Below are 56,609 nucleotides of genomic sequence, written 5' to 3'. Positions count from 1 at the left end.
TACTTCGAGTGGCTTCGCTGCATATTTACGCAGCATGTATACCATTGGGAACGCACCTGCGAGCATGATACCGATGTAACCAGCGGTCTCCAACGCACGGTATTGGTCGGTTGGATCGGCGATGATCGGATCGAAGCCCCAAGCTCCGAAAATCTTTGTAAAGATGCCAGTAAAGTGTTGAACGATCGAGAATACGAGTACGAGCTTGATACCAGCGTCCATCGTTTTTCCGAAGATCATAAAGGCACGAATCATCAGGTCTGGCAGGAAGCGCAGACCAGCAGCAATTGCTAATACAAAGAACAAAATCGGTGAGAGGTTGAGAAGTACCTGTCCGAAGCCAATGGCAAAAGCATAAGTCGATTCAGCGTTTGTCGAGATTTCATTGCGAACCTCTGCATTTGTCAAAACAAGAATGGCGCTGGAGATAAAAGCACCAATCGGAACTGTCAAAATACCGGACATTACGCCAAGCGCCATGTATTTATGGTCGCGCTTGTCCAACATAGCAAGTCCCATTGGGATGGAGAACACGATCGTAGCACCGGCCATCAGACCGACGATCATGGCCATAACCCATCCTTCCGTGGTGGTTTTCAGGAGGTTTGCCAACTGATAGCCACCCATGTCAGATGCGAGAATCGCAGTTGCCGCAATCGCAGGATCTGCTCCAATTTTATTGAAGATGGGTGATACCGCTTTTTCTACGAACCAAGAGATGTACGGGAGGGACGCCATAATACCGGCAGCAGGAACGAAGATGTAACCTGTTGAGTGAATCCCTTCCATGAACTCCTTACCGAGGCCCTCATCGCTGTTGCGAATCGCGGCAATGGCACCAATCACTGCACATAACATGATGATGTAAATAATGACGCTTCCAATGTGCTCCATGGATATCCCACCTTTTTGCGGATGTAAACAATAAAAGCACTTAGGATCTCATGAATAAATGAGATATACCCTAAGCGCCTTTGCTTACTTTGTATAAACTTGTTTACAGGTAATGGTAATAACAGCCAACTGGAACCGCTTTCATAGCTCGCTAAAAATAAACGGAAAATACATGTCGCGTTTATTCCTTTGTGTACATTCTGAATATTTTATGCTAGAAAGCGCCGTTGCTTTACTCTGCATTATAAAGTGATTATATGGGGAGGCATGGCTAATGTCAACTGCTCTTTAGGAACAAAGAACGAATTTTGTGAGGAAAAAGGGCTGGAAAAAAAGCCGCCCTTGTTATTCGCAAGGGCAGCTTTATGTGTAATTTACAGTTTTACTACGTTCTCAGCTTGTGGTCCACGGTTGCCTTCAACCACGTTGAATTCAACGCGTTGGCCTTCTTCGAGGGTTTTGAAACCTTCGCCTTGGATTGCGCTGAAGTGAACGAATACATCGTTTCCGCCTTCAACTGCGATGAAGCCATAACCTTTTTCTGCGTTGAACCATTTAACTGTACCTGTTTGCATGGGTGTTACCTCCAACAAAATAAAATGAATATGTAACTTTTATTTATGAAAAAATAAAATTCACACATTGTAAAAGGTTCAAACATAAATGTAAACCCTTTACAATATGTGAACGCTTTAAATAAGAATCTTTTGTTTAATGTAATACTATCACAGACGGAAGAGGAAAGCAATCGCTCAATATACGAAAGGACGGCCTGAATGCGAAATCTCTGGCCGTCCATTTTATAAAAATTAGGTAAAGAACTTCACTCTCTCATCTAACGGTTGGAATTGTTTTTCACCTGGTTGAGCGGTTGGTTTGCCAAAAGGCATTTGTGCTCTCAGCTTCCATTCGCTAGGGAGCTTCCATGTTTGTTGGACTTCTTCATCAATAAGTGGATTGTAATGCTGCAAGGAAGCACCGAAGCCCTCGGTTTCCAACGCAGTCCACACAACATACTGAAGCATTCCGGAAGATTGCTCGGACCAAATCGGGAAATTATCTTTGTACGCTTCGAATTGCTGCATGAGATTCTCGACGACGCTCTGGTCTTCAAAGAAAAGAACAGTGCCGTAGCCGCTACCGAAGGCGTTCATTTTTTCTTCCGTGGCCCCGAAATTTTCAGCGGGAACGATTTTACGCAGCGTTTCTTTGGTCATGTTCCACAGCTTATCGTGCTCCGCCCCCAAGAGGACAACAACGCGAGCGCTTTGGGAGTTGAATGCGGATGGCGTGTACTTTACTGCTTCCTGTACGATTTCTTTAATGCGCTCATCAGATGCAACATTTTCCTTGCTGATCCCATAGTACGTTCTTCTGTCTTTTACGGCTGCAATAAAATCCTTACCCACTCTGCATTCCTCCTGCAACTTGTTTTTACACTAACATGATGCATTGAAACGGAGAAGCTTATTCAATGTTTTGTTTCTTACATTTCGTAATTAAATATAAATTTTCGCATAACCATTGTCAACATTTGGGTTTGCTGATAGCGATAAGTAAACTTTTTTTCGGTTACAATGGGATGATAAGGTTCGAGTTAGTAAGGAGGATATTATGATTACCAAAATGGCAACGGTAGCTGTTTACGTAGAAGATCAACAACGTGCAAAAGTGTTCTGGACAGAGAAGGTTGGATTTGAAGTCAAGCAAGAGCACCCGATGGGACCAAACAGCAGTTGGCTGGAGGTAGGACCAGCGGGTGCCCAGACTGCTTTGGTACTCTATCCGAAAAGCATGATGAGCAACTGGCAGGAACAAAAAGCCTCGATTGTTTTTGAATGTACAGAAATTGAAAAGACGTACGAAACGATGCGCGCGAACGGTGTTGTTTTTCAAGGAGAACTGAACAAGATGCAGTGGGGGACCTATGCGACTTTTCAGGATGAAGACGGTAACAGCTATTTGCTAAAAGGATAAGTGTAAGGACGACCTCTGGCCAAATACGGCTGGAGGTTTTTTTACATGGCGAATCAAACAATCGCGCGAACGAGGTAATACATATGCGTAGTTGGCAGACCGTCAGAAGTGGCATAGTGGTCGAAAATCGGCATCACACTCTCCATGTGTTGTTCGATGGCGGACGTGAGAATAGAGGGACTTTGCCCGAAGCAACGCATGCGAATGACATCGAGTGGAGTCTGAAAATACTCGGTAGCGATCACCGTCTGAATATCGACTCGCTGGAAAGCAGCTTGTCTGAGTCTCTCCTGCAAATATTTCAGGATCGGAGTGTCAGCTGGACGTGGACCAAATAAATGAGGAAACCATTCGAATAATTCGGCGGACAACTGATCGCCCGGATGTAATCCGATGAAGGAGCCTCCTCTTTTGACGACGCGTGTTATATCTGGATAGGCGGAGGTAGGTCCCTTGCGATTGTAGGCGCAATCGAACGTATCGTCATGGAAGGGGAGGGTATATTTCGTATTGCTGACAACGAAGGAGACGTTTTCGGGTATTTGTGCACGGACCTTTTGCACAAAGTTTTCTGTCACATCCAAGCCAACGATTTCTTTGGCAGAACGGCTCCAGTGCATTGTGAATGCGCCGTGCCCGCAGCCGATGTCGAGAACAGATTGATTCGGAACCATACGACCAATTTCTTCCATAAAGAGTGACTCGCCATTCGGTTCGGTAATGGTAGAGCGCCACGGGTATACGTATTCACCAGTCATTTGGCCCAGCTGTGTGTACCAGGCTAAAGAGTGGGGGGCGATCCATTCGGGATGGGTGTTCGGATTCGGTGGATGAAGCATGATCGGTCACCTCTTATCTAACGAAAATGCACAACAGGTTCCATTGTAATAATTTCCCTGTCTTTTGACAAACTCTTTAAACGGCTTTACACGAACGAAAAGTAGCGATAACGTTGAGGGTGGAAAGCGGTTGAAAGGAGCCAGGGCAAATGATTTTGTCACAACAATATAGAAGCATTCTGGTCGTGACCTCCGTTGATGCAGAACGGGAGGCAGTGATGCGCGGCATTCAAGGGGATGAGCGATTCACAGTCATCGCTGGGGGAGTGGGGCCGGCAGCGGCCGCAGCGAGCACAGCCAGAGCGCTTGCTTGCGCGGACTACGATCTGGTCATTTGTGCAGGAATATGCGGCGGATTCGTGGGACAAGCAGAGATTGGGTCGCTGGTTGTCGCGACAGAGATTATTTGTGCGGATTTGGGGGCAGAAACGCCTGAGGGCTTTTGCAGTGTGGACGAGCTGGGATTTGGATCAGCTCGGGTAAGTGTCGATCAGGCGTTGGTCGAACAGCTGACAAATGCGATGAAAGAGGCAGGCTTGGCCGCCAAAAAAGGCATTGTACTTACACTATCAACCGTGACGGGAACAGCGGAAACAGCCGCGGCTTTGGTACAGCGGATGCCAGACGCGCTAGCTGAAGCGATGGAGGGGTATGGCGTTGCGACTGCTGCCCAGGCTGCTGGACGACCTGTTCTGGAAATTCGCACGGTATCGAATGCAATTGGGCCGCGGGATAAATCCGCTTGGCGGATAAAAGATGCGTTGGAATCTCTGGAAAAGGGAAGCTCTGTACTACGGGAGGTACTATCATGAAAATTGCGTTTTCACCATGTCCGAATGACACTTTTGTTTTTCATGCCTGGGCACATGATTTGATTCCGGGAGCGCCAAAGCTCGATATTATGTACGCAGATATCGATATTACGAATACGCTTGCTGCACAGGGGGAAGGCCCAGAAGTAATGAAAATCTCCTATGCGGCATTGCCATGGGTGATGGACAACTACTCGTTGCTCCCTTGCGGCGGTGCACTGGGCAGAGGATGCGGGCCACTTGTTTTGACCCAAGGAAATTCTGGCGAGAGTGCGAACGATCCAGCACGCCTGTCCAACAAACGTGTAGCCGTTCCGAGTGAGCGCTCCACAGCTTATTTACTGTTCCGGCTCTGGGCTGCACAAAATGTCCCAGGTGGTGTAGGGGAGATCGTCGTCATGCCGTTTCATGAGATTATGCCTGCTGTACGTGACGGCAAGATCGATGCAGGACTCGTGATCCACGAAGCGCGTTTCACGTACCAAAACTACGGGCTGTCTCTCATGACTGACTTGGGCAACTGGTGGGAGTCTGATACCCATTTGCCGATTCCGTTGGGTGCCATCATCGCGAAAAAATCAATGGACATCGAGGCTCTGACCAATTGGACGCGCTCCTCTGTGGAATATGCATGGGCGAATCCGACCGCGTCACAAGAATATGTCATGTCTCATGCCCAAGAGCTGTCCCTGGAGGTAGCGCAAGCGCATATTAATTTGTACGTGAATGAGTTTACGAGAAATTTGGGTAATGATGGTTATGCAGCTGTCGAGGCGTTGCTCGGTCGTGCAGCCGAGGAAGGGCTTGTACCAGCATTTGATTTGTCGACATTACGGCGCTAGATAATTCAATAACAAAAGGGGGCAGCTTACATGGTTGCCCCCTTTCCTATTGGAAAAAGCCCTATCCAGCGTAGATCACTCCACATGCCAGTCGTTTTCCGCTATTTCCTGCCGGCTGCGAATGGAAGTCATCGGGACTTTGATGGATGATCAGGGTTCTGCCGACCACATCTGCTGCACTGATTTTGTTTGTGAAAAAAGTCATTCGCGCATACCCATCATTGGAAAACAGCACGGGGAAATCGCCTACGTGGTTGCCATGCGGTTGTTGGGTAGGGTTCCAGTGACTGCCTGCTGCGGTAAAGGGATCTTCCGAATTTCCTACCGTGCAGACGCCATGCTCATGCAAATGAAAACCAAATGGCCCGATTTGCGGCTGATTGCCAGCGGCTGGCTGGAAAGCGGGGAGGCCGCTGACTTCCACGAACACTTCGGTACCGTAGGGGACATCGGTAAAAACAACGTAGCCGTGCAGGTTCGGTGCCAGTGGACCACCCTGGATTTCGGCAAAAGATTGTCCTGTTCTTCGTCCATGTTGTGAGGACACGGCTCGTAAGTCATATTCGTATGGGTATTCATATGGCTGATCCGTACACGTGAAACACCACCTTACTTCATGAACCAGTTTGACATATCTTATGTAAGTGGTGGGCGCATGGTTACTGGGCGGCGTAGGAGAACCAGGAGACTTCATAACGATGAGATAGATGCAGTCCAGCCTTTTCAGCCGTTTTTTGCGAAGCGATATTTGAATCCATACAGTCCCACCACACAGTTACTGCTTCCTGATGAAGCCTATTTTGCAATTGATAAGCCAGTGTACTGGACAAGCCTTTTTGACGATAGGGTTCTAGTGTTTCAACGCCGATAGCATGAGTCGACTGATAGACCGCTGTGGACATACAAATGCTCGCCACTTCATGATCAGTCGTAAGGGCAGCATATCCGTAGCCATTTTCCAAAAAGTCATCGATGGAGTACCAATACTCATGGAGGTAGTCGGTCACAAAATCGAGGTTGGAAGGAATGACGGTATCATGCCCTCGTAAAAAGCTTTCCCCCAGTTCAATTGAATAGTAGGGGGCAGGAATAATAAAAGATGGTTCCTCTCCCTGATCACAAGAAGACCGATAGACAAATTGAGTACTCGTCTCCCAGCCGCTGCTCTTCATAATAGGTGTGAGAAGTGAATCCCACTCTTTTGATTCCCGCGAGAATTCAAAATAACTAAGGTCCTTTTGCTTCAAAATAGGGCCAATTTGTGTTTGAAAAAAAGCAGAGAAAGTAGCGGGGTGAATGCTTTTGCTCGGCTCTCCAAGGAAAGCGAAGCTGCTTAAACCTGTTGACCATACGAGTGCACAGGAAGGCTTGTCGGGATTATCTACCCAAATGAGCCCGGGATGATTGCCTGCGACCACACCCGCAAACATCACGTCACTTTTATCATGGAGAAGCTGACCAGCCAACTGTTGGTTTCCTTTTACGTGATACACGTACATCCACTTCCTTTAAAAAAGTTCTACAATAAGCATAAGTAAGTATTTTCCAAATGACAAGAAAGTTCCTTTTCCCACGCGAACATTGACGATGATAATTATTTTCATCTACAATCAGGTGGAATTCCCCGGCATGGGCAAAAGGGTGGGCAAAACGTGAAAAGAGTGCTGCTGATAGAAGATGAGATCAATATGGCCCGATTTATTGAACTGGAGCTGCGCTACGAATCGTTTGCGATTACAGTCGCGCATGATGGACATAAAGGACTCGAGCTTGCTTTAAAGGAAGAATGGGATGTCATATTATTGGACGTCATGCTTCCGGCGCTTGATGGCATTACGGTTTGTCAAAAAATACGCAGCGTGAAAAAAACGCCGATCATTATGCTGACAGCCAGAGACAGTATTACGGACCGCGTCTCAGGCTTGGACAGTGGCGCCGATGATTACATTCCGAAGCCATTTGCGATCGAGGAGCTGTTGGCACGCATACGTGTTGTGTTTCGCCGACAGGAAGAACAGGAGAATGTCCCCCAAACCTTGCTCGCGCACCGAGAGCTGGTGGTTCAAATGGAGGGACGTGTCGTCACCAAAAATAACCAACCTGTTGAATTGACCAAAAGAGAGTATGATTTGCTCGTGACGTTCATGAAAAACATCAATCGAGTCCTGCCTCGCGAGGTGCTGCTCGATACCGTGTGGGGATTCGAGGCTGCTGTCGAGACCAATGTTGTCGATGTGTACGTCCGGTATTTGCGCAATAAAATCGATTCTCCCAATGAGGACAGCTATATCTCGACTGTACGAGGGATTGGCTATGTGATGCGAAAATGAGAGGACCATCGAGATTCTTAAAGCTCCCGATCAAATGGAAGTTGACAGTCTGGTCGTCACTTCTGCTTTTTCTCGTATTCATTGGCTATAATAGCTTCCAATATTTTTTTGTAGAGAAGTGGATGTTTAATCAGGAACAGCAGGTTGTGCAACAGACCATGCGAGAGTTCCTCAACTACGCGCTGGAAAAAGAGCAATCTTTTGAAGAGGATGACCTCGCAGAGCTGCGCAGCTTTTTGGAGAAAATCAATCAACGAAACCAGATGATTCGCATTCTGGACGGAGAGGGTAATCCGATTGTCGTTGTCTCGGAAAACTTTCAAGATATCACACTGCCACCGCTCCCGCCTGTTCAGTCGATTCGCACCCAGACCCAAGAAGTACGTGGTGACCTGTTGATCATGAGTAGCCCCCTTACGATCTTTCAATTTAACGGGACAGTCATGATTCTGAAGAATATGAAAGAGTTTGAGCAGTTGAGTGGTGCTCTCTTTCAGGTCATGGCCATTGGGTGCTTGACCGCTGTGATCATAAGCGGTCTGGGTGGCAGATTGCTCGCGCGGCAGTTGCTAAAGCCATTGCAATCGATGAATGAAACGATGAGCAACGTCCGGCAAAAAGGATTCCATGAACGTGTGCAGTTTCACGATAATCAGGATGAGATTGCGACTTTGATGAAAATGTTCAATAAAATGATGGATCAGGTGGAGCGTTCCTTTTTGCAGCAGAGACAATTCGTCGAAGATGCTTCACATGAGCTGCGGACGCCGATTGCGATTATGGAAGGGCATCTGGGAATGCTACGGCGCTGGGGCAAAAATGATCCAGCTGTTTTGGAGGAATCCTTGCAGACATCGATTCAAGAGCTCGCCAGACTAAAGGGACTGGTGCAGGAGCTGCTCGCTTTGACGAGAGCGGAGCATGTGGAAATAGAAGAGAATGTAGCGCTCCATGATCCGGATCGGGCTGTCTGTCACATGATCAAGAAATTCGCCATGATTCAGCCGACATTTACGATCGAGCAGGAACTTGCGCCTTTGGCTGGAGAAATCCTGGCTATATCGGAAGAACACCTGGAGCAAGTGCTACTGATCCTTTTGGATAATGCGGTCAAGTATTCCGGGGAGAGCAGGAGAATCTACGTGAGGGCCAAGGTGCAAGAAAATGTAGCCTGTATGGAAATCATAGATGAAGGAATCGGCATACCCGAGCAGGATTTGCCGTATGTCTTGGACCGATTGTATCGGGTAGACAAAGCAAGAAACAGCGGGGAGAGCGGGTATGGACTCGGGCTTGCCATCGCCAAACGATTGCTTATGCGTTACAACGGCAGCATAACGATTCAGAGTGTGGAGCAGAACGGGACGACTGTAACTGTTTTTGTGCCGCTTCGTCAGTGAATTTCAACCGATCCACATCTCGCTAAAAATAATTGGAGATGTTTTTTTATTTTCACAGCATTTTCTCATTTTTGTTCGTTACAATAAGCCTTGTCAATTGGCAATGATATTCATTATCAATAATCACTGCGATAGAGAGGGAGAATCAAAATGAGAAAAAAATCGATGCTGGCGGTCATGCTGAGTACCATGCTGACGCTGCCAATACTTGCTGCATGCGGAAACGGCGCGAATACTGCCCAGCCGCAAACAGAAGCACCAAAGGCACAGGAGCCGGCTGCCACAGAGCAAGCCGTGAACGTATTTACTGCGCGCCACTACGATATTGATAGCAAGCTGTTTGCTGAATTTACCAAGCAAACAGGCATCAAGGTAAACGAAGTGAAGGGCACCGCAGAAGAGCTGGTTGAGCGCTTGAAGCGTGAAGGAGAGAGCTCCGAAGCTGATTTGTTCATCACGGTTGACGGTGGTGTTCTGAACTACGCGAAGCAAAATGGCGTTCTGCAACCGATTCAATCTGCTGAAGTAGAGAAAAACGTACCGAAAGAATTGCGTGATCCTGACAACCAATGGATCGGTATGGCTACCCGTGCGCGTGTAATCGTGTATGCGAAGGATCGTGTGAAGCCAGAGCAGCTGTCTACGTATGAAGATTTGGCTACAGATAAATGGAAAGGCAAAGTATTGGTACGCTCTTCTTCCAACTTGTACAACCAGTCACTCGTTGCTTCCTTTATTGAGCTGAATGGCGAGCAGGCTGCATTGGATTGGGCAAAGGGTCTGGTGAACAATTTCGCGCGCAAGCCTGAAGGTGGAGACCGTGACCAGGCAAAAGCTGTTGTTGCCAAAGTCGGTGACGTTGCGATCATGAACACGTACTATGTTGGACAGATGCTGAACTCTAAAGATGCAGAGGAAGTAAAAGTCGCGCAAAACATCGGCGTTTTCTTCCCGAACCAAGAGACAACAGGCACACACTTGAACATCAGCGGTATTGGTTTGACCAAGCATGCGAAAAACAAGGACAATGCCGTGAAATTGATTGAGTTCGTCACAGGGAAAGAGGCTCAAACGATGCTGACAAACGGAAGCTACGAGTTCCCTGTCAATGCAGAGGCAGACAAGCCTGCTCTTTTGAAAGAGTGGGGAGAATTCAAAACGCAAAAGCTCGACTTTGCTAAGCTCGGCGAGTATAACAAAAAAGCGGTAGAACTGCTGAATCAAGCAGGTTGGAAATAAGCATGACGGGAGCACTTTTGCGTAGAAGCCTGAGACGAAAACTGAACGGGTGGGTAACGCTGAGCGTGATAGGGGCCTTTTTGGCCCTTCTCCCGTCTCTTTATATTTTTTTCGGACTCTTTCAAAAACAGAATGAAAACTGGCAGCATATCCAAGAGTACATGCTGCTGGATTACGCGCTGCAATCGTTATGGCTCGTGCTCGGTACCGGAGCCTGTACGATCATCGTAGGTGTGACCTTGGCCTGGCTGGTCGCTGCCTACGATTTTCCATTGCGTCGCTTTTTTTCATTTGCTTTCGTGCTGCCGTTGGCAATTCCTCCGTATATCGCAGCATACACGTACGGCTCCATGCTCAGCTACACGGGAAGCATTCAAACAATTTTGCGTGATGCATTCGGGATGACGCTCGATCAACGCTACTTTGACATTATGTCGATGAAGGGCGCTATTTTTATTTTTACTCTGTGTTTATTCCCCTACGTCTATTTGATTACGAAAACCTTTCTTGAAAAACAGAGTGCTGTGTTCATTGAAAATGCCAGATTGCTTGGAAAAAACCAAACGCATATCTTTTTTCGTATCGTTCTGCCTATGTCGCAGGCAGCCATCGTCGGTGGCGCTAGTCTTGTGGCATTTGAAGTGCTCAATGATTTTGGGGTGACGAAGCATTTTGGAATTCAGTCTTTTACAGCGGCGATTTTCAAGACGTGGTTTGGGATGTACGACGTAGAATCGGCGATCCGTTTGTCTGCCTGGCTCATGACGTTGATTATCGGAATCTTTATCATCGAACGTCTCGTTCGTAAACGGAAAAAATATAGCTCGCCTACGAACAGGAGCACTCCGCTCACACCTAGGAATTTGCGCGGAATCCCGAGGTATACTGCCGTAATCTTCGGATTGGTTATGGTTTCGTTTTCGTTTGTGATTCCTGTTGTACAGTTGATTGTCTGGGCGACGTGGACGTATGGGGAAGTGTTGAACGAGACCTTCTGGAAGCTCTTGAGCAATACGTTGTTTATCTCCTGTATCTCGATCACCATCTTGATGCTGCTCGCCGTAACTGTAGCGAATGTCATCCGATTCTCCCGAGGTTCGATATTCGCTGTGGCACTGACGCGCTTGATTTCCATGGGCTATTCCATTCCGGGCGCAGTCTTGTCCATCGGTGTGATGGCGGTGGTGATGTCCGTCGATAAAGAACTGAGTTCCTTCTATAGCTGGCTGGGCTTAGGCGCCAACAAGCTGGTACTCAGCATGTCCTTGTTCATGCTGACGTTTGCCTACATCATCCGCTTTCTTGCAGTCGGATTCAATGCAGTCGAAGCGGGGTTTGAGAAGACGGGAAACCGCTATTCAGAAGCAGCACGTATGCTCGGGATGAGCATGACACGAACCTTTTTCAAAGTGGATTTGCCATTAATCAAAGGGGCTGTGCTCACTGGTTTTATCTTGGTGTTCATGGAAATCGTGAAGGAATTGCCGCTTACCTTGCTTCTTCGTCCCTATAACTTCGAGACGCTGGCAACAAAGGCGTATCAATATGCGAGCGATGAACAGATTCATCAGGCCGCGATTCCTTCGCTTTGTATCATTGCAGTGGGGATCGTCTCCGTTATTTTCTATCACTGGTTAGGAGAGAGGCAGGCAAAATGACTTTTTTTGAAGTGAAAAACCTGACGTTTGGTTATACAAGCGGGAATAGCAGCGTTATCCGGGATTTTTGTTTGCAGATGGAGCAAGGGGAAGTTGTCGGGCTGCTCGGGAATAGCGGTTGTGGAAAAAGTACATTGCTTCGCTTGATAGCCGGACTGGAGTCCCCGAAGAGCGGCCGCATCCATATCGATGGAAAAGTGTTGGTCGATCAGGGGCAGTTTGTGGAGCCTGAGCAGCGTGGGATCGGCATGATTTTTCAGGATTATACACTGTTTCCGCATTTGACTGTCGAGCAAAACATCTTGTTTGGTCTGCATCGATTGTCCAAAGCAGAGCGTCTGGTTCGTGTGAAGGAGATGTTGACGCTGGTACAGCTCGAAGGCTACGGCAAGCGATATCCGCATGAGCTGAGCGGGGGACAGCAGCAGCGTGTCGCATTTGCGCGTGCACTGGCGCCTAGACCGGCTATCTTGCTGATGGATGAGCCGTTCAGTAATCTGGATGCCGAGCTGAAAACGAAAATACGAGATGACTTGAAGCGAATGCTGCGAGCTGCCAAGATGACTTCGATCCTGGTCACGCATGACAAAGCAGATGCGGAAACGATTTGCGATCGCATCATTCGCATGACTCGCTAAGGGCAAAGTGCAGCTTTCAGCCTCCAAAGTGCATAGTCGTAGCTTACGTTGTTGTATAATGTGCATACGACGAATGATGCAGTTTGCGGTTTGCTGTTTTTTGGTCAGCACCGTTCAAATAGAGGAGGATGGAATATGAAAATTGAAATCTGGTCTGATTTTGCCTGCCCGTTTTGCTATATCGGAAAGCGCCGTCTGGAAGGAGCGCTGTCTCAATTTCCGCATAAGGATCAGGTAGAGGTCGTATATCGCAGCTTCCAGCTCGACCCGCAGATGGAACGCGATACGGATATGGACATGCATGAAGTACTGGCAGCCAAGTACAGCATTCCACTTACGCAGGCGAAGGGGATGAATGACCAAGTAACCCAAATGGCAAAAGGCGTCGGTCTCGATTATCATTTTGACACGATGATCCCGACCAATACATTCGATGCGCATCGCTTGACGCACTTTGCCCATGCTCATGGAAAAATGAAGGAAATGAAGGAGCGACTGCTGAAGGCGTACTTTACGGAATCTCTCCATCTTGGTGACCACGAGGTGCTGGCACAGCTTGCTTCTGAGGTAGGCTTGGACAAGGAAGCGACGCTCGCCATGCTGGCAGGAGACGAATACAGAGAGCAAGTACAAGAGGACAAACAAAGAGGCAACGATTTGGGTGTCACGGGTGTACCGTTCTTTGTTATTAATAACAAATATGCAGTCTCTGGCGCACAGCCAGGTGAAGTCTTTTTGGGCGCATTGAACCAGGTATGGGAAGAAGAAAGCGCAGCTCCTGCTCTGAAATTCGTGCAGAACGACGAGAAAAAAGACGAGCAATCCGGCGACAATTGCGCAGATGGCTCCTGCAAAATATAAGGTTTAGCTAGGCTACAACCGATTCCTAATAAGGAGTCGGTTTTTTTGTGGGAAAAATTTCATTTATCCTGAAACAAAAATCGACCTCATTCGAATAATGGTCAAAGTGAAAAACAGCAGAAGGGGGGAGCCTGTTGTCTGGGGATTTGGCAGAACGAATAGGGGTTATTTACGAGACCCACTATGATGATATCTACTATTTCTTGCTCTACTTTACGGGCAGACAAGAAGATGCAGAAGACATGGTGCAGGAAGTATTTTCACGACTATTAAAAATACTGCCGAGGTATGACGGTCGGGTCGCAATGAAGACATGGCTTTTTTCCATCGCCAAGCATGTCGCGATTGATCATTACCGCAAGCAAAAGTGGCAGCGTTTGTTCTCAGACAACTGGTTGGCCCTCATGAAGTCTACGGAGGGCCTTCCAGAAGAGGAACTGGAGACCAAAGAAGAGATGCACAGTATTCAACGGGCTTTGCAAAAGCTGAAGCCCGATCAGCGTATCATTGTGATTTTGCGATATATAAAGGAGTACAGCGTCAAGGAAACAGCCGAGATTTTGGCGATTCCAGAGACAAAAGTGAGAGTGGACTGTCACAGGGGACTAAAGGCGTTGCAGAAAATACTCGGCAACGCTTGCGAGGAGAGGATTGCCAATGAGTTTGCCAGATGAAAACCACGTAATCGAATTACTGAAGCAAGTCAGGCAGGAGAGCATCCCACCTCGTCAAGTGTGGAAGCAGATGGGGAAGGAAAGGCTCATTCGTGAGGCGTATCGCATGCAGCAAGCAGCAAAGGTCAAGCGAGTTGTCGCCGGAGCAGGTTCCCTTGCAGCAGCAGTATTCATGGGAGTTTGGCTAAGCTATGATTCACCGCTGAAGCCATCTGTTGCTACGCAAACAACCATCTCACCTCCTGCCGTCATAACAGCTACACCACCGCTTGCTAACCCTTCTCCGCCAGTTGAAAGCAAGGCTAAGCCACAGCAGGAGCAGGAAGCTGCCCCAAAAGTAGTCAACACAATTGTTCAAAACCAAACGGTTACACGTGATGCTCCACAGCCGCAGTCCGTAGCTCAGGAGCCTGCAACGGACTCAACAGATAGGAGCCAACCCACGCCAACACGTGAGAAATCACCATTGGAAGTACAGGCAGAGGCCTATTTGCAAAAGAAGCTGGGAGCACAGAGCAAGCAATTTGAAGTGGATCATGCTCACTCGAATTTGGCACAAGGGGAAGTGGCTTTTCGCAAAATCATCAACGGCATTCCTCTTCAGCAGAATAGCGCGATGGTCCGTATTTCCCCGAAAACGGGGGAAATGACCTTGCTTCTTTACCCTGATCTCGAAGATAGTGGCGTAGCGTCACAGCCTGCCAATCGTGACGGGACGATCGATAAAGTGAAGGCGGCCCAACAACTGGGGAGTACGCTTCGCCTCGCTTATGCAGGAAAGAAACAACCAGGGCTTCAATACGTAGTAGCATCAGATGTTTATGTGGACGCGAAAACAGGCAAGCTGATCGGCAAAGCGAGGGCAGAGAAAAAGTCCGTTGCTGTTTCGGGTCAAGGAAAGCCACTCGTGCTGAAAGCATCTGATGAGGTTGCAGAGCTGCTTGAGCGCAAGTTGGACATTAAGGTGGAACAAAAAGCATTCATCGGTGTAAATCCGAACGGTATTTCATACTCTTGGAACGATGGGCAGGGCAACAGCGTTTCTGTTGAGACGTCGAATGACGGAGCATTCCTCGGGTTTTCACAGATGACTGCAGATGGACGTAAGAACCAACGAGATATGACCTACGAACAGGCACAAACACTCGCGATAGCCCACTTGGAGAAATTCCTCCCCACAGATGTTCGTGAGTTGTCATTGGAAGCGTCGCAAGAGTCATCAAGAACTATTCAGTTTACCTTTGCACCGAAGGTCAACGGGATTCCCGTCATGGATCATCCTTATAAAGTGTCGGTCGAGCTGGCTAGCGGGCTTGTTACCGAGCTTACGGGCAATTTTTCGGATTTATCATGGATACAGGCTGATCAGAAAGCAAAAACGCTCTCCAAGGAAGAGGCACTTGATCGATTTGTGCAACATGCTCCACTGGAACTCGTGTACTTGCCAGCAGAAAAAGGGGCGGAGCCTGTACTTGCTTACCAAATCCGCCGGGATTCAGAACAGCCATGGGCAATAGAAGCCACGACAGGCAAGGTCATCAACTAAAAAGCCCGCAACGAGCCTCCATGAAAAGACGCTTCATGGAGGTTTTGTTTCTTACTGGCCGCAAGCTTACTGGCATTGGGACCGAACAGACATGTTACGAAGTCCAGTTGTCGCGATATTTTGGATATAATCGGACATATATGCCAAAAGGCTTCGCACCAAGTCGATGCGAAGCCTTTAGCGGGAAAACATGGGATAACTCGCGTACACATGTTGTTTGAAGCTTTCATAGTCCGAGGCATGTATATGAGAGTGGTGGTCGCTTTTACATACATGCTTCATGCCAAGGCGCTGAGCGAACCGATTGCCTGCTTCCGTGATATTATCCATGATGATCGATTGGATGCGGCACCCACTCTGCTCGACATGAGCCAGTACGTCGAGATAATGATGCAGCATCATGCGCAAGGCAGGGCTTTTCCGATAAGATTGATCGACAACGACACAGGACAGAAAATAATAGACTTGCTCGGGTGCAGTAGTTAAATCTTCGATATCCGCAGTCGTCATCAGGCTGTCTTTAAAAGTCCCTTGCGCAATTTGCAGGTAGATATGCGGCTTGACGGGAAGCAGGTTCATAAAAGCAATGATGCGCCCATTCTCTTCGATCGCAACGACGGAATCGGGACGAAACAAATACCAATTGTAGCTCTCTTGGTACGGTGTAATAAATTCAGCATCATAGTATTGAAGCTCGAGTTGTTCCATTTGTCTAAAATGCTCAAGGTGCAAATGCTCCATGATCTTCATAACCAAATCTCCTTCTTTACGTAAAGCGGCTTTGCCGTAGAGCTTCGGCTCACTGGATGCTTTCTTTGGTTAAATAGCGAATAGCTCGTTTGCGAGATCCTCGAGTGTGCGGATATCTTGCAAAGGCAAAACGATCAGGAAGCATGTAGAAAACGTCCATGGAATAGTGCTGCGTAAGCCCATGTGCTTGACGATAGAGGGCTTGCGCCATCGCTTTGTGGGCAAAATCGGTGGTCATCGGCCAATTGCTTGCCTCGAGAAATGCTTTCAGCAAGGTCTTGTCACAATCGAACAAATCCAGGTGCAGCTTGGCGAACTCATAGTGCCGATCTGTCGCTATCATATCGCCCCAATCGATTATTCCGCTGAGACGGCCATTCTCCACAAATACATGACGGAACATCAAGTCACCGTGGACGACGACAGGATCAAACGGTCCGAGCCTCGCAAGATAATCGTCGATTTGGGAAACCAAATGCGGCGGCAACGAGCTTTTTTTTGCAGCCGCAATCACATCCATGTCCGCCCAGTCTGCGTGTGTAGCGATCCCGGTTGGAGGTAGCGCATGGACTCTCGCCATTTGTTTTCCCAAGTCCGCAGCGACAGAGAGCTGTTGTTCGTAAGTTAGCTTGGCATTTTGCCAGGAAACGCCAGACATGCGTGTGGTAATCAAGTATGGCCATGGATGGTTGGCGTCATCGGACAGGTACCCTTCGGCAAGCAGTCTGGGTGCGGCAATTTCCAGGTCGTTGGCGAGCAAGGTCTGTGCAGCGCGTTCAACAGAATGGCTCTTGCGCCATGGTTGCAAGTATCCGAACAGTTTGACTACGACATCGCCGTATAGAAAGGATGGATACGTCCCGCCGATCCCAGCCACCAGCTCTCGATCTGCTTCGAACAGGCCGTGACGTTTCAGGATGTCAGCAATGTAGGGCATCCAGAAGCTGGTGTCGTTACTGTACAGTACGTATTCTTGCAAAGTTGTAAAAGTGGGAGGATGAACGGGTTTGTTCCTTGCTGAAAATGCTGAAACATCCATAAAAATCCCTCCTTGTATAGACGATTCTGTTGTTATTCCGTCTGATTAGGCCACAGCTCGCAGATATAGCGTATAAATCTCTGAGTTTCCTTTGCCCGCTTGATTCTGTTCGAAAACAAAGATGGTTCGTTTGGTTGGTAGCGTATTCGCAAGGATTCCTTCAGTAAAAGATGCCATTCACTGGGGAGTTCTTGCAGGGCTTGTTCTACGGCTTTTCTCTTCGGAATAATGTCCTCATGGATGAGCGCGTAATAGATTCGGCATAAGGTGAAAACGGCGAAATCTACCCATCCATCGAGCAAGAATTTCAGCATGCTTTTTCCTTTTGGCGACCAATAATCATGTACATTGTATTTCATCGTTTCCCCGACATCCAACCACTGGGTAGAGATGTGTAATGCTTCAACACTTTTCCCCATAACGGTAATGCCCTGTTGCTTGAGGATCCACCACGTCACATGATTGACATCATAGTGGCCGGATGATTTGAATGTCCCATTGTCAACGTAAGGATAAGGCGCCAAGGATGGATTGGTTTTACCGATGTCATCCAGCTGGATATACATGCCGTCCATTCTTTTGGCTAGTGGGCTGGCGTTCTGGAGAGCATGATGAATGTTCTTGAGGGTTTCTGTATCTTCATTGGTTAATCGTCTATGCAAGAGTGTTACAAAATCAATATCGCTGTTATCTTCCTCGAAGCCAGATAGAGCAATCGAACCATACAAATACACACCGCAGATGACATCAGGCAGTTCCGCCATGAGTCGTTGTGTATAGCCGTGCAATAAAAGTCTAACGTTTTCCGGGATTCTCGTGTCCATAAGGAATCTCCTTTTTGATATCAACATTAATTTGAGGTTCATCCTCTAACTATGCACATTGGCTCTTAGCTTCTGGTAATTTTTATGTACGGCCAAGTCGTTTATATAACAAGCAAAGGTTTAATCAGTCATGGCACGCAAAAAGCCGACAGGCTGTTTAGCACTCCTCGATCACAGAAGGAACGATCTTTTTCTGTTCGATTGGTGAGGACATGACGATTAAAGTCGTGGAATCCCCGTGTTCCCCGCTGGCATTGATAAACGCCTCCAAGGACTGCATGGAAGAAGTGACGACCTTCAGCAGGTAATTGTATTGTCCGCTGATTCTGTGCAGCTCCAACACATCTGGATACTCCTTGCAAAACTCGATAAATTTTTCACAGCGTTTTGTATGAAAAAGCAAATAGGCAGTGATATGTTTATTTGCTTTTTCCGGAGCGAGAATGGCACGATATTGCATGATGACGCCTTTGTCCTCCATTCTGCGAACTCTTTCCGTGGTAGCCGGTTGAGACAGGTTGACCAGTTTCCCTAATTCCGTCATGGAAATGCGGGCATTCTCCTGCAAAATCATGAGTATTTCCTTGTCCACTTGATCCATTCGCATACTCCCCTTTGCTTTTCATGAATTATCTCCATAATACCGTTGTTTTCAAGGGGAAAATAGCATAATTCCTTTCATGTCATCTGTAAAAGCAGCTGGCGATCCTATACGATGTAAGAAAATGACAGGTAAGGATGGGAGAGAGGAAAATGAAAATGGGAAACCAAGAATTGCTGCAACCGATTCGCATAGAAGCTGCGCAATCGAATCGCAATGGCCCCAATGACACGCACCTTCGCAGATGACCAGACGGGAGTAGTTGGTCCTGAGGTCGTCGAATATTATCGGAAGCGAGCAGCAGACGGTGTGGGTTTGATTATAACAGAGGGAATCGTCATTAGTCCTCGTGCAAAAGGAACGAAGGGTGTTCCAGGCTTGTTTACCATGGAACAAATAGAAGGCTGGAAAAAGGTCACAGACGCAGTTCATCAGGCGGGGGGAGTGATTGTTGCACAAATTTGGCATGTCGGACGGCTGTCACACCATGAAATCGCTGGAGGCTTGCCCCCGCAAGCTCCTTCTGCACTGCGAGCAGAGGGTCATGTCCATCGCTTGGGCAAACCTTACGATATCCCGGAAGAGATGTCGCTCGCCGATATTCAAGAAGTGATTCAGCAGTATGCGCAGGCTGCTCGCCATGCAAGGATGGCAGGCTTTGACGGCGTTGAGATTCATGGTGCACATGGCTATTTGATTGATCAGTTTAATTCGGATACATCCAACCACCGCCAAGACAAATACGGCGGAGATTTGCGCCAACGCTTGACCTTCATGAAAGAGGTGGCGAAAGCAGTTATTTCCGAAGTGGGTGCTGAAAGAACGATTATGCGCTTCTCGGCGTTGAAGGATGATCAGCGTGAGTATATGTGGGAGGACCCAGTCGCGGCTGTTCAAACCTTCGTAGAGGCATTTAAGGAAGCGGGATTAACGATGCTTCATCCTTCCACAATGAATTTTGATCAAGTGATTGCAGAAGGCAAAACACTGCACGAGCTCGTCCGCCAATACTGGGATGGCATCATCATAGGCGTGGGCGATTTAACTCCTGATCGTGCCGAGCAGGCTGTACAGGATGGAATAATGGATGTGGCGGCATTCGGACGGCCATTCCTGGCCAATCCTGACTTGGTTAGTCGCGTTAAGCAGGGAGAAGACTTAGTCGCTTTTAATGGACGGGAGCATTTGCAAGTGTTGGTATAAGGAGTGTTAGCAAGAGGGGGCTAATCACCCTCTCTTTTTTGTGAAAGTTGATTCGAAATTCTCTTGCAAGAATTGCGAATATAAGGTAAATGTTGGAGGTATCTCATGCCGATACAATAGAGAGGACCCTGCGTCTAAATGATGAGAAGGTGAGGATTTGCGATGAATTTTTTCAAGAAGCTATTCGGCGGTACGAACAACGGAGAAAAGTCAAAGGACGGCACCACGATTTACACATATAACGAACAAGCTGATTACGAACCGCCAGCTCCCATGGAATATGTAGAAGAAATTGTTGCCCACTTTGAAACAGTATTTGCGGGAAGAGAAAGCAGTGTTTTTCACGAAATTATTTCCGATATGATACATATTGATGTGAATGTAATGAGTCCTACAGAAGAAGAACCATTTTGGGTTCTGTATACGACTGGGATGAGTGATTTACCGATGACGATCCCGGATGAAATACAGGAGCAGATGGAAGAGAATTTCGATCGGGCAGAACTGATGATGTTTTTGCCTGCTTCCTGGGAGCTGACACAAGAGTCACTACAGGATGAAAACAACTACTGGCCGATCAGGCTGATGAAGCAAATGGCTCGTTTTCCTCACCAGTACAATACATGGTTGGGATACGGACATACGATACCGAATTATGAGAACTATGAACCGTATGCGGATGGCACGGGCTTAAATGGAGTCGTTCTGTTTCAGCTATCCGAAGAGATCAGCGTCATTCCCACCAAGGATGGGAACAAGGTTCATGCCTATTTCTTGATTCCTTTGTATAAAGAAGAGATGGAATATAAATTGGAGCATGGCATGGATGCGCTGTTGGATAAATTGTTTGAGCTGGACGATGATGCGCTGATTTTGAATCCAAATAGAAGAAATACGTGCAAGTAAAAATATATGAATTCCCCACCCCCTTTTAGCTAAAGGGGTTTTCTTGTAAGATGTTAGAATAATCCCACAACGGATCTAATTGGAGGTAGACGATGATTCATTTTCGAGTCGCAACAGCAAAAGACCTGAATAGAATTGTGCAAATGCTTGCGGACGATGAACTAGGCAAGACGAGAGAGCGTTACGAAACGCCGCTACCAGAAAGCTACATAAAAGCGTTTGAATCCATTGATGCAGACCCCAATAATGAATTGATTGTGGCGTGCCGTGATGAGGAAATTATTGGTGTTCTACAGATTACGTTTACGCCTTATCTAACACATCAAGGTAGCTGGAGAGCGACGATTGAGGGGGTTCGGACTGCATCTACGGAAAGGGGTCAAGGAGTTGGGAGCAAGTTAATCGAATGGGCGATTAAACGGGCGAAGGAGAGGGGCTGCCATCTGTTTCAACTAACGACAGATAAACAACGAGAAGATGCGTTGCGCTTTTATGAACGATTAGGTTTTAAAGCGACGCATGAGGGGCTGAAAATGAAGCTGTGAATCGACTAACGAAGTAAAAAATAACGGGTTCCATATACGAGATATAGAACCCGTTGCTCCTGGCTATGACCAAGACAAGTCAGTCCCTTTCTATACCTATCCCATAAACAGTTCCAACATCCCTATCAAAAAGCTTTATGGATAAACGTGGTTTGCCAGGACTGTCACTTCTCAATATATAGCCGCCCCAATCCTTGCCGCCGTAAGCCTTATACCCAGTGGTGTCTATGCCAAAAATATCTTGAATAAGCGGCTTTGTGACGGGAATTGCTTCGTCGATTGATTTGATAATGATGTGGTCCGTTACATACTGCACATCATATACTTGGCCTGTTTGTGCTCCGACTTCCACCGAATATCTCTCGTGCTCGTTGTGAAACGTCCATCTATCTTCTTTCGCATCTGATGATTTGATGGCTAGGGTGAAGGAGAGACCATTTTTTTTGGAGAAGCGCGTCAAAGCTTTTTGCGCGATGTACAGAGACTTTTGATCTGCATCCTTAGGGTTGTAATTCAAGGTATAATCAAGGACTTTGTTTGTAGATAAATCAACATTAACATCCTGATCTTTTTCCAACTCAAAGCTTAGAATGGCTAAGTCTTTTCTTTTAACGAATTCGGCTGTTTCGAAGTTAATCGGTTGTTTCGTATTGTTATAGGCATTTCGTGCAGTCTCTACATATTTATGATAAGGCTCCGTCAATTCATGGATGGCAAAAGTTGCTTTGAGGGCAATAACTTCTGTCGTATCAGGCTTAAAAAGCACCCAGCTTGCGTCATCCTTTGTCTGTACAGCAAAGGACTCTTCGTTTTTCTCGATCTCTTCAAAAGGAAAGTTCTTCTCAATGCCACTCGCCGTAGTGATTGCCTGCTGGGCAGCCGTAAAATACTTTTGCTCTTCGGGAGTTAAAGCTGCACTGCTCGTTGATTCTGCCGGGGTAGAAAATGGTTTCATCCAGAAAAAACCGAGCAACAGGCCGCAGGTGATCAGCCCTTTTGCCATCCAGCCATAGTACATTCTTCGTTTGTTCACTTTTTGAAGTCTACCTCCTTCTTCTCGCACACCCTTTAATATTGCTTGGCTTCGTTCTCGGGAAAGGATTTGCTCCGGGAATTGATTCAATTCTTCCAGAATGATCTGCTCATCACAGGATGGCATCGTTCATCACCTCCGCAATCGAAACATGCATCTTGTTTTGAATCGCTTTAATTGCTCTGTGCAAAGTAAGATTGACCTTGGCTTCCGTCCATCCCAAAACCTCCGCAGTCTCCTTGCTCGATAATCCCTTGATCCCTCTGAGTATCAACACGTCCCGATAAGAAGGTTTTAACTGATTGATCATTTCATAGAGTAGACGCTTGTTTTCACTTAACATCAGCGACTCTTCCGGTGTTTTGTCGTGCGAGACGAGATGCTGCAAGAAGATATCCGGCAACCAGCTGATTAGCTTTGTTTTGCGTCTTTCATCAATTGCTATGTTTCGTGCTATGGCAAACAGCCACGTTTTGGGATTCTCAACCTCTGTTCCCTGCATAGCTTTCAGGGCACGAATAAAGGTCTCTTGAACCAGATCGTCGATGTCTGTTCGTCCCGTATAATAGACGAGAAACCGATATACATCTTGGCTGTATGTAAGAAACCACTGCTCAATTCGTGCGCCAAAATGATCATCCACTGGTGTTCCACCTCCTTGTCACTGTATAGACGGAGTAGCTGCTGACAATCTTTCACTTTCATGAAAAAAATGAGACACCCCGGATAATCAGTCAGGTGTCTTTGCTCTATCGTATAGGTCTAGTAGGCGGGGAAGATCAGCTGGGCTGTTGTCCCTTTATCCGGTTCCGATGCAAAGCGGAGCTCTCCCCATGACCCGGATCACCTCTCGTAAAGCATAGCATGGGGATGTAATCGAGTTGTAAAAAATTAGATGAGCCAAAAAACAGCCGTAATAAAAAGCGGGACGCAGATTAGTCACGTCCCACTCTAGTAGCGGTCTCTAGCCCATAAAAGTGATTTGAATTTTTGTGTTAAACCGATCGGTAACAACCCAGCCTGCTGGAATCTGTTGATTATACCTGATCCATAGCTTCGCTCCCTTTGGCGCTTTTTGAATACTCGTAATTTCAAATTTATCGGTTGTACTATCTGTAATGACCCATCCTTGGGGCATGATTTGATTGTTTCGTACCCACAGTTTATCTCCGTAACCTGCGCCTTGTGTATAAATTATTTGAAGAGAAGTACCACTGCCATCTATAACAGCCCATCCGTCGGGAATCCGCTGGTTGTACTTGATCCAGAGTGTCGATCTGTACGTAGCTCCAATCACGCATGTAATTTCGAATTGAGTGCTAGTACTGTCGGTAATCACCCAGCCTTGCGGGACCAGTTGATTGTTTTTGATCCACATTTTCTCTCCATAAGAGGCGCTCGCTGATAGGGATTGTTTTAGTGGTGAATAGGATGAAGTATTTTGTTCGGACGAGTTCGAAAGCGTTGGTTCTGCAGCCTGAGTAGGAAGTGTGAAAGACAGGACAACTAAGAAAAGACCTAGACTTAAAGCCATACTTTTTTTAAGCATAAACAAACCACCTTTCTTTTATTTTCATCCATTATTTGTAATTTAAATCTATTTTTAACAATCGTAAAGCGACGTTTTTGTGAAATACTCTATATTCATTGCCTTGTCACAAAATGAAAAAGAGGGCACGAGTCCCTCTTTCGAAAACTACCTATACGTTAAAAAATTCTTTCGCAGTCTTGGTAGTAGCGTTGGCCACTTCCTCTGGGCTCAATCCCATGCATTGGGCGACCGCGTGCAATATATGTCTCAGATACACTGGCTCATTCCGACCATCCACAGGCTTTTCTTTTAAATCACGAGGAGTTAAAAATGGCGCGTCCGTTTCAATCATCAAACGATTCAAAGGAATCTTTTTCACAAGCTCCCGAAGATGTTTCCCACGTCTTTCATCACAAATCCATCCCGTAATCCCGATATGAAAGTCCATTTCTAAATAGGTGTCCAATTCCTTGGAGGTGCCGGTAAAGCAGTGTACAACCCCGCGATCGATATTTTGACGATGCTCTTTGAGAATCGAGACAAAATCAAGATGAGCATCGCGTTCATGCAAAAACAACGGCAGTTGAAGTTCTGTGGCCAGGGAAATTTGTTCGATGAACCACTTTCTTTGAATATCACGAGGGGAGAAGTCACGGTTATAATCCAGCCCGCACTCTCCAATCGCTACCACATGGGGAAGAGATGCCAGTTCTCTTAATTTCTTGATCGTCGATTCATCACAGCTTTTTGCATCGTGAGGATGAATACCTGCTGTGGAGTACAGCTTTCCTTTGTTGCGACTCGCATAGCGTGAAGCATCTATGCTGTTTCTCAAGCTTGTCCCTGTCAAAATTAATGGGTAAATGCCTTGTTTCTCTGCTCTGGCAACGACCTCATCGCGATCTTGGTGAAAGGAGCGGTGCATCAGGTTTACGCCTATATCGATGATCTGTGTATCCAAGAGAATCAATCCTTCCCAGTAAGAGGTATGAGTACGTACTGATTTTCACTAAAATTCCTATTTTTGGTTGTTTTTCATTATAACTGATCGAGTTGTGATGTTCTAGAGACGAAAAAATCCTCCCTGCGGTGACAGAGAGGACTCGTTGCTTTCTATTCTCACGAAGGAATGGCATCTAATGCTCCCCTTGCCAATTGCGCCAAATCCACTAAAAATGTTCACGAAATGTTCACTTATGAAGAGAGGTTTGCAATCACTATAATAGCAAAGTGTTAAAAAGAAGGGATGATGAGATATGCATGCAGAAACAAGACTTCCTAGAAACGGAAAAGAGGGTATCCTATTTTTATTGATTATTTCAATCCTCTCCGTAAACATTATTGCGCCTATTATAGTTGGGTTGGAACGTGGGTTTAGCAAAGAAGTTTATTTAGACACAGTAAAGATAATCCCTTTTATGTGGGTCATTGTTGTTCTACTGGTAAAACTGGTTGCCGGACCGATTGTAAGCAAAGTGATGCCAAAATTCGTGGGACAGACAGATGGGTTTAATGCCAGAGTGTTACTAAATATTTTGCTAAATGTTACGATCTTATCTATTTTGTTGTCCATTATCGGAATGTGGGTTGGCACGAAGGAAATAAGTCTGGAACCGTTTCGAAACTTCCTTCATAACTGGCCGAGAAACTTTGGTATCGCATTTTGGGTTGAAATATTGATTGCCCACCCAATAGCCAGATTTGCCATGAAAACAATACACGCAAGACAGGCACGTAAAGCAGTTAGTCGATAGTTTTAGTCTACTCCTTTTAAGGATTCAATCATATTGATGTTGGATACTTTTCTTTGAAGGAGCAAGTTGGACAGAATCGTAAGCAAGTAGGCAAGAATAACAGAAACCAATAGGATAGGAATCGTTAATTGATCCGGGATTTGTTGATGGGTACTGGACAGTGCTTTGACAATCATGGAATAAACATAGCCACTTATCGGTAAAGCTACAAGGATCGCAAATGTAGTGAGTATCATGTTTTCAAAAAAGATAAGCCTGTTTATTTTATGTTTTTGATAGCCTAAAACCTTAAGTGTTGCAAGCTCGCGATTCCTTTCATAAATGTTGATGGAAGAGATCGTGTAGATCGCGCCAAAAGAGAGGATAACCGCGCAAACAATAAACATGATAAATACAAAATTGTTTTGTTTCAAAATATATTCAGCGGTTTTCTTTAGATCATCTCTATCTGCAATGGTTTCTACATGAGGATCTTGTTCAAAGAAGTTACGAACGCTTATAAGATCTACAGAGCTATTTGCCTGAACGAAAAGGGAGGTTGGACTGTAGTCTATGCCAAAGCTCTTTAAATAGTCCGGTGTGATATAAAACGAAGGATTCGAAAACTGCGTAGATATATGTAAAACCTTCATATCTACAGCTTTGTTTGTAAGGGCTGGTTCTTTGAACGTTATTTGGATGATATCTCCTGCTGAAATATGATATTTGTCGGCGTAGGATTTGGGTACCAGCACACCATTATTATCTAAAGTGATCCGATTATCATTTTCGTCAAAGAATTGAATGAGAGTGTTTTCTTTTTCAGTAACAACGAGAGTGGCATTATCTTTTTCATCACCTTTTATGAATTCAACAGGAAAGGTGGATAAATAATAATGATTTTTCATACCGGAGGGGAGCTTTACCGTATCAGTAGATGTTCCCACCGTATAATCTACTCGTAAATCATACGTATAGACATCTTCAATTTGGCTCGCTACTTTTTGCAGGGCAGATTGAGTGCCAAAAGCCGTTATCAATAAGACCGTGCTTACAACAACACCAATTGAGCTCGCTATAGCTTTTTGTTTATTTAGGAAAATATTTCTCAAAATGAGTTTGTAGCTATAGGAAATATGACTCCAAATACCCGGAATTCTTTCTATAAACAGCGTTTTCATCTTCTTTGGCGGTTTGGGACGCATAGCCTGAGCCGCACGTTCTTTTAACAGGGTTCTTCCACTGAAGTAACACGCTAGGATTCCAAAAGCGCTGGAGAAAATAATGGGAGGAATGAAAGAATAAAAAGAAAGGGAGTATGTAATGCCAGGCAGAGAGTAGGCTCTTGCACTCGATGCAGTTACGAATGGAACAAATACGAGAGCGGCAATCGTACAACCGATGATTGAGCCTATGATACCTGCCAGCACAGGGTATCCCATGTAATGAAGCATGATGCTTCTGTTTTTAACACCTAAAGCCTTCATAATCCCTATTTGGTTTCTTTGAGAATCAATCATTCTCGACATGGTAAGATACAGGATAATCGCTACAATCAAAAAGAGAACGAAAGGGATAACCATACTCATCAATTGATTATTCTGGATCGTTTCATTTATTTTCGAATAGCTGAAAGTCCGTTCTTTACTGACTTGGTTTACATAAGTAAGATGTTTGGATTGTGCTTCAATGGATTGACCTAATTTATCAATATCGTAACCTTCTGCAGCATCGATCATGATTTCATTATAGGAAAGGCCACCTAAGATTTCAGAAATTGTTGCTTCGGCAATATAAGCGAATCCGTAGGTTTTATGGTCTTGTATTTCGTTCTTTTTTGCATGTTCAACATTCTCACCCAAGCCGCTAATGGTAAATGTAAAATTCCTTTCATTGACGCTAATACTGATTTCATCACCGACTTGAAAAAGATGTTCTTTCGCATAACGAGAATCTAATAATATCTCATTCTTTTTTGACGGGATTCTGCCCTCAATCATAGCAATCGTGTTAATTTCGTTTTTGACAGGGATGGAATGAATTTTCAAAGAAGCTTTTACATCTTCAAAGGCTTGCGTGGCATCAAAGGTATAACGTGCTTCCATTTTTTTAATGCCTTCTATTTCACTTAAAACAGCGACATCATTTTTGGAAATTTGATTGTAAAATACATGTAGGTCGCTTACGTTATGTTCTTTAAAATAACCTTCTGTATAAGCACTAAGATTATTGCTATACGTTACTAGCCCCCCGTAGAAAAAGGCTCCTACTGCGATAACCAAAACAAAGGCGATAAATTGCCCGATCGACTGTTTTATATCCCTTACTAATTTTAAAAATAATTTCATTATCACCACTCAATCCCTTCCACACTTTGCTTTTCATGATTAATGGTAACGCTTTCAATCATTCCGCTTTTCACCTTAATAATTTTGTCAGCCATAGGAGCAATAGCAGAATTATGTGTGACCAAGACGACGCACTTTTTCGTTTCTTTGTTCAAATCCTGGAGAAGCTTTAGGACGGACTTACCTGTCATATAATCCAATGCTCCGGTTGGTTCATCACAAAGTAAAAGCAAAGGATTTTTGGCAACAGCTCGCGCGATCGCAACTCTTTGTTGTTCGCCACCAGAGAGCTGGGAAGGGAAGTTTTTCATACGATTTTGTAATCCAACTTTATGTAAAATCTCTTTCGCATCCAGATGGTTTTTACATACTTCCGTAGCAAACTCAACATTTTCGAGAGCGTTTAAATTCGGAATTAAGTTATAGAATTGAAAGACAAAGCCGACTTTCTCACCGCGGTATTGCGTTAATTTTTTTTCGTTGAACCTGGTGATTTCTTGATCGCCAACAAATACTTGACCTGAGGTAGCCGTATCCATTCCGCCTAACAAATTCAAAATCGTACTTTTACCGGCCCCACTTGCACCCAAAATAACGACGAATTCTCCCTCTGCTATGGAAAAATCAGCACCATTCAGTGCCTTGATTGGGACTTCTCCGATTTTGTATTCTTTCGTTACTTTTTTGAATTCGATTAACGTCTTCACGGAATACATCTCCTCGTATCTTATTTTTGAAACTTAAGTACCATAATATACCAACGGAGAGTGGTTACATCCCGCAGTCGATGTATTTTGACATCGGTCTCCAGAAGGAGTTTGCTCTCGCTTGTCAGAAAAAAGCCTCTACACGACCAGTATCGCCTTTAAATTCGCCTACTATTACAAATAGAACGTCTTCGACTTGCTCGCAAAAAAACGGAGCAACCTCTAAAGGGCTACTCCGTGTCCATACTATTTCCTTACGAGAAACCAACGGGGAATTAACACCTCACATGTTTCCGTTTGAAGCCAAGCTGACCTTTACTTACTGCCTTTTGAATATTATCAAAAGCGTTTAGGAACTTACTTTTTGCTTTGTCTTTTTGGACTTCTACCGGACCTACTGCCTTTGCGATTTCGACCGCCTTATCGTGGAGTGGCAAATAGGAAGTAGCCACGGTGTAAATAAAATTATTCATAGCGTATTTCGTTCGTTCGGGTGAATCGTGAATCGTATTTTTCACAGTATCAAGCATATTGGCAATTTTGCTTTCGGAAAATTCACGATCTGGGCGATTACCCAAAAGCCAGCAGTAACAACTCCAGCCCGCAGACATCCTGAGCTCTTCGCCGCTTGTAATCCATTGATCGGCAACTTCTTGGGCAATATCTGCTTCAGATAAGGTTACTGCAACCACATAATCGGACAGCATATAAAAATAGGCCTTATCTATCCATCGATCAAAATCGGCTTTGGTCATTGCTTTTGGGTCTGCAATCACACCGGCAAAGTACATGGCGTCGTAGTTCCCGGTAGCGTAAAGCTGCTCAGCCAAGGGTTGATTGATCTTGATTTTTTTCGCCATCGGCTTCATAGCGCCTGTAGCCACGCCAAAAAGTGGTTCGTGAGCGCCATTGGATAGATAAATTTTCTTGGTTCGTTCCTTGCCGAGAGCCTCAAGCTCTTGCATGACCGTTTCTACATCCATCGTATATCACTTCTTTCGTTGTTTTCTCTGCTATACAATTTAAGTAAACCCCCCTTAAATTATTGACTATATTCTTAGTGATTATTATAATAACCACCATAGAAAGTAGAGGTTATTGTTATAATCACTAAAGATGCGTATTCAAGGTGGTGGTTTTCTTTGGATGAGTTTTATAAAGAACTTCAGAAATTGGGATTTTCACAATATGAATGCAAAGCATATATCGGGCTTTTGAAGCAGTCGCCTATAACTGGATATGAGATTAGTAAAAGATCGGGTGTACCTCGTTCCATGATTTATGAAGTATTAGGGAAATTGTTAGATAAAGGAGCAGTTTATACGGTACCATCTGAACCTTTGACCTACTCTCCTTTGCCAGCTAAAGAATTAATCGCTCGATTGCGTAATTCCTTCGAGCAATCATTTGATTACCTTGAAAAAAATCTATCTGCATTAGAAAGTGAACAGCAAGTAGATGTGGTTCGACGTATTAGTAGTGATGAACTGGTTATCACAGAAATGGTCGATATGATAAACAAAGCCCGAGAAGAACTATGGTTATCGATTTGGCAACCACAGGTTTCCTTTATTAAACAGGGTGTAGATAAGCGGGTAAAAGAGGGTGTCCCTGTATTTTCCATTTTGTTTGGAGCACCTGATACCGAGTTAGGTGTAACCACTCATCATAATTACATGTCTCCAAAAGTAGCAGAGGAACGTATGAGTGGCCGTTTAACCATTGTCTCCCGGGACAATGAAGAAGTATTAATAGCAAATTTCGCTCCAAGTACCGCTGCATGGGCTATAAAAACACAAGACCCAGCACTTGTATTAGTAGCAATAGAGTACATCAGGCACGACATTATGTTTGCACAATTAGTTAAGGAAATTGGCCCCGAGAAAGCCGAAGCTCTCTGGATTAACCATCCTGACCTGTTCCAAGTGGTTACAGGAAAACGGTTCAAGTAATTTGAACCGTATTTTCTTTCACTTTTTCATAGTAGTTATAATAATAACTCCTTGAATATGAATAAGACTACGGAGGGATAAAATGGGTTTAGCAAACGACCAAATCGAAACGGTAGCAGATTCAAGAGATAAGGATACTTTTCGCCAAGGTGTAAAGGATTGTGTCCCTACATTGCTCGGTTATTTAAGTATTGGATTTGCTGCTGGTGTTATCGAAAGGACAGCGGGTCTTAGTATCGCTGAGATAGCCCTGATGTGTTTAATTCTTTATGCTGGCTCAGCCCAATTTATCGCTGCCGGAATGATGGCAGCAAGCAGTTCGATTACCACCATTATTATTACGATCTTCTTTGTTAATCTTCGGCATCTTTTACTTAGTGCAGCCCTAGCACCATATTTTCGGCATCTTTCTCCGCTAAGGAACATGCTGGTAGGGTCTCTACTGACCGATGAGTCGTTTGGTGTTGCCATCAACGAAGCTGCAAAAAAGAATTACATTAGTGAAAAATGGATGCACGGTCTAAACATAACGGCTTATCTAAACTGGTGCGTAGCCAATATAGCCGGAGCATTCTTCGGACAATGGATTTCAAATCCTGAAAAATTTGGTTTGGATTTTGCCTTAACAGCGATGTTTATTGGACTTCTGGTACTTACGATGTTAAGTCGAAAGAAAATTAGACGTGATGTGGTTGTTGCGATAATCGCAGTTGTTATTGCTGTGGGAACCAGTTCAGTGTTGTCTGGCAGTATGGGAGTTATTGTTGCTACAATTTTTGCTTCAACGATAGGGATGGTGATGGAAAAATGGAAGTAAGATTGGATGTTTTTTTGATGATTGCAGGAGCAGCTATTGTTACATTCATCCCTAGAGTCCTACCTCTCATGGTACTGAGTCGTTTTCAATTGCCAGAGTGGGCAACACGATGGTTAAGCTATGTCCCCATATCTGTTATGGCTGCTCTCGTAGCTCAAGAGATATTTAAACATGGTGAAAAGATTTCTTTTTCTACAAATAACGTTGAACTTTTAGCAGCCATACCAACCTTTTTCATTGCGATAAAAACACGTAGTTTAATGGCAACTGTACTCGTGGGCATTATTTCTTTGATGGTTTTACGTTTTCTGTTTTCATCTTGATCGCTGCAAGATGTTCATGTGATTGCCGTTTTCTTTCCTGACCATAACTGTCAGTGATGTTGGTTTACAATTCATTTGTACAAAACGCTACAGGGAGGGAATCACTTTGAAGGAAGTGTTCATTTTTATTACGGATGGTTTTGCTGATTGGGAGGCAAGTTACGTCAGTTCAGAGCTGAACAAGCCAGGAACAGGATATCGTGTAAAGACAATCGCCATTGATCAGGAACCTAAAGTTTCGATGGGGGGGTTAACGGTTCTTCCAGATTATAGCGTAAACGAATTCAATCCGAATGTGGATATCGCCATGTTAATCATACCTGGCGGAACGGGATGGAGAGAAGAAAAGAATCAGCAAGCAAAAGTAGTGGTTGATTATTGTGTGAGCAAGGATATTCCTGTCGCTGCCATCTGTGATGCTACGACTTTTTTAGGGAATCACGGATATTTGGACAATCATAGACATACAGGCAATACGTTAGCTTATTTGAAGGAAGGAGCTCCGAACTACAGAGGAGATCAACATTATGTAGAGGGTCAGTCAATCCGAGACGAGAATCTCATCACTGCGAATGGAAGCGGTGCATTGGAGTTTTCAAGACATATTTTGGAGAGATTGGGGGTATTGGAAGGCGAGGAATTGAATCAATGGTACGAATTGTTTAAAAAGGGGTACTTTTCGTCTTAATATTTTGGTTAATAGGAAAGCACGAAAGCATACACGCTTGGGTGCTTTCCTGTTTTTTTAGATACTCATTTAAGTTGAAGTAATGTCAAGAAACTTCCTGACATATTTATTTTCATAATGTACTAAGCCGTAATTCATAAAAATACTGCACAATTGGATGCTTTAATTTCATCTTCTCGGACATATTTAAAATCCTCTTTTTTCCAACCCTTCTGTCCACCAAGGCTAGAATATTCAATAAGATATCATTGCTCTCTATACTTTCCTCTATAGAAATAGATAAAAACCGATTAGCCACAACGATAAAATTTGATTTACTTAATGATGCCTGTACTGACAAAAGCTCCTTTGCATATTCGGATATTTTTCTACTTCTTGCAATTACTTTTAGACGATCCTCCGGTACGTTCCCCTTGGTATCTTTTCTGACTGCTTCAATTTCTTCCTTGTTGATAGGAATTTGGATATCTGAATCATTCTTAATTTCCTGCTCCGTCTGATACCATCTGATTGAGCTAGTTATATCACTCATATTAAGTACGTTCTTTTTATCTACGGCAATATAACAAATTCCGGATTTATCAGGTAAATAACGGTAACCGGTTGCACGGTATTCGACCCTTCCATGTAACGCAGGACAGAGAAAGCTCTCCAGTTGTTTCTTCAATTTGCTCCAGGACATGTATCCTCCTATGTTCTCAAGGCCTTCTACCAGTATTTGCGGCAGTTAGGCCTATGGCTCTGTAAAACATTAATGTTGATATCTACTCCTAATGATCACCATTTCTATTGTTTGCAGTTACTCTTTTATTAACAATTATGCGTAACTTCTAGCTCATTATTGGCATAGATTGTTCCGTAAGTAAACATACCACCACAAACCTCGCTGCTCACTTGTCGTCATGCTATTGGTCTATATACGAAATCAAGGTAGTTTCATCCCTAATATGATTATAGTCTCATAAAAAAAGCAGAGGGAGGCCCTCTGCTACAATAAATCTCAGTTATTTATGTCCACGAATGGTTTATTCTTTAACTACACTGTCTTCACAAGAAGAACCACACTCTTCACATGTGTCGAGCTGACAGAAAGTACACAGCTTAAACGAAGGGATGGCATTTGCTCTTAAGTTATGCAAATAAAAAATCTACCAAGCAATTGGCATCCGTTCACGGAAAAAGCCTCCATTGGGGCAATCTTTCTCCATCGTTGCTAACCAAACAGCCGTATCTGCACCTTGTTCGACCGTTATAGGAGCGTCTTCTCCACCCATATCGGTTTGTACCCTGCCTGGACAAACGGCATTAACTTTGATCCCTATATCAGCCACATCTTGTGCAACCAGGCATGTCAAGGCATTGAGCATGGTTTTTGAGATTCGGTAAGCGGATGACGATCCTTTAAGCCCCAAGAGTCCTTGCAGAATATCAAAGGCTCCCAACCCTGAAGAGATATTGACAATACGGCCATACCTATGTTCTTTCATCAACGGAACGGAAGCTTGAATTATCCGTAATGCACCAAAATAATTAGTCTCAAATGTCTCTCTCATGACTGATTCTCCGACATCTAGAACGGAGACGCCCCTATCCAGAATAATTCCAGCATTATTCACGAGCACATCAAGTCGGCCAAAGTCACTTTTTACTCGCTCGACCATCTGCCTGACACTTTCTGCATCAGTTACATCGACTACTTGATAGACGACCGATAGACCTTCTTTACGCATCTCTTCAACGGTTTGCCGCCCTTTCTCTTCATCCCGAGTTGTGATCAACACTTGCAGGCCTTTTACAGACAGTTGTCGAGCAATTTCCCTTCCGATGCCGCGATTCCCTCCTGTCACTACGGCAAGCCGCTGATTTGCTTGATCCATTTGTTTATTCATTTAAGCTGTCTCCTTTACGCAGGATTTCTTTCCAACTTGAAAGGCAATCTTCCAAATGCACTTCGGCCATTCGTAAAATCTGGATTTGATTTCTGATTTCTTTCAGCTTTTTTTCACCAACTTGTATCGCATTCGGCAGACATTGATAATTGAGATTCGCACTCGATGTGCAATGAAAAAAATCGCTGATTTCCTTAACACCCAGACCGAGGCTAAAATAAAGCTGAATCATTCTGACTCGCTCAATTTCCGATTCAGTGTATTGACGATAGCCGTTTTCTAAGCGAGTTGGGGTCAATAATTCCTTTTCCTCGTAATATCGAAGCGAACGAAGACTCACGCCGGTTTTGCGAGACAATTCACTGATATGGATAAAAATCACCTCTTGCTGATTTACTATCACAAAGTGTAAACCATCACATCGTGTGAAGGTCAAGGGTACAGGAGCAAGGTCACAAGAAAAATAATAACCCAAGCAATATATCAGCTTGGGTTTTACCGTATTAGTTAATGGTGAATCTAGCATCCAAATCTTATTTCTTTGTCAACAACGAAACCGCCTCCACATGTGTCGAGGTGACAGGGAGTACAAACCTTAACCAAAGGAATGGCATTTGCTCACTTTCGGGGCGGCTGAGACAGCCGTCCTTTGTATTTTATCATGTAGCCCCCTATTTTAGAGATTATTTAATGATTGGCAAAAGAGAGTTTAACTTCAGAATAGACATGATAAAAAAGAGGCTAAGTCTGTAGGTCATGGAAGTCAACCTAAAAACGTAGTCTCTTGATTTCAGATTATCTAATATCTAAGCGTGCTCTTATCAAAAGATATTCTTTTCGAGCCATTTTCCATAAATAGTCAAATCTTCTTCTGTGTGAAAATAATGCTCGGAAGCATTTGAAACAGCAAGATTGCAATTAAATTTTGTGATAAATGTTGATATGACATCATACTCACACAGTTCGTCTTTTTTTCCATATAAAATTGAAGTTGGAGAATCCCATTTTATAATTGGATTCTTGATAACATACTGGTAATAATCCCAATATAGGATTTGACCAATAGGTGTAGATATTTCTTTTTCTCTGCACAGATGTTCTTCTGTAATATCAAACCATTTCATCATATTTTGAATCATTCGGCTCATGTCTAAAACAGGTGAAAGAAATAGGCTTTGCTTTAAAACTTCATCTTTATAAGCTAACAAGCTAAAATATGCTCCCATACTATTTGCCCATAGGCTGATAGTATTTGATTTCGTGTGTGCAAATTCAAAAACCTTCTTCAAATCAGAAACGCAGTTTTGCACTTTACAAAGCTTAGAACTATTTTTTCTATCGCCGTGTTCAGGCAAATCAAAACTGAGCACTTGATAGCCCAATGGAACAACTTTTTCGGCTAGAATACGAATCGGAATATCTGATTTTGAAGACATATTGCCATGTACAGCAATAAATATTTCCGTGCTGTCGTTTCCCCACAAAATAGCAGGAATATCATCTATTAAAATATTTTCTTTTAACATATATCCTCCAAATTATTGAGGCGTTACCCTCCATAGGTAGTGTATATTATTTTGATACAAAAACAGGGGAATGGCTTGATGGCTCTGGGTTTTCCCCTTTATCCATTCCCGGATTTTATCACGTCTTTATTCAATTTTTAGCACGAGTTTATTATGAATAGCATGGGTTTATTTGGGGCCTACACGTCCCTCACCAGTAAAGCCACAGATTCCACATGCGCCGTATGCGGGAACATATCCACCGGCTGCACACTCTTTAACTCATAACGCTGCATCAGCTTCCCAACATCCTTCGCCAGCGTAGAAGGATTACAAGACACATACACAATCTTCTTCGGCTGCACATCCAACAAGGAACGAATCAGCGCATCATCCAGCCCAGTCCGCGGCGGGTCCACTACGACGACATCCGGTCGAGTCCCTTGTTTAGCCCATTTTGGCATTAAGACCTCGGCACGCCCCACGTGAAAGCTGGCGTTCGCTGCTTGGTTACGCTCTGCATTGCGATTGGCATCCTCGACAGCCTCTGGAATCAGCTCGATCCCGCGAACCTCGCGGGCATAAGGAGCGAGCCACAAGCCAATCGTCCCTGTCCCGCAATACAAATCGAGCACGAGTTCTTTTCCGGTCAGTCCAGCAGCCGTTTTCACCTGATTGTACAGCTTTTGTGTCTGCTCGGGATTCAATTGGAAGAAGGCACGAGCCGACAAGTCGAAGGACAGCTCACCCAGCTTTTCAGCAATGGAAGCCTTGCCCCATAAGGATACTGTCTTGTCACCAAAAACGAGTGACGTTTTTTGCGTGTTTACATTTTGCGCGATGCCTACCAGCTCGGGCAGTCTCGTACGGAGCTCCAAAAGCAGCTCTTTCACCCGTGGAATTTCTGGGGTAGCCGTTACGAGTGTTAGCTGCGTTTCGCCCGTAGCAAAAGCAACCCGAGCTACGATCGTGCGGATGACGCCCGTCCGTTTTTTCTCGTCGTAGATCGGAATTCCGAGCTCCTCGATGATTTGCTTCGCTGTCTGGACGATTTTCGTTGTCGCTTCATGCTGCACCTGACAGCCTTCCAAGTTGACGAGCTTGTGGCTGCCTGTTTGATACAGTCCAGCGATGAGCTTGCCTTTTTCCTTGCCCACCTGAAACTGTGCTTTATTTCGATACGACCACGGATTATCCATACCGATCGTAGGGGAGACTGGTGGCTGATTCAGTCGAGCGTACTTGCGCAGTGACTCGATGACGATTTCCTGCTTGCTCGCGAGCTGTGCGGCATAATCCATGTGCTGCAAGCTGCATCCGCCACACTCCGCATAGACTGGACAGGGGGGCTTCGTGCGAGATGCTGATTTTTCAACAACTCGTAAAAGACGCGCGGTCGCGTATTTTTCCCTTGCCTCGGTCACTTCAGCATGGACGACCTCGCCAGGGAGGGCACCCTCTACGAAAACGATTTTTCTTTTAAAATAGCCAATCCCTTCGCCATTAATGCCCAAGCTCTTGATCGTGAGCGTCATTTGCTGGCCGACACGGATGCTGGCGTCTTGTTCTTTTTTATGCGTTGTCATCTGTTCCGTTCTCCTCAAAGCAATTCAGTATTTCCCTATTATAGAGCATTACGAGAGAGGATGCATGCTTGCGAGAGGGTGTCGGGTGTCTCTCAAAGCCTCACAGATAATGGCAACTTCCTGTCCAGCGTTGTTTTTGTTATAATAGTGCGGAGAATAATGAGGGAGTTGTGACGCTAGATGCAAGATCTATTTGAAAAAATGAAAGAATATCTCAACATGGATACTGAGATTTCTTTTGACGAGTTTGATGGCTACTACAAAAAGGTAACTGCGTTTCTAAACGATAGCTGGCAGACGTTGAACGAGGAAGATACGATGCACATGCTGTTCATCCTCGACAACCTCAAGTCAAACGGTGAAGATCGCTCCAAGCGCAAAATCAAGGAAGCGAAAAAATACGCGAAAATGGCGCAGCGCACTGAGATTTGGGCAAATGCACTGATCGGCCGTCTGCGTGAAGCTGGTTTGACTGATGAAGAAATCGGCAAGCGTTACGAAGCAATTTACGAAGCTGTATAGGATGTAGGGAATAGAAAAACGGGTACCGTTTTGAGTGCAATCGCTCGAAAGGGAACCCGTTTTTTGTTGTGTGCCGCTACTGATTACGATGTCGTGGCTGTTATCGGAGGGGCGGGAACTTGACGTGAGCTAGCTGTTCCCATCATCCTCATCTTCTTGGTGGTAGCGCTTTGCAAATAGCCGTTCCTTCGATTTCAGCTTTTTTTCCTCACGTTGTTCATCATCCGAGCTGAAATCGTCTTCACGGATAGGGGACATATGATCGATTATCGCTTGATCTCTGGGAGTCAAATCTTCGTAGTCCATTTCCCCATCGAAATAATCTTGATAACGAGCTACCTGTTGACGCCCTGCATCAGCGCTTTGTATGAATTCAAAATCTCGTAAGAAGTCATCAAAAGTGGCTTTTTCCGCTATGATTCGCCTTAGGAGTGAACGATAAATTTTGCTTGCCCCATGCTTTCGCCATTCTTCCGCCAGGTTAACGGTTGTGCTCAACATAGCGGCAGCTCGCTTTTGCAGGTCGGAATCTAATAGGGTGATATCTTCATTGAGTAGGGCTCTTGCCAGAGTAGCATCGTCTTTTGATGTATTCCTCCCGTCTCGTAATCCCCTGATAAAATCTTTGTAAGTAGTCCTTAGTTTCGCGCCTCCAAAATCCTCTTGCTTGGACGTTAGATAGGGGGCACTACGATTATGCATAGCACCTACTGGCCCAAATCCACTGTCTATGGATAGGTTGGTCGTCTGGGCAGGAGTCCAACTTTGATAAAAAGGACGGATTTTGGAGGCAGTAACCGGTTCAACGTAAGGCTTGACGATCAGTTCATCACCTATTTTGGAAACTTCCTCGTATTTTTGTCGGGTTTCAGAAAGCAAGTAAAGCTGTTTGCCGGATGCGGAAAATTCTCCTGTCAACGTTTTTAAATTAACCTTGCTCGCTATACCCGGTATCGTCGCCCAAACTCCCTGTATCGGTTTGCTGGCTGGCGGTGAAATAGTTGCAAGAGTTTGAGAATCACCCGAATCAATTACAGGATCACCCACCAGCAAAGCTTTGGCCCCCATCTGATCGGCTTCGTCTTCTAGCCCCACCTCATCATTAACCGCAACACCTGAATCCTGCATTTGCAGCGTAGGCTTTACACGTCCCTGCATCTGTTGGACAATATGCCAGCCTTCGTGGGGAAGATGCTGTTCCTGACCGGGCGCCAAATGAATATCAGTGCCTTGTGCGTAGGCCAACGCCCCGATCTGCTTCGGTTTTTCCGACTGATAGTGTACTTTTACATCAGACAAATCAATTCCAGAAAGTCTTTCCAAGCCAGATTTCAGCGTATCGGGCATGCCTGTTTCATTTTTCTGAGGCTGAATCACTTTTTTCCGAAGCAATTGTAGGACTGCTTGATTGCCCATGCTTTGTTGGAGCTGCATGACCTGTGCAGGTGCGAGTGCGTCTCTGGAAGCCAGAGAGAGAAGGTGTGCTTGCTTTTGTCCCGAAAAAGTTTTGTGTTGCGCAGTTGTCTCGTTAGAAGAGTGAAGTTGTTCGCGGCTGTAGCTTCTCAATAAAGTCACCTCCGATCGATTGCTTGTGTATCCATTCGGATTTTTGTCATTGCTTTCCTGCCAAATAACAAGAAGATTGACAACTTGTGGGTTTCGGCGTAGAATGTTTAACTAATTCGAATAGTTCGTATGTATGAGCGTTGAAAAGGAAGAGTAGAAACAGTAAGCAGCGTGCAGAGAGCCGTTCCCCGTGCTGAAAGAATGGCCGCAAGCCTGTTTTGAAAATCACCTTGGAGCATTGTCCTGGAAAATCAGCTTGTCTAGCCAGTGAGTATAGGACAACGAATTCGTCCTCGTTATCGGACGGGAGTTTCATAGTGAACTGCCTAAGTCTGTTTTTCGTGAGGAAGACAGAGAAGCTGAGTGGTACCGCGATGCCCTCGCCTCAGCCAGCCGTGCGCAAATTGTGCGTAGCTGGTTGGGGCGGGGGCTTTTTGATTTGGTTTGGTCCTTACTACAAAAGAGAAGTTATTTAGGAGGAACATATATATGTATACGGTCAGAGTGGAAGACATCGTAGTAGCCAATCACGTATTGAAAGACGTGGTGGAGAAGACGCCCTTGCAAAAAAACAAAGTACTGTCTGAGCGATACGGCTGCAACGTGTATTTGAAAAGAGAAGACTTGCAGGTCGTTCGTTCCTTCAAAATCCGCGGTGCTTATCATTTTATGCGGAATCTTTCCACAATGGAGCGGGAGCGTGGTGTCGTCTGTGCGAGTGCGGGCAATCATGCGCAGGGTGTAGCCTATTCGTGTAACCATTTGCAAATCAAGGGCACGATCTTTATGCCAGCGACCACCCCGCGTCAAAAAATATCGCAGGTCAAGCTGTTTGGCGGCTCCTATGTAGAAGTTGTATTGATCGGTGACACCTTCGATGATTCATTTGCAGAGGCGATGAAGTATTGCATTCAGGAAGATCGGACCTTTGTTCATCCGTTTGACGATCCATTAGTGGTAGCCGGACAAGGAACAGTCGGTCTGGAGATTATGAATGACATGGAAGAACCAGCCGATTTTGTCTTTATGAGTATCGGCGGAGGTGGATTGGCAGCGGGTGTGGGAACGTACGTAAAAGGCATTAGCCCGAACACGCAGATCATTGGTGTGGAGCCGGCAGGAGCAGCTTCAATGCAAGCCGCACTGGAGAAAAACGACGTGGTTACCTTAGATGAAATTGACAAGTTTGTCGATGGTGCAGCCGTCAAGCAAGTGGGGCAGCTAACGATGAACATTTGTCAGGAGCTGCTGGATGACATCGTGCTGGTGCCAGAAGGCAAGGTGTGCACAACCATTTTGGAGTTGTATAACAGCAATGCCATCGTCGTAGAACCAGCAGGTGCCCTGTCGATTGCCGCTCTCGATTACTACCGCGATCAAATCGCCGGAAAAAACGTAGTGTGTGTCATCAGCGGCGGAAACAACGACATTGACCGGATGCAAGAGATCAAGGAACGCTCCCTGCTGCATGAGGGCTTGAAGCACTATTTTGTTATCAATTTCCCACAGCGTGCCGGAGCCTTGCGAGAGTTTATGGAAAAAGTATTGGGGCCGCACGATGATATCACACGTTTTGAGTATACGAAAAAGAACAATAAAGAAAATGGTCCAGCGCTGGTTGGTATTGAAATGAAATGCAAAGATGACTATCAGCCATTAGTCAGTCGGATGAAGCAGCATGGTATCCGCTATGTAGAGATTACACATGATCCGTATTTGTTCAACCTGCTGATTTAAGTCCTTGTGTTACAACAGATGCGGAATTTGCAAAAATGTATGAATACAGCGAAAAAAGGAGCATTGAAGAGAGAATGAGCGAGAGAGAAAGATAAATCGGCGTAATGTATTATAACAAACTTTTATAAAGCAGATGCTGTTGTAATACAATACAGATAATAACACACGGGGGGTTTTAATCATGACGCCGATCACTACTTTCTTTCGCAATCTCGAAGCAAAATGCTGTGCTGCTTGCGGTCAGATGATCCACGAACAAGCTGAATCGTATGCAACAGAATGCGCACCTTGCCAAGAGCAAGCATCCTTTGACGCTTACAAGTACTATCATCAAAAACGCTAAGTCGAACATGAATACTGGATAAAACAGGTGTACCACAGGGCATGAGCCATGGCAGGTATACCTGTTTTTTGATTCAAAGAAAAAGCCGCTGTTCCATAACAACGGCTTTTTCGCATGTCAGCGCGGTTTATCGGCGTGCTTTGCGGCTTCCTGCTTGACGTAATCAATCAGCCCCAATTGAAAGCCTTCCTGTGTAAGGAGACGTTTGGCTTCATACGTACTCGCATAATAGGCTTGGACATGCGGATCGTTGTCCAGAACGTAACGACACGCCTGATCACGAGACAACTCCTGGTACCAGTCTGTCTGTTTTATTTGGGCGACGAGATCCTCATAGTCAGGTTCTGGCTTTTTCCATGGATTCAAACGATGAATAATTTCACCAAGGATTGCAACGACGATTAGAATTCCGATTAAAAACATGGCTGTCACCTCAAAGGTTGGATCACTCTCATGGTACCACTCTCCCGGAGGCGCCGCCATGGGGAAGTCGGTCCGCTTGCAAAACAAGTAGAAAGCAGGCATGCTATATACTGAAAATAGAAAGGGCCCGAATGCCTAGAAAAAGGAGGGCGCGAGATGTTTCATCCGCTTGTATTTGACAATATCAGGGTTGTGTTGGAAGGTGCGGTATACGACCGGGACTTCGAAGGGGCAATCACGATCACGAGCCGCTCGGATGTCATGGATATGGCTACATTCCATCGACAGTTTCAGATCGAGTTCAAGCTGGCTGATCAACAGGAGCATAACACAGCTGTCCGTGCTGAGATGCAACTTCGTACCCAGTTAGCTGACATTGCAGCCGAGCAGCTAGAACAGCCATTGACAGATCATATCGGATGTACGATTTGCATCCATTTTACCTTGCAGATGGAAAATTACAGAGATGTGCCCGCAGAAGCGAGAGAAATCACATCGATTCTCAATGATATCTGGGGGCAGCGTCCGTATATTTCACAGAAAGTATCGGCAACGCTTGCGGAGCATCGAATCGATTGGCCGCCGAAGCAAATAACCAATCAGGTGACGCTGGACTTTCATCGGAAAATTGATGAAGGCAACATCGATGACCTGAACGAATTAATCGATCATACGGTTCAGTCACTTCAAAAGCTGCAGCTACATATGGATCAACAAGCGAAAAGGTAAGCAGACAGAACGGGGATTTACAAAAGCGCAGATGCGTATTATTATTTTGTTAACCTTATAACATTTTTAGTTAACAAAACGGAGGCTAGTACGCATGAGAAACGAACGCTTGAGATGGCTATTGCTCTCTGCCATTTTTGCTGCAATGACTGCGGTATTGTCGCAGGTGACGATTCCCTTGCCGTTGATTCCGATTACCGCGCAGACGTTAGCGGTAGGGCTGACGGCGACCATTTTGGGAAGACGATACGGGACACTGGCTTTGGTTATTTACGTTTTGCTCGGTGCAGTCGGATTGCCTGTATTCAGCGAGGCAAAAGGCGGATTGCAAATATTGGTTGGAAAATCCGGCGGGTACATATTTGGGTTTATTGCCACCGCTTATGTGACCGGACTTTACTTGGAGAAAACAAGATTCAACCTAAAAAACGCTATTATCGCCAATATCATCGGCATGTTTGTTACACTCGCTTTCGGTACGGTACAGCTCAAATACGTCATGGACATTCCATGGGATAAAGCTGTCGCTTTTGGTGTAACGCCTTTCCTCGTTGTAGGGGTTGTCAAAGCAGTTCTGGCTTCTCTGATTGGCATCAAGGTACGCGAGCGACTGATTGCTTCTCGTCTGTTGCGCACAGATCAACCTGTTACACGATAATCAAAATGATTTCGTAAGCCATCCGAAGTTCGGGTGGCTTTTTTTCGCATAATCTCCTTATCGTGCCGGATACTATCGGTAGGATTTTGCATGTAAAAAGGAGGAGACGCATGAATATCACGATCACTGGCCCAAAAGGCCTTCCGATCTCAGGGAACTTGATGGCATTTCGCCGATCGCCGCTTCAGTTCATCCGCGACGCTGTTGAAGAGCATGGAGAAGTCGTCCATTTTCGCTTCGGTCCTTCCCGCCATGTTTACCTGTTAACGAATCCAGATCACATCAAAGAGGTTTTGGTGAGCAAGCAGGCGCATTTTCGAAAAGGGAAAGGACTACAGTCTGCGCGACCTGTCGTAGGAGATGGAATTCTCACCAGTGAGGGAAAAAAGCATCTGCGACAACGGCGGCTTATGCAGCCAGCTTTTCATCGAGAGCGTATCGCCAGCTACGGAGAGGTGATGGTCCGGCAAGCAGTCGATCTCATGTCGGATTGGAAAACCGGGGAGCTGCGCGATATTCACTCGGACATGATGAAAGTAACCCTTGCTATCATTACGGAAACTATGTTTGGCAAAACCGTCAAGGAAGGTGCCGATCAGATTGGACATGCCATCGATGTCGGTTTGAAATACGTGGCAAACAAAGGCTCATCCTTTATCGACATTCCTTTGTCCGTACCTACCAAAAGCAATCGGGAGTTCCTGGAGTCGAGTGAGCTGCTGGACAAAACGATCTACTCTTTGATCGAAGCTCGGCGTAATAGCGAAGGAGAAGAGCACAAGGATTTGCTGGGGATGCTTTTGGCAGCGCGTGATGAAGATGATGGGGAAGGAATGACAGACGAGCAGGTGCGCGACGAGGTTATGACCATTTTTGTAGCTGGCCATGAGACGACTGCGAATACCATGTCTTGGATTTTCTATCTGCTGGCTACTCATCCCGAGGTGGAGAAAAAGCTGCATGACGAGCTGTCTACGGTGCTGTGTGAAAAGCTGCCGACAGTCGAGGATCTTCCCCAGCTGAAGTATACGAATCTCATTGTACAGGAAACGCTGAGGCTCTATCCTGCGGCCTGGACGATTAACCGGGAAGTCGTCGAAGAGGTTGAGATCGGCGGTCACACGTACAAGCCTGGCGAAACATTGATGATGAGCCAATATGTCATGCACCGCAATCCACGCTATTATGAGCAGCCTGAACAATTCATTCCAGAGCGTTTTGACAGCGATCTCTTAAAAAGAAACCCAGCTTATGCTTATTTTCCGTTTGGCGGTGGGCCGCGTGTTTGTATCGGGAACAACTTTGCTTTGATGGAGGCAGCTTTGCTATTGGCGACGATCGCACAGCGATATCGACTACGACTGGCTGAACCGAATCAGGCAGTGGAGCCCGAGCCGTTGGTCACCTTGCGTCCCAAGAACGGACTGCCGATGCGTCTGGAGAAGAGATAGAAAAAAATGGAAAGAGGAGGCAAAAAAAGAGGCATCTTATCACTACGGTTTCGCCGATTGTGTCAGATACCGAACTGGGGGTTATTTATCACTGAAAGCAACATGCTTACAAAAATTATTTTACTAGTAAAATATAAAGAAATAATTAACTGAGAATAAATCTATATAAAGTAAGGGTAGCTTGTGAAAGCTACCCGTGGAAGAAGGGGATGGTGAAGGAGAAGCTGCTTCCCATTCCCAGTTCACTGTTTACCATCAGATCACCGCCGTGAAGCCGGACGATGCTCTTGCAAATCGTTAAGCCTAAGCCTGTACCTCCACTGTTGCGATTTCGTGATTTTTCCGCCCGATAAAACTTGGTGAAAATCTTCGGCAAGTCTTCAGAGGCGATTCCTTCTCCCTTGTCGATCACAGTAAAAAGGACATGTCCTTCTCGCTGATCACATGTAAGGTAAATGGAGCCATCCGGTTTGTTGTAGTGAATGGCGTTGTTCAACAAATTTTCCATGACGCGGCGCAGCTTGGTCTCATCCGCTTCGATGTGTAGTTCATTGGAGATGCGCAGCTTCCATTGAAAGGTGAGGCCTGCCTCTTTGATTCTTGGCAAATAGTCCTCGATGATTCCTCTCAAGAAGCCTTTGACATGAATGCGGTTAATGTTGAGTCGGACTTCGGAGCTTTGAGTGGTGAAGTCCTGCAACTCATCCAGCAGCTTTTCCAAGTCCGTCGTTTTTAGCTCGATTTTGCTCATCTGTTTCTGTATTTTGGTCATATCCGTCACTCGACCAGAGCCGATATATGACGCATACCCTTTGATCGTGGTGAGAGGTGTGCGGAAGTCGTGGGCGATCGAAGCAATCATTTCGGCCTGTCTTTCTTCCGCTAAGCGAAGCTCATCCACCATTTCCCCGAAATATCGAAAGAGTTCCCCAAATTCATCATGCGAGCGATACGTAAATGTAACCAGCCGCTTCCCTTCCTGGATTTCTTGGGTGACGCGCGATAATTCGTTCACGGGTCGTAGTATCCAGCGAACGAACAAAGCGAGCAGAACCAATCCCACCAGACTAATGCTTCCGTAAATAAACCAAAGCATCATGGAAACCCCTGTTGTAGCCATCATATCGTAATCATCTGTATAGAAATAAACAACGATCTCCCCTGTACGTGGTGGCTCCTGCTGAAAATGGTACTCAGCTACGACTTTGAGGTCACTTTGCTTGGCAGAATCGCCACGGTTTGATGAGGAGGGAGAAGGCATTTTCAAATTATAGGCGCGTGATGTTTTGCTGTAGATGGTGTTTCCATTGGCATCCTTCACGAGCATGCGATACATCACGTCGTCTGGCAACTGCTTTTCAAGCTCCAAGCGTTCGATTGGGTCCTTGAAATTACTGACGAGAAGCAGTTGATTGAGCATGACCTTCTCTGCGGCTTCCTTCTCAGCCTGGTACTGATTATGACGATCATTTTTGAGTTGACCGACAATAATGTCTTGAAAAACAAATTTGAACAACAAGATGTTGAGTGTGATCAAGGCAATGAAGGAGAGAAAAATTTTATTGCGCAAGCTCATTTAAAGCTTCTCCCCGATAAATACGTAGCCTGTCCCCCATTGAGTTTTAATGAACTGACGCTCTGTTTCCAGCTTTTCACGGAGGTTTTTGATATGGACGGTCACTGTATTGAGCGAGCCATAACCATATCCCCAGACACGGTCATAGATTTGCTCTCTTGTAAAGACGATGCCCGCGTTTTCTGCGAGGAAGGTGAGCAGCTGAAATTCTTTTGTAGAGAGCTCTATTTTTTGATTGCATACATAAACGGAATACGTTTCTTTATGAATTTCCAGGTCCTTGAATTTTAAAACCGTAATCGGAGAGGAAGCTGTTTCTTTCTCAGGCTGCTCTTCGGTATGCTTGCGAATGCGCTCATAGCGACGCAGGTGAGCACGAATGCGAGCGAGCAGCTCTTCTGTATCAAAAGGCTTCGTGATGTAGTCGTCTGCGCCGATTTCGAAGCCGACTACCTTATCTACCGCTTTTCCTTTTGCACTGAGAAACAGTATAGGCAAATCCCACTCACGGCGAATTTGAGAGCAGAGCTCGTAGCCACTCATGTTGGGCATCATAATATCCAAAAGGATCAGGTTGGGCCGCTCTCCTTGGCTGAGCAGCGAGAGTGCATCTTCTCCGCTTTCTGCGGAAGAAACGGTGAAGCCCTCGTTCTCCAAAATGTCTTCTAGCAGTTCAATAATCTCCAGATTGTCATCGACAATTAAAATGTGATCTTTCACCGGAACAACCCCCAGTTACTTCTATTAATAAGGAATGCCATTCAAAGAATGGGTCTTGTCTATCATAACATGCTTTGACCTGATCAGGGGAAGAAACCCCGTAAGTTATTAAGTTGTTCTAATATGTGAGGGCACCTCTTTAGACCAGGTACTAAATTTCGTCAGAAAAAGCCAGAGACGATGTGTCCCTGGCTTTTATTATTTTGCCGAACGACTATTTTTGAGCTGGTTTTTCCGGCAACGATGCAGCTTGCACCGCTTTTTCCTTTTTCGGAGTTTCTGCTTTCGCTAGAACAGGAACGCTGAGACGCTTGGCGCCTACATAACGCTTGCTCCAGTAGTATGGATCGTTCAACTTGGTGTTGACGACTCCACGACCAGATTCCGAGTGCACGAATGTGCCGTCTCCAATGTAGATACCCACGTGAGAAATGCTGCGACCGTTCGTATTGAAGAACACGAGATCGCCTGGCTGCAAATCTTTTCTGGCTACCTCTGTACCTAATTCGTACTGAGAAGCAGAATTGTGAGGCAGGTCTACACCTAACGCATCAAATACGTAGCGCGTGAAACCGGAGCAGTCAAAGCCCTTTTTGGACGAGCCGGAAGATTTGTAAGGGGTACCGTACAAGTCGCTGACTACTTCACTCAGAGTATTCTCCTCAGCAGCCTGTGCAGCGCCTGCCCCCATAGCAAGCAATCCAGCCATAAATAAAGATAAAACCACCTTGCGCAAAAGAAACTGCTCCCTTCGTGAGCCTACGAGGTTAGCTGAAGGGTTCGGTCGAAAGGACGCCCTAGGCTGCTAGGAGTAGCAACCATTCACCCCAAAAACATGGTTCCCCCGTTTCCGCCAAGCGGAATTCGGCTATTTTTCGATGTTTTTTTACACGCACTCTTACGAAGATTCTACGCCAGTCCTTTTTTTCCTTCTTTTTCATCTGCTCGTTCACATATTCGTCACATAAATGCCGTCAAATGCTGTAACGTTTTCGTTCGACAGTGCAAGCCGCCTTTCGACGCAGGCTTGTTCTGCCTTACGGGACAGCTCGTCCGATTAGGGCAGGAAATTGTCTCCGTCCAAGGACGGAGGGAAAAACCAACCGCACGCCCGTTATGGGAAGCCTATACCGAGGGCTACAATAAGGGCATAACGTTCCACAAGCACCACATGCAAAACGAATGGAGGTAAGCGAGTAATGAGCGAACGGTCTGGCAAAGTTCTACTCGGGCTGGTTCTGCTGCTAGTCGGTGGGTTGGTTCTTCTAGATCTGGTGGGTATCGATATCGGAGATTTGCTCGGGTTCATCATTCCCGGCGTGATCATGATATACGGTGCCAAAAAGATCATGGGACAAACCGGTTCACGCTTTTGGGGAATCCTAGTCTTCCTATTCGGGTTCCTGATGTTGATTGGCAAGCTTGACCTACTGTTTCACGCGCTTCTGGCTATTGGGGTGATTTATCTGGGATATCGCTTACTGCGTCCCAGCCAAGAACCTAAACAAGCGCCACCTGCTTGGGAGCGTGAATGGGCCCAAAAAGTATTAAAGGAAGATACGCTAGACGCTTGGGAGAGAAACGTAACCAAACGGTCATGACCGTTTTGGTAACCGCAATAACACTGTGTCGCAAGAGTCTTTTGGATGAACAATATGATGTGATATGATGAGGAGGAAAAAATAATGAGTATCTTTAAACGTTTGCGTGACCTGACAGTAGCTTCGGTGAATGATGCATTGGATTCAATGGAAGATCCGGTAGTGATGCTGAATCAATATATGCGTGACATGGAAGTAGAAATCGGACAAGTTGAAGTAGCGGTTGCCCGTCAGGTTGCACTGGAAAAGAAATTCCGTCAGCAATTGGACGAAGCCAATGCTCTGATCGAAAAACGCGATCGACAAGTCAAGCTCGCCTTGACTGAGGGAGAAGACGAGTTGGCTCGTCGAGCACTCGCTGACAAGAAGCAGTACGAGGGACGTGCAGCGGAATACGAAGCTCTCTACCTGTCGGCATCCGAGGCAGCTACGCAAATGCGCGAGAAGCTGGCTGAGCTGAAGGAAGAGTTCTATAAAATGCGTGCGAAAAGGTTCACACTGATGGCCCGTGCACAAGTAGCTCGTACACAAAAGCAAGTCAATCAAGCAGTTGTCGGTATCGGCAATCAGTCCGCAGGCCGTGGCTTCGCCCGCATGGAAGAAAAAGTCATGCGCATGGAAGCAGAAGCGCAAATGAGTGGGCAATGGCGCCAAACGAACCGCGCTTGGGAGAACGCTTTGTCTGATCTGGAAAAGGATGATCTCGATGCAGAACTTGCCAGCATCAAAGCATCCATTAAAGAAGCAAAAACACCAGTAGCCAAACCAGTACAATCCTAATTCGACAGGAACTGGGGGACTAGGTGTAGAATAGATTGTGTCAATTCGGCAGCCTGTGTACATCAGGCTGCTTTTCCCCTAGGAGGTACGATTCTTGCAGGACTTCTTGGTCTTTTTGCGACGGTTTATCGCTGAGCCTGGACGCGTCGGTAGTATAATCCCCAGCTCTCGTTTTTTATGTGAGCAAATGTTGAAAAGCGTCGATTGGGCTTCAACCGATGTGATCCTGGAGCTGGGACCTGGTACAGGGGCATTTACCCAAACGATCTATCAGCGCTTGCGTCCCGGCACACAGTACGTGCTTGTGGAACGAGATTCCCATTTTCGCTCTATGCTTCAATCACGTTTTCCCGATCTTCCTATCAGGGAGGAAGCGACTAAACTTAGGTCTTACTTGGAGGAGCAGAACCTTGAAGGTGCAGATGTCATTGTCTCAGGTCTGCCATTCGCCAATTTTCCACAAGAGCAGCGGGCAGCAATTCTGGACGAAGTTCAATCTGTACTGAAGCCAGGTGGCCTATTTATTACATTCCAATATTCGCTACAACTCCAAGCTGAGTTGCAGGGTCGTTTTCCCTGGGTCAAGATCGACTTTACCCTGTTGAACATTCCGCCTGCATTCATCTATACATGTCGTAATGGTCAAAGTGAAAACGATCAGCATGGGGCGTGAGAGAGGAGACTTTTGTGAAACTGTCCCGTTTGCACAAAATGGTGGCTGGTATCCTGATTATTTTTACAGGAATCGGCCTTTTGTTAGATAGTTTGGGTATCATTTCGTTCGGTCTGTTTGATCTGTGGCCGATGGTGCTTATTTATTTCGGCCTTCGTTTGTGGGGGCAGAAAAATCGGATTGGCGGAGGGATTCTATTCTCCCTGGGGACCATCATCATGATGGACATGTGGTTTGGTGTCGGGATTGATGATTTATTCCAGTTTGCTGTGCCAATCGTGTTTATTTATTTCGGGTTTCAGTTGATTCGGGGCAAGAACAGCAAACGAGATCAACGTGTCAATCAACCATTGGGCGATAGGGGGACCCCATCTGCTGCGGAGACGATTGTGACAAGTGAGGCGAGTGTTCCGAGTGACGTGAAGGTTTCAACAGAGGAACGCCCTTGGCTAGACAGCTGGCACAACTGGAAGCATGTTGGTGGCAAAATTCCTCATCACGAAAGAATGACTTCATCACCTGATGACACGTTGCCAAAAGATTCCCGCAGTTCTCTGATTGGAGATTATCACCTGACCTCGGGGCGTTTTGAACTGAATCACTTGCATGTCTGGCATGGAATCGGGGACGTTGTGATTGATCTTTCCCGGGCAGTGTTGATGCGGGATGAGGCGCTTCTTGTCGTAGAGGGCTGGGTAGGCGATGTGACGATTTATGTGCCTGTCGATCTTCCTGTATCGGTAACGGCAGGGTTGAGTATTGGAGACCTGGAGGTGCTAAGCCACCGTCAGGGAGGTATCAATCGCAGTGTTAAGATCCGTTCTGATCAGTATGATGAAGCATTGCAAAAAGTAAACTTGCATATCTCGCTGCTTGTCGGCGATATAAAAGTCAAGTACATCTAGGAGGTACTGGCGAATGCGTCGACAGCGATTGGCAAGTATTCAGTGGCAATACGTGCGCTATGGCATGTTACTGGCCGTCAGTGCAGTTACTGCCGCGTTTATTTGTTTCTTTTGGCTATACTTTTTATGGAAAGATCACCCCGGGATTCATCGGTGGTACAACGAACTGATCAGCGACCGCAACCTCGTGTGGTGGCTTGAAGAATATATAGGCATCAATCTGCCTGCCGATCCAGAGGGCTTGATTCAGCTTGCTGCTTTTGTTGTTTCTTTACCTGCAGGTGTATTAGTGGCATTGATCATTTCCTATATCATCGGCAATTTGTTGAAAAAGAGACTCAGTGTACTGTGGGAAGCTGCCATGAAGCTTGGGCGGGGAATGCTGTCGTATCGGGTTCCCGAATTGGGCGTCGATGAAGTTGGCGAATTAGGATGGCAGATCAATCGCTTGGCTTCGCAATGGGAAGAGCAAGTGGCATCCTTGCAGCGGCTGTCGAACCACAATGCGGCTCTCGCAGAACAATTGAAGCATGCAGCGGTAACAGAGGAGCGGCAGAGATTGGCGAGAGAACTGCATGACGCAGTCAGCCAGCAGCTGTTCGCTATCGCCATGACGACAGCGGCCATGAAGCGGCTTGTAGAAAAAAATCCTCAACGTGCAGCCCAACAGATTGAATTGGTCGAAGAGATGGCAGCTGCTGCACAAGCGGAGATGAGGGCATTGCTCTTGCATCTTCGCCCGGCAACGTTACAAAACAAGTCATTGAAGGAAGCCATTCTGGAACTTTTAGATGAGCTGACGCGTAAAAATACCATGCAGCTGACTTGGGAGATCGAAGACGTCGAAGGCTTGCCGAGTGGAATCGAGGATCATTTGTTCCGCATTTTGCAGGAGTCCTTGTCCAATACATTGCGGCATGCCAGAGCCACGCAGATCACAGTGAAGCTGTTTACGCTGCAAGAGCAGGTTCGCCTGCGAGTAACGGATGACGGTGTTGGTTTTGATCCGGATGGGGAGAAAATGACGTCCTACGGTTTGCGCAGCATGCAAGAGCGCGTAGCAGAGGTCGGAGGCTCCATGGAGATTTATTCGGCGATTGGGAAGGGGACGCAAATTGAGGTGCGTATTCCTCTAATGTCACAGACGGAACGGGAAGGGTGAAGGCTCAGTGATTCGGGTACTACTGGTAGATGATCACGAAATGGTTCGGATGGGTCTGGCTGCTTATTTGTCTACAGAGGACGATATTGAAGTCGTAGCAGAGGCAGGCAGTGGAGAAGAAGGGGTGCGAATGACGCAAGAGCTGCGCCCAGATGTCGTTCTGATGGATTTAGTTATGGAGGGCATCGGCGGTGTGGAAGCGACTAGGCGTATTCGTGAAAGCTGTCCATCCAGTAAGGTTATTGTCTTGACCAGCTTTATTGATGACGAAAAGGTATATCCGGTCATTGAAGCGGGGGCATTCAGCTATTTGCTGAAAACTTCGCGTGCAGCCGAGATTGCAAAGGCAATACGCTCTGCTGCGGCGGGAGAACCAGTTCTGGAATCGAGGGTAGCAGGAAAAATCATGGCCCGTTTCCGTCACGGTCAAGAGTCCCATCCCCATGAGCAACTGACGCCGCGCGAGTTGGAGGTTTTGAAGCTGATCGGCCAGGGCAAGTCCAACCAGGAGATTGCTGATGAGCTGATTATCGGGATCAAAACAGTCAAGACACATGTCAGTAACATTCTTGCCAAGCTGAACGTGGAGGATCGCACGCAAGCGGCCATTTACGTGCATACGCATAGCTTAGGCTAATCTCATAGCATCATGTATAGGTAAACGCGCCAAAAAGCTCCTCAGTAATCAGGGGCTCTTTCGCGCGTTTACTTGTTTAAACAGTTTTCTTGTACACAAACCGTGAGTTTTTTTCGCAGATGTGGTAAAGATAGTAAGTAACGAATGAGAGATAACGGAAAGGAGGGACGGGCTATGAGGCACAAACCTCAAACACGCTCCAAGGTGCTTTCGGCTGACAATGGTGTGGATATTGTTGGCGATGTTCACGGCTGTTACGACGAATTTATAGAATTGCTCAAACGCTTGGGATATGAACAAACCCCAGACGGTACATATCGCCATCCCCACGGCCGAAAGCTCCTTTCCCTCGGTGATATCACGAGTCGTGGACCTTACTCAATCAAAATGCTGCAATTTTTTCACCATCATGTCACGGCTGGCCTGGCTGAGATGGTGGATAGTAACCACGGGTGGAAAGTAGCCCGCTGGTTGGATGGCAGACCAGTGACATTGGCTCACGGAGATGAAAAGGTAGAAGAGGAGATTCGGCTGTATCAGCAAGAATACGGACCGAAGAAGGCCTCCTTGCTGCGTGAGCAGAGCCGTAGATTGCTATTTTCTTCTCCTTCGCACATGATCATCAAACGGAATGAAAAAATAGTAGCGGTCGCCGTTCATGCGGGGATTCGCGATGATTACATAGGGATGGATTCGCCTGCGGTCTACACGTTTTGCCGATATGGCGATGTGGCGGGGACGGGACCGGATGGGCGCCCGATCCGCAGAGAATGGGCAAAAGAACGAAAAGTGACTTCGCCCATAATCGTTTGGGGACATGATCCGCATCCAGAACCAAAAAGAAAAAATGGCACCATCAACATCGACCAAGGATGTGTGTTCGGCGGAATGCTAACCGCCTACCGCTACCCAGAGGACGAATTAGTGAGTGTGCCAGCAAAAAGAAACTACTCGGGTTTAACGGATACGCCGCTGACCCGTTTTAAGGCAAACGATTAGACTGAGACGTTACATTTTGAGCTTTTCGAATAAACGCTTCAGGATGACAGCATGTGCCCAGAGCGGCAGAGGTTGGTCAGGCTGCTGACGCCATTGTTCGTCTGTTAAAAAGCCTTGATCATACAGCCAATTGACGGCTTCTTGCTTCCAATCAGGCACATTCCCTCCGCCGTTTCCAGGAGAAGTGGTAGGAGCAAGGGTCGGTGCTGCAGTAGGTTTTGGAGTCGAAGTAGGAGTCGTGGGGGGCTGGTAGGGAAGTTTAGCATACGTGCAAAATGCCCGGACTACGCCTTCTGCGAGATCTCGCCAATCCTGCTGTAGTTTATTTGCGTCCAAAGCATTGTCGGCAAAGCCATACTCGACGATAACCGTCTCCACGCTGCCAGTTTCCCGGTGCATAAAGTAGTAATCGAGTCGTGGATTATCTGGCAGTGTCCGAGTAAAAATGCGTCGATTCGGCATCCCTTCCGCTGCCAGGGCATCCTGGATCAATTGGGGAAAGGTTGGGGAGCCATAAATCGAGTAAATGACCTCGGAGCCTCGGCCGCCGCCTGAGTTAATATGGTTCGATATACAATAGCGAGCACCGCTGTTTCGAACCAGAGTAGTCCGAGCCTCACTTGTCAGAGTCACATCGGTTGTCCGTGTGATAGCGACAGGAATATTTAGTGCCAAAAAGCGATTATATTGGTAGAGCGATATTTGCAAATTCATATCTTTCTCGGTGAATTGCGTGTTGTTTCCTCCCCCTGGATCGCTGCCACCGTGTCCAGCGTCCAGAATCACAATTGGAGCCATAGTTGTTTCACCTCTTGCTATCAGAATATGCTTGAGACAAAGATATGGTTGAGGGCAGTGTTCTCATTTTCCAAGTTTTCTAATCACAATTTACAGAAGATAGCCCAACTATGGTACAATAAAAGAGTTCTTAATTACGTATAGAGGATGGTAATGTATTGATGGCTTGGTACAACTGGGTAATTCCAATTGTCACATTGTTAATCGGTCTCGCTGGTGGATTTTATGGAGGGACTTATTTATTGAAAAAACAAATGTCCAACATGCAAATGGACGAAAAGCAGCTTCAAGCCATGGCCCGTTCAATGGGGATGAATCTTAACCAAAAGCAGCTCAAACAAATGAGCCGTACGATGAAAAACATGAAAATGCCAAATAAATTCGGGAAGTAGCGTGAAAGGGAGTGTCGTTTGATGGGGGCGACCCGGCTGCGCTACACGATGATCGGTTTTATTGTCGGGGTGTTTATCGTGTATTTGAAAGACCTGCCGCTTGCTGAAGGAACTCGGTTTGCGGCCCCTTTTTACGGAGCGGGGATTGGACTGCTCATTGACGGCATTATTTTACGTATGAAAAAAAGAAAACAAGAGTAGGGGAAGAGCCTGGCGAATGATGCCAGGCTTTTTTCTGTTGGAAAACCGGCTTGTTTTTCAAGAGACGAGAGCAAAATACTGGACGATAAAATCACAGAACTTGCGTGCTGCCAGGGAGAGATATCTTTTTTCGTGCCGAATCATTTGAAAATGTCGCTGGCAGATCGGGTGCTCGATCGGAATCATGACAAGGTGAGGGTCTTCCTCTCGATTGATACAGCCATAGAGGGCAATGCCGAGGCCTGCGCGGACCAGCTTTTGGATAGAGCCGGGATCATCTACCCGACAAGCGAATTTGGGGGTAATCCCTGCTTTTTGAAAGAACTGATCGTACAGCATTTGGATGGGAAAGTCCTCCCTGTAGCCGATAAATGACTCATCAGCCAGCTCGCTTAGTCGAATACTGGTTTGCTTGGCTAAGTGATGTGTGCGGGGGACAGCTACATGAATATCTTCTTTCAATACGGGCGTGGTCAAAATATCCGGCAGCTTGATCGGCAAATGCGTGAAGCAAATATCCACTTCCCCTGACTCCAAGAGGGTTGCCATTTCTTCAATGGTGGCTTGTGTGATCTGGAAATGTACATCAGGATGGAGTGCGAGAAACTTGCCCAACGGTTCTGATAACAGATCCAGGGTCGACGTTGCCAGATGAATCCGACCATGCTCCATTCCGGCCAGATCCGATACGACTTTTTGACCTTCCTCCAACAAGTTCAGTGCTTTGTCTACACGCTCCAGATACGCCTTCCCAAATGTATTCAACCGGATACGTCCTCGCTCGCGGTCAAATAACGGAACCCCGACATCCTCTTCCAGCCGAGCAATGGTCTTGCTGAGAGCAGGCTGAGCAATCCGCAGCTCTTGGGCGGCTTTCGTCATATGCTGCCACTTGGCAACTGTGCGGAAATAGTGCAATTGCAACAATTCCATTTGATTCAACTCCATATACTCAGGTATATCAACTACATATCAAAAGATATATTTTCGTTTATTTTAAAATCATTATAAACTACATCTAGCAAGGCCAACAATCACCTTCCCGG

Annotated in this window: 62 protein-coding genes, 1 pseudogene, 1 riboswitch and 1 other annotated feature (1 of these 65 cut by a window edge); of the genes and pseudogenes, 34 read left to right on the top strand and 29 right to left on the bottom strand. The window is 45.9% G+C overall.

Going from position 1 to position 56,609, the window contains the following annotated elements; genetic code table 11:
* The 3 genes from eutH to EL268_RS25300 form a co-directional block, all read right to left on the bottom strand.
* On the bottom strand, positions 1–894 hold the 5' portion of the coding sequence (gene eutH / locus EL268_RS25310) for an ethanolamine utilization protein EutH (protein ID WP_106654203.1). 378 nt of this gene lie to the left of the window's left edge; 894 of the gene's 1,272 nt are visible here — the first part of the coding sequence; it begins with the start codon at positions 892–894; its stop codon lies beyond the left edge, outside the window.
* 374 nt (positions 895–1,268) lie between these two features.
* Positions 1,269–1,469, bottom strand: coding sequence for a cold-shock protein (locus EL268_RS25305; protein WP_047073600.1), 201 nt, complete (start codon positions 1,467–1,469; stop codon positions 1,269–1,271).
* Between the two features lie 234 nt (positions 1,470–1,703).
* Positions 1,704–2,303 (bottom strand): nitroreductase family protein, encoded by a 600-nt coding sequence (locus EL268_RS25300; protein WP_106654204.1) that lies wholly within the window; start codon positions 2,301–2,303, stop codon positions 1,704–1,706.
* Between the two features lie 205 nt (positions 2,304–2,508).
* On the opposite strand from EL268_RS25300, the gene EL268_RS25295 reads away from it, so the two are divergent.
* Positions 2,509–2,871: a VOC family protein gene (locus EL268_RS25295; RefSeq protein ID WP_088910840.1), complete on the top strand. Its 363-nt coding sequence runs from the start codon at positions 2,509–2,511 to the stop codon at positions 2,869–2,871.
* A gap of 53 nt (positions 2,872–2,924) precedes the next feature.
* Here EL268_RS25295 and EL268_RS25290 read toward each other — a convergent pair whose 3' ends face one another.
* The gene (locus EL268_RS25290; RefSeq protein ID WP_106654205.1) at positions 2,925–3,710 is read right to left on the bottom strand and encodes a class I SAM-dependent methyltransferase; all 786 of its coding nucleotides are present in this window, start codon (positions 3,708–3,710) and stop codon (positions 2,925–2,927) included.
* A 149-nt stretch (positions 3,711–3,859) separates the two neighbouring features.
* Between EL268_RS25290 and EL268_RS25285 the strand changes: the two genes are divergently transcribed.
* Positions 3,860–4,522: a futalosine hydrolase gene (locus EL268_RS25285; protein ID WP_106654206.1), complete on the top strand. Its 663-nt coding sequence runs from the start codon at positions 3,860–3,862 to the stop codon at positions 4,520–4,522.
* Entirely contained in the window at positions 4,519–5,364 is an 846-nt protein-coding gene (locus EL268_RS25280) for a 1,4-dihydroxy-6-naphtoate synthase (RefSeq protein WP_106654207.1), read from the top strand. The genes EL268_RS25285 and EL268_RS25280 overlap by 4 nt, the downstream gene beginning before the upstream one ends.
* Before the next feature lie 61 nt (positions 5,365–5,425).
* Here the strand turns inward: EL268_RS25280 and EL268_RS25275 are convergent, their stop codons facing one another.
* A complete protein-coding gene (locus EL268_RS25275; protein WP_232030061.1) occupies positions 5,426–5,911 on the bottom strand; it encodes a superoxide dismutase family protein in 486 nt (161 codons plus the stop codon).
* Positions 5,912–6,023: 112 nt separating this feature from the next.
* On the bottom strand, positions 6,024–6,857 hold the full coding sequence (locus tag EL268_RS25270; protein WP_164724521.1) for a GNAT family N-acetyltransferase: 834 nt from the start codon (positions 6,855–6,857) through the stop codon (positions 6,024–6,026).
* Between the two features lie 159 nt (positions 6,858–7,016).
* Here EL268_RS25270 and EL268_RS25265 point away from each other — a divergent pair, with 159 nt between their 5' ends.
* The 8 genes from EL268_RS25265 (at position 7,017) to EL268_RS25230 (ending at position 15,710) form a co-directional block, all read left to right on the top strand.
* Complete coding sequence (locus tag EL268_RS25265; protein WP_106654209.1) at positions 7,017–7,694, top strand: response regulator transcription factor; 678 nt, start codon at positions 7,017–7,019, stop codon at positions 7,692–7,694.
* Positions 7,691–9,094 carry a sensor histidine kinase gene (locus EL268_RS25260; RefSeq protein WP_106654210.1) on the top strand — a complete coding sequence of 468 codons (1,404 nt, stop codon included), beginning with the start codon at positions 7,691–7,693 and terminating at the stop codon, positions 9,092–9,094. Before EL268_RS25265 ends, EL268_RS25260 begins: the two co-directional genes overlap by 4 nt.
* Positions 9,095–9,244: 150 nt before the next feature.
* The gene (locus tag EL268_RS25255) at positions 9,245–10,333 is read left to right on the top strand and encodes a Fe(3+) ABC transporter substrate-binding protein (RefSeq protein ID WP_106654211.1); all 1,089 of its coding nucleotides are present in this window, start codon (positions 9,245–9,247) and stop codon (positions 10,331–10,333) included.
* A 2-nt stretch (positions 10,334–10,335) separates the two neighbouring features.
* The gene (locus tag EL268_RS25250; protein ID WP_164724520.1) at positions 10,336–11,991 is read left to right on the top strand and encodes an ABC transporter permease; all 1,656 of its coding nucleotides are present in this window, start codon (positions 10,336–10,338) and stop codon (positions 11,989–11,991) included.
* The gene (locus EL268_RS25245) at positions 11,988–12,629 is read left to right on the top strand and encodes an ABC transporter ATP-binding protein (RefSeq protein ID WP_106654213.1); all 642 of its coding nucleotides are present in this window, start codon (positions 11,988–11,990) and stop codon (positions 12,627–12,629) included. Before EL268_RS25250 ends, EL268_RS25245 begins: the two co-directional genes overlap by 4 nt.
* Before the next feature lie 135 nt (positions 12,630–12,764).
* Positions 12,765–13,490: a DsbA family oxidoreductase gene (locus EL268_RS25240; RefSeq protein ID WP_106654214.1), complete on the top strand. Its 726-nt coding sequence runs from the start codon at positions 12,765–12,767 to the stop codon at positions 13,488–13,490.
* A 134-nt stretch (positions 13,491–13,624) separates the two neighbouring features.
* Positions 13,625–14,164 (top strand): RNA polymerase sigma factor, encoded by a 540-nt coding sequence (locus EL268_RS25235; protein ID WP_106654215.1) that lies wholly within the window; start codon positions 13,625–13,627, stop codon positions 14,162–14,164.
* On the top strand, positions 14,148–15,710 hold the full coding sequence (locus tag EL268_RS25230) for a YcdB/YcdC domain-containing protein (protein ID WP_106654216.1): 1,563 nt from the start codon (positions 14,148–14,150) through the stop codon (positions 15,708–15,710). The genes EL268_RS25235 and EL268_RS25230 overlap by 17 nt, the downstream gene beginning before the upstream one ends.
* Before the next feature lie 177 nt (positions 15,711–15,887).
* Here the strand turns inward: EL268_RS25230 and EL268_RS25225 are convergent, their stop codons facing one another.
* The 4 genes from EL268_RS25225 to EL268_RS25210 all read right to left on the bottom strand — a co-directional run bounded on the left by EL268_RS25225 (position 15,888) and on the right by EL268_RS25210 (position 18,924).
* Positions 15,888–16,460, bottom strand: coding sequence for a GNAT family N-acetyltransferase (locus tag EL268_RS25225; protein ID WP_106654217.1), 573 nt, complete (start codon positions 16,458–16,460; stop codon positions 15,888–15,890).
* A gap of 49 nt (positions 16,461–16,509) precedes the next feature.
* Positions 16,510–17,499: a phosphotransferase family protein gene (locus tag EL268_RS25220; protein ID WP_106654218.1), complete on the bottom strand. Its 990-nt coding sequence runs from the start codon at positions 17,497–17,499 to the stop codon at positions 16,510–16,512.
* 32 nt (positions 17,500–17,531) lie between these two features.
* On the bottom strand, positions 17,532–18,323 hold the full coding sequence (locus EL268_RS25215) for an aminoglycoside adenylyltransferase domain-containing protein (RefSeq protein WP_106654219.1): 792 nt from the start codon (positions 18,321–18,323) through the stop codon (positions 17,532–17,534).
* 157 nt (positions 18,324–18,480) lie between these two features.
* On the bottom strand, positions 18,481–18,924 hold the full coding sequence (locus tag EL268_RS25210) for an Lrp/AsnC family transcriptional regulator (RefSeq protein ID WP_106654220.1): 444 nt from the start codon (positions 18,922–18,924) through the stop codon (positions 18,481–18,483).
* Positions 18,925–19,122: 198 nt separating this feature from the next.
* On the opposite strand from EL268_RS25210, the pseudogene EL268_RS25205 reads away from it, so the two are divergent.
* From EL268_RS25205 to EL268_RS25195, 3 genes and pseudogenes are all read left to right on the top strand, one after another.
* Positions 19,123–20,127: pseudogene (locus EL268_RS25205) on the top strand (alkene reductase); the annotation flags it as partial.
* Positions 20,128–20,289: 162 nt separating this feature from the next.
* The gene (locus EL268_RS25200; protein WP_106654222.1) at positions 20,290–21,033 is read left to right on the top strand and encodes a suppressor of fused domain protein; all 744 of its coding nucleotides are present in this window, start codon (positions 20,290–20,292) and stop codon (positions 21,031–21,033) included.
* Between the two features lie 92 nt (positions 21,034–21,125).
* Positions 21,126–21,578 (top strand): GNAT family N-acetyltransferase, encoded by a 453-nt coding sequence (locus EL268_RS25195; RefSeq protein WP_106654223.1) that lies wholly within the window; start codon positions 21,126–21,128, stop codon positions 21,576–21,578.
* Positions 21,579–21,657: 79 nt separating this feature from the next.
* Here the strand turns inward: EL268_RS25195 and EL268_RS25190 are convergent, their stop codons facing one another.
* The 4 genes from EL268_RS25190 to EL268_RS25175 all read right to left on the bottom strand — a co-directional run bounded on the left by EL268_RS25190 (position 21,658) and on the right by EL268_RS25175 (position 25,112).
* A complete protein-coding gene (locus tag EL268_RS25190; protein WP_106654224.1) occupies positions 21,658–22,737 on the bottom strand; it encodes a hypothetical protein in 1,080 nt (359 codons plus the stop codon).
* Positions 22,724–23,254, bottom strand: coding sequence for an RNA polymerase sigma factor (locus EL268_RS25185; RefSeq protein WP_106654225.1), 531 nt, complete (start codon positions 23,252–23,254; stop codon positions 22,724–22,726). The genes EL268_RS25190 and EL268_RS25185 overlap by 14 nt, the downstream gene beginning before the upstream one ends.
* Before the next feature lie 321 nt (positions 23,255–23,575).
* Complete coding sequence (locus EL268_RS25180; protein ID WP_106654226.1) at positions 23,576–24,160, bottom strand: hypothetical protein; 585 nt, start codon at positions 24,158–24,160, stop codon at positions 23,576–23,578.
* Positions 24,161–24,311: 151 nt separating this feature from the next.
* The gene (locus EL268_RS25175) at positions 24,312–25,112 is read right to left on the bottom strand and encodes a TatD family hydrolase (protein WP_106654227.1); all 801 of its coding nucleotides are present in this window, start codon (positions 25,110–25,112) and stop codon (positions 24,312–24,314) included.
* Between the two features lie 286 nt (positions 25,113–25,398).
* Between EL268_RS25175 and EL268_RS25170 the strand changes: the two genes are divergently transcribed.
* Positions 25,399–25,896, top strand: coding sequence for a DUF2798 domain-containing protein (locus EL268_RS25170; protein ID WP_106654228.1), 498 nt, complete (start codon positions 25,399–25,401; stop codon positions 25,894–25,896).
* A 2-nt stretch (positions 25,897–25,898) separates the two neighbouring features.
* On the opposite strand, the gene EL268_RS25165 is transcribed toward EL268_RS25170, so the two are convergent.
* From EL268_RS25165 to EL268_RS25155, 3 genes are all read right to left on the bottom strand, one after another.
* Complete coding sequence (locus EL268_RS25165; RefSeq protein WP_106654229.1) at positions 25,899–28,223, bottom strand: ABC transporter permease; 2,325 nt, start codon at positions 28,221–28,223, stop codon at positions 25,899–25,901.
* Positions 28,224–28,225: 2 nt separating this feature from the next.
* Positions 28,226–28,930 carry an ABC transporter ATP-binding protein gene (locus tag EL268_RS25160; protein WP_106654230.1) on the bottom strand — a complete coding sequence of 235 codons (705 nt, stop codon included), beginning with the start codon at positions 28,928–28,930 and terminating at the stop codon, positions 28,226–28,228.
* A 275-nt stretch (positions 28,931–29,205) separates the two neighbouring features.
* On the bottom strand, positions 29,206–29,913 hold the full coding sequence (locus EL268_RS25155; protein ID WP_106654231.1) for a DNA alkylation repair protein: 708 nt from the start codon (positions 29,911–29,913) through the stop codon (positions 29,206–29,208).
* 159 nt (positions 29,914–30,072) lie between these two features.
* Between EL268_RS25155 and EL268_RS25150 the strand changes: the two genes are divergently transcribed.
* From EL268_RS25150 to EL268_RS25135, 4 genes are all read left to right on the top strand, one after another.
* The gene (locus tag EL268_RS25150) at positions 30,073–30,882 is read left to right on the top strand and encodes a TrmB family transcriptional regulator (RefSeq protein WP_106654232.1); all 810 of its coding nucleotides are present in this window, start codon (positions 30,073–30,075) and stop codon (positions 30,880–30,882) included.
* A gap of 82 nt (positions 30,883–30,964) precedes the next feature.
* A complete protein-coding gene (locus EL268_RS25145) occupies positions 30,965–31,699 on the top strand; it encodes an AzlC family ABC transporter permease (protein WP_106654233.1) in 735 nt (244 codons plus the stop codon).
* A complete protein-coding gene (locus tag EL268_RS25140; RefSeq protein WP_106654234.1) occupies positions 31,690–32,022 on the top strand; it encodes an AzlD domain-containing protein in 333 nt (110 codons plus the stop codon). Before EL268_RS25145 ends, EL268_RS25140 begins: the two co-directional genes overlap by 10 nt.
* 106 nt (positions 32,023–32,128) lie before the next feature.
* Positions 32,129–32,710 (top strand): type 1 glutamine amidotransferase family protein, encoded by a 582-nt coding sequence (locus EL268_RS25135; protein ID WP_106654235.1) that lies wholly within the window; start codon positions 32,129–32,131, stop codon positions 32,708–32,710.
* 112 nt (positions 32,711–32,822) lie between these two features.
* On the opposite strand, the gene EL268_RS25130 is transcribed toward EL268_RS25135, so the two are convergent.
* The 5 genes from EL268_RS25130 to rlmD form a co-directional block, all read right to left on the bottom strand.
* Positions 32,823–33,392, bottom strand: a complete 570-nt coding sequence (locus EL268_RS25130; protein WP_106654236.1) for an SF0329 family protein — start codon at positions 33,390–33,392, stop codon at positions 32,823–32,825.
* Between the two features lie 466 nt (positions 33,393–33,858).
* Positions 33,859–34,599, bottom strand: a complete 741-nt coding sequence (locus EL268_RS25125) for an SDR family oxidoreductase (protein ID WP_106654237.1) — start codon at positions 34,597–34,599, stop codon at positions 33,859–33,861.
* Positions 34,592–35,074: a MerR family transcriptional regulator gene (locus EL268_RS25120; RefSeq protein ID WP_232030057.1), complete on the bottom strand. Its 483-nt coding sequence runs from the start codon at positions 35,072–35,074 to the stop codon at positions 34,592–34,594. Before EL268_RS25120 ends, EL268_RS25125 begins: the two co-directional genes overlap by 8 nt.
* A gap of 346 nt (positions 35,075–35,420) precedes the next feature.
* The gene (locus EL268_RS25115; protein ID WP_106654239.1) at positions 35,421–36,125 is read right to left on the bottom strand and encodes an alpha/beta hydrolase; all 705 of its coding nucleotides are present in this window, start codon (positions 36,123–36,125) and stop codon (positions 35,421–35,423) included.
* Positions 36,126–36,304: 179 nt separating this feature from the next.
* Positions 36,305–37,690: a 23S rRNA (uracil(1939)-C(5))-methyltransferase RlmD gene (gene rlmD, locus EL268_RS25110; protein ID WP_106654240.1), complete on the bottom strand. Its 1,386-nt coding sequence runs from the start codon at positions 37,688–37,690 to the stop codon at positions 36,305–36,307.
* A gap of 180 nt (positions 37,691–37,870) precedes the next feature.
* On the opposite strand from rlmD, the gene EL268_RS25105 reads away from it, so the two are divergent.
* Entirely contained in the window at positions 37,871–38,212 is a 342-nt protein-coding gene (locus EL268_RS25105; protein ID WP_047073653.1) for a hypothetical protein, read from the top strand.
* Positions 38,213–38,341: 129 nt separating this feature from the next.
* Here EL268_RS25105 and EL268_RS25100 read toward each other — a convergent pair whose 3' ends face one another.
* Entirely contained in the window at positions 38,342–39,778 is a 1,437-nt protein-coding gene (locus EL268_RS25100) for an eCIS core domain-containing protein (protein WP_197724034.1), read from the bottom strand.
* A 131-nt stretch (positions 39,779–39,909) separates the two neighbouring features.
* Positions 39,910–40,169, top strand: a binding site (T-box leader).
* 98 nt (positions 40,170–40,267) lie between these two features.
* Between EL268_RS25100 and ilvA the strand changes: the two genes are divergently transcribed.
* Both ilvA and yhfH read left to right on the top strand, forming a co-directional pair.
* The gene (gene ilvA, locus EL268_RS25095; protein WP_106654241.1) at positions 40,268–41,515 is read left to right on the top strand and encodes a threonine ammonia-lyase IlvA; all 1,248 of its coding nucleotides are present in this window, start codon (positions 40,268–40,270) and stop codon (positions 41,513–41,515) included.
* 181 nt (positions 41,516–41,696) lie between these two features.
* Positions 41,697–41,858, top strand: a complete 162-nt coding sequence (yhfH, locus tag EL268_RS25090) for a protein YhfH (protein ID WP_007721579.1) — start codon at positions 41,697–41,699, stop codon at positions 41,856–41,858.
* A 117-nt stretch (positions 41,859–41,975) separates the two neighbouring features.
* Here the strand turns inward: yhfH and EL268_RS25085 are convergent, their stop codons facing one another.
* The gene (locus EL268_RS25085) at positions 41,976–42,281 is read right to left on the bottom strand and encodes a hypothetical protein (RefSeq protein ID WP_232030055.1); all 306 of its coding nucleotides are present in this window, start codon (positions 42,279–42,281) and stop codon (positions 41,976–41,978) included.
* A gap of 156 nt (positions 42,282–42,437) precedes the next feature.
* Between EL268_RS25085 and EL268_RS25080 the strand changes: the two genes are divergently transcribed.
* The 3 genes from EL268_RS25080 to EL268_RS25070 all read left to right on the top strand — a co-directional run bounded on the left by EL268_RS25080 (position 42,438) and on the right by EL268_RS25070 (position 45,119).
* Positions 42,438–43,010 (top strand): hypothetical protein, encoded by a 573-nt coding sequence (locus tag EL268_RS25080; RefSeq protein ID WP_106654243.1) that lies wholly within the window; start codon positions 42,438–42,440, stop codon positions 43,008–43,010.
* Positions 43,011–43,104: 94 nt separating this feature from the next.
* Positions 43,105–43,668 carry a biotin transporter BioY gene (locus tag EL268_RS25075; protein WP_106654244.1) on the top strand — a complete coding sequence of 188 codons (564 nt, stop codon included), beginning with the start codon at positions 43,105–43,107 and terminating at the stop codon, positions 43,666–43,668.
* A 110-nt stretch (positions 43,669–43,778) separates the two neighbouring features.
* Positions 43,779–45,119, top strand: coding sequence for a cytochrome P450 (locus tag EL268_RS25070; protein WP_106654245.1), 1,341 nt, complete (start codon positions 43,779–43,781; stop codon positions 45,117–45,119).
* A gap of 190 nt (positions 45,120–45,309) precedes the next feature.
* Here the strand turns inward: EL268_RS25070 and EL268_RS25065 are convergent, their stop codons facing one another.
* From EL268_RS25065 to EL268_RS25055, 3 genes are all read right to left on the bottom strand, one after another.
* Entirely contained in the window at positions 45,310–46,695 is a 1,386-nt protein-coding gene (locus tag EL268_RS25065; protein WP_106654246.1) for a sensor histidine kinase, read from the bottom strand.
* Positions 46,696–47,415, bottom strand: coding sequence for a response regulator transcription factor (locus tag EL268_RS25060; protein ID WP_007721564.1), 720 nt, complete (start codon positions 47,413–47,415; stop codon positions 46,696–46,698). It lies immediately after the preceding gene.
* A 214-nt stretch (positions 47,416–47,629) separates the two neighbouring features.
* Positions 47,630–48,151 (bottom strand): C40 family peptidase, encoded by a 522-nt coding sequence (locus EL268_RS25055; RefSeq protein ID WP_106654247.1) that lies wholly within the window; start codon positions 48,149–48,151, stop codon positions 47,630–47,632.
* A gap of 4 nt (positions 48,152–48,155) precedes the next feature.
* A riboswitch (cyclic di-AMP (ydaO/yuaA leader) is annotated at positions 48,156–48,295 on the bottom strand.
* Between the two features lie 319 nt (positions 48,296–48,614).
* Here EL268_RS25055 and EL268_RS25050 point away from each other — a divergent pair.
* From EL268_RS25050 to EL268_RS25020, 7 genes are all read left to right on the top strand, one after another.
* Positions 48,615–49,016, top strand: coding sequence for a LiaF transmembrane domain-containing protein (locus tag EL268_RS25050; RefSeq protein ID WP_106654248.1), 402 nt, complete (start codon positions 48,615–48,617; stop codon positions 49,014–49,016).
* 84 nt (positions 49,017–49,100) lie between these two features.
* On the top strand, positions 49,101–49,796 hold the full coding sequence (locus EL268_RS25045) for a PspA/IM30 family protein (protein ID WP_106654249.1): 696 nt from the start codon (positions 49,101–49,103) through the stop codon (positions 49,794–49,796).
* A gap of 94 nt (positions 49,797–49,890) precedes the next feature.
* Positions 49,891–50,469: a class I SAM-dependent methyltransferase gene (locus EL268_RS25040; RefSeq protein ID WP_106654250.1), complete on the top strand. Its 579-nt coding sequence runs from the start codon at positions 49,891–49,893 to the stop codon at positions 50,467–50,469.
* A gap of 14 nt (positions 50,470–50,483) precedes the next feature.
* A complete protein-coding gene (gene liaF / locus EL268_RS25035) occupies positions 50,484–51,374 on the top strand; it encodes a cell wall-active antibiotics response protein LiaF (RefSeq protein WP_106654251.1) in 891 nt (296 codons plus the stop codon).
* Between the two features lie 13 nt (positions 51,375–51,387).
* Positions 51,388–52,536 (top strand): HAMP domain-containing sensor histidine kinase, encoded by a 1,149-nt coding sequence (locus EL268_RS25030; protein WP_106654252.1) that lies wholly within the window; start codon positions 51,388–51,390, stop codon positions 52,534–52,536.
* A gap of 7 nt (positions 52,537–52,543) precedes the next feature.
* Positions 52,544–53,173, top strand: a complete 630-nt coding sequence (locus tag EL268_RS25025) for a response regulator (RefSeq protein ID WP_007721557.1) — start codon at positions 52,544–52,546, stop codon at positions 53,171–53,173.
* Positions 53,174–53,347: 174 nt separating this feature from the next.
* Positions 53,348–54,172 (top strand): bis(5'-nucleosyl)-tetraphosphatase PrpE, encoded by an 825-nt coding sequence (locus EL268_RS25020; protein ID WP_106654253.1) that lies wholly within the window; start codon positions 53,348–53,350, stop codon positions 54,170–54,172.
* Positions 54,173–54,181: 9 nt separating this feature from the next.
* Here the strand turns inward: EL268_RS25020 and EL268_RS25015 are convergent, their stop codons facing one another.
* The gene (locus tag EL268_RS25015) at positions 54,182–54,970 is read right to left on the bottom strand and encodes an N-acetylmuramoyl-L-alanine amidase family protein (protein ID WP_106654254.1); all 789 of its coding nucleotides are present in this window, start codon (positions 54,968–54,970) and stop codon (positions 54,182–54,184) included.
* A 161-nt stretch (positions 54,971–55,131) separates the two neighbouring features.
* On the opposite strand from EL268_RS25015, the gene EL268_RS25010 reads away from it, so the two are divergent.
* Positions 55,132–55,362, top strand: coding sequence for a YneF family protein (locus tag EL268_RS25010; RefSeq protein WP_047073685.1), 231 nt, complete (start codon positions 55,132–55,134; stop codon positions 55,360–55,362).
* 21 nt (positions 55,363–55,383) lie between these two features.
* Complete coding sequence (locus EL268_RS25005) at positions 55,384–55,563, top strand: hypothetical protein (protein WP_012684743.1); 180 nt, start codon at positions 55,384–55,386, stop codon at positions 55,561–55,563.
* A gap of 57 nt (positions 55,564–55,620) precedes the next feature.
* Here the strand turns inward: EL268_RS25005 and EL268_RS25000 are convergent, their stop codons facing one another.
* On the bottom strand, positions 55,621–56,496 hold the full coding sequence (locus EL268_RS25000; protein ID WP_106654255.1) for a LysR family transcriptional regulator: 876 nt from the start codon (positions 56,494–56,496) through the stop codon (positions 55,621–55,623).
* Between the last annotated feature and the right edge of the window lie 113 nt (positions 56,497–56,609).

This window comes from Brevibacillus brevis (genome assembly GCF_900637055.1).
Lineage (GTDB): Bacteria > Bacillota > Bacilli > Brevibacillales > Brevibacillaceae > Brevibacillus > Brevibacillus brevis.
The sequence above is the reverse complement of the archived record's forward strand: the minus strand, read 5'-3'. Positions and strand labels throughout refer to the sequence as shown.

What these genes read in the sequence shown, in the direction of transcription:
- EL268_RS25230 (WP_106654216.1), top strand. Translation starts at nt 14,148, where the DNA reads ATGAGTTTGCCAGATGAAAACCACGTAATCGAATTACTGAAGCAAGTC.
- EL268_RS25080 (WP_106654243.1), top strand. Translation starts at nt 42,438, where the DNA reads ATGTTTCATCCGCTTGTATTTGACAATATCAGGGTTGTGTTGGAAGGT.
- EL268_RS25220 (WP_106654218.1), bottom strand. Translation starts at nt 17,499, where the DNA reads ATGGATGTTTCAGCATTTTCAGCAAGGAACAAACCCGTTCATCCTCCC.
- EL268_RS25180 (WP_106654226.1), bottom strand. Translation starts at nt 24,160, where the DNA reads ATGCTTAAAAAAAGTATGGCTTTAAGTCTAGGTCTTTTCTTAGTTGTC.
- EL268_RS25260 (WP_106654210.1), top strand. Translation starts at nt 7,691, where the DNA reads ATGAGAGGACCATCGAGATTCTTAAAGCTCCCGATCAAATGGAAGTTG.
- EL268_RS25030 (WP_106654252.1), top strand. Translation starts at nt 51,388, where the DNA reads ATGCGTCGACAGCGATTGGCAAGTATTCAGTGGCAATACGTGCGCTAT.
- EL268_RS25280 (WP_106654207.1), top strand. Translation starts at nt 4,519, where the DNA reads ATGAAAATTGCGTTTTCACCATGTCCGAATGACACTTTTGTTTTTCAT.
- EL268_RS25020 (WP_106654253.1), top strand. Translation starts at nt 53,348, where the DNA reads ATGAGGCACAAACCTCAAACACGCTCCAAGGTGCTTTCGGCTGACAAT.
- EL268_RS25145 (WP_106654233.1), top strand. Translation starts at nt 30,965, where the DNA reads ATGGGTTTAGCAAACGACCAAATCGAAACGGTAGCAGATTCAAGAGAT.
- EL268_RS25210 (WP_106654220.1), bottom strand. Translation starts at nt 18,924, where the DNA reads ATGGATCAAGTGGACAAGGAAATACTCATGATTTTGCAGGAGAATGCC.
- EL268_RS25130 (WP_106654236.1), bottom strand. Translation starts at nt 33,392, where the DNA reads ATGTCCTGGAGCAAATTGAAGAAACAACTGGAGAGCTTTCTCTGTCCT.
- EL268_RS25140 (WP_106654234.1), top strand. Translation starts at nt 31,690, where the DNA reads ATGGAAGTAAGATTGGATGTTTTTTTGATGATTGCAGGAGCAGCTATT.
- EL268_RS25105 (WP_047073653.1), top strand. Translation starts at nt 37,871, where the DNA reads ATGCAAGATCTATTTGAAAAAATGAAAGAATATCTCAACATGGATACT.
- EL268_RS25295 (WP_088910840.1), top strand. Translation starts at nt 2,509, where the DNA reads ATGATTACCAAAATGGCAACGGTAGCTGTTTACGTAGAAGATCAACAA.
- EL268_RS25070 (WP_106654245.1), top strand. Translation starts at nt 43,779, where the DNA reads ATGAATATCACGATCACTGGCCCAAAAGGCCTTCCGATCTCAGGGAAC.
- EL268_RS25000 (WP_106654255.1), bottom strand. Translation starts at nt 56,496, where the DNA reads ATGGAATTGTTGCAATTGCACTATTTCCGCACAGTTGCCAAGTGGCAG.
- EL268_RS25045 (WP_106654249.1), top strand. Translation starts at nt 49,101, where the DNA reads ATGAGTATCTTTAAACGTTTGCGTGACCTGACAGTAGCTTCGGTGAAT.
- EL268_RS25115 (WP_106654239.1), bottom strand. Translation starts at nt 36,125, where the DNA reads ATGTTAAAAGAAAATATTTTAATAGATGATATTCCTGCTATTTTGTGG.
- EL268_RS25050 (WP_106654248.1), top strand. Translation starts at nt 48,615, where the DNA reads ATGAGCGAACGGTCTGGCAAAGTTCTACTCGGGCTGGTTCTGCTGCTA.
- EL268_RS25290 (WP_106654205.1), bottom strand. Translation starts at nt 3,710, where the DNA reads ATGCTTCATCCACCGAATCCGAACACCCATCCCGAATGGATCGCCCCC.
- EL268_RS25245 (WP_106654213.1), top strand. Translation starts at nt 11,988, where the DNA reads ATGACTTTTTTTGAAGTGAAAAACCTGACGTTTGGTTATACAAGCGGG.
- EL268_RS25200 (WP_106654222.1), top strand. Translation starts at nt 20,290, where the DNA reads ATGAATTTTTTCAAGAAGCTATTCGGCGGTACGAACAACGGAGAAAAG.
- EL268_RS25085 (WP_232030055.1), bottom strand. Translation starts at nt 42,281, where the DNA reads ATGTTTTTAATCGGAATTCTAATCGTCGTTGCAATCCTTGGTGAAATT.
- EL268_RS25170 (WP_106654228.1), top strand. Translation starts at nt 25,399, where the DNA reads ATGCATGCAGAAACAAGACTTCCTAGAAACGGAAAAGAGGGTATCCTA.
- EL268_RS25065 (WP_106654246.1), bottom strand. Translation starts at nt 46,695, where the DNA reads ATGAGCTTGCGCAATAAAATTTTTCTCTCCTTCATTGCCTTGATCACA.
- EL268_RS25215 (WP_106654219.1), bottom strand. Translation starts at nt 18,323, where the DNA reads ATGGACACGAGAATCCCGGAAAACGTTAGACTTTTATTGCACGGCTAT.
- EL268_RS25190 (WP_106654224.1), bottom strand. Translation starts at nt 22,737, where the DNA reads ATGCCATCCTGTGATGAGCAGATCATTCTGGAAGAATTGAATCAATTC.
- EL268_RS25005 (WP_012684743.1), top strand. Translation starts at nt 55,384, where the DNA reads ATGGGGGCGACCCGGCTGCGCTACACGATGATCGGTTTTATTGTCGGG.
- rlmD (WP_106654240.1), bottom strand. Translation starts at nt 37,690, where the DNA reads ATGACAACGCATAAAAAAGAACAAGACGCCAGCATCCGTGTCGGCCAG.
- ilvA (WP_106654241.1), top strand. Translation starts at nt 40,268, where the DNA reads ATGTATACGGTCAGAGTGGAAGACATCGTAGTAGCCAATCACGTATTG.
- EL268_RS25165 (WP_106654229.1), bottom strand. Translation starts at nt 28,223, where the DNA reads ATGAAATTATTTTTAAAATTAGTAAGGGATATAAAACAGTCGATCGGG.
- EL268_RS25195 (WP_106654223.1), top strand. Translation starts at nt 21,126, where the DNA reads ATGATTCATTTTCGAGTCGCAACAGCAAAAGACCTGAATAGAATTGTG.
- EL268_RS25250 (WP_164724520.1), top strand. Translation starts at nt 10,336, where the DNA reads ATGACGGGAGCACTTTTGCGTAGAAGCCTGAGACGAAAACTGAACGGG.
- EL268_RS25015 (WP_106654254.1), bottom strand. Translation starts at nt 54,970, where the DNA reads ATGGCTCCAATTGTGATTCTGGACGCTGGACACGGTGGCAGCGATCCA.
- EL268_RS25305 (WP_047073600.1), bottom strand. Translation starts at nt 1,469, where the DNA reads ATGCAAACAGGTACAGTTAAATGGTTCAACGCAGAAAAAGGTTATGGC.
- EL268_RS25155 (WP_106654231.1), bottom strand. Translation starts at nt 29,913, where the DNA reads ATGGATGTAGAAACGGTCATGCAAGAGCTTGAGGCTCTCGGCAAGGAA.
- yhfH (WP_007721579.1), top strand. Translation starts at nt 41,697, where the DNA reads ATGACGCCGATCACTACTTTCTTTCGCAATCTCGAAGCAAAATGCTGT.
- EL268_RS25125 (WP_106654237.1), bottom strand. Translation starts at nt 34,599, where the DNA reads ATGAATAAACAAATGGATCAAGCAAATCAGCGGCTTGCCGTAGTGACA.
- EL268_RS25240 (WP_106654214.1), top strand. Translation starts at nt 12,765, where the DNA reads ATGAAAATTGAAATCTGGTCTGATTTTGCCTGCCCGTTTTGCTATATC.
- EL268_RS25285 (WP_106654206.1), top strand. Translation starts at nt 3,860, where the DNA reads ATGATTTTGTCACAACAATATAGAAGCATTCTGGTCGTGACCTCCGTT.
- EL268_RS25225 (WP_106654217.1), bottom strand. Translation starts at nt 16,460, where the DNA reads ATGAAGATCATGGAGCATTTGCACCTTGAGCATTTTAGACAAATGGAA.
- EL268_RS25010 (WP_047073685.1), top strand. Translation starts at nt 55,132, where the DNA reads ATGGCTTGGTACAACTGGGTAATTCCAATTGTCACATTGTTAATCGGT.
- EL268_RS25075 (WP_106654244.1), top strand. Translation starts at nt 43,105, where the DNA reads ATGAGAAACGAACGCTTGAGATGGCTATTGCTCTCTGCCATTTTTGCT.
- EL268_RS25255 (WP_106654211.1), top strand. Translation starts at nt 9,245, where the DNA reads ATGAGAAAAAAATCGATGCTGGCGGTCATGCTGAGTACCATGCTGACG.